60 protein-coding genes are annotated in these 56,716 nt (G+C 42.8%); 46 read left to right on the top strand and 14 right to left on the bottom strand.

Annotated elements, in window-relative coordinates:
- The first annotated feature begins 100 nt into the window (after positions 1-100).
- Genes coxB through CWC03_RS06045 form a run of 4 tightly spaced genes read left to right on the top strand, consistent with a single transcriptional unit; the run spans position 101 to position 4,260 of the window.
- Complete coding sequence (coxB, locus tag CWC03_RS06060) at positions 101-1,243, top strand: cytochrome c oxidase subunit II (RefSeq protein ID WP_138580997.1); 1,143 nt, start codon at positions 101-103, stop codon at positions 1,241-1,243.
- Positions 1,243-2,817, top strand: a complete 1,575-nt coding sequence (gene ctaD, locus CWC03_RS06055) for a cytochrome c oxidase subunit I (RefSeq protein ID WP_138580996.1) — start codon at positions 1,243-1,245, stop codon at positions 2,815-2,817. Before coxB ends, ctaD begins: the two co-directional genes overlap by 1 nt.
- Positions 2,817-3,395, top strand: a complete 579-nt coding sequence (locus CWC03_RS06050) for a cytochrome c oxidase assembly protein (protein ID WP_138580995.1) — start codon at positions 2,817-2,819, stop codon at positions 3,393-3,395. The genes ctaD and CWC03_RS06050 overlap by 1 nt, the downstream gene beginning before the upstream one ends.
- Positions 3,385-4,260: a cytochrome c oxidase subunit 3 gene (locus CWC03_RS06045; protein WP_138580994.1), complete on the top strand. Its 876-nt coding sequence runs from the start codon at positions 3,385-3,387 to the stop codon at positions 4,258-4,260. The genes CWC03_RS06050 and CWC03_RS06045 overlap by 11 nt, the downstream gene beginning before the upstream one ends.
- Here CWC03_RS06045 and CWC03_RS06040 read toward each other — a convergent pair.
- On the bottom strand, positions 4,166-4,462 hold the full coding sequence (locus tag CWC03_RS06040; RefSeq protein WP_138580993.1) for a DUF2909 family protein: 297 nt from the start codon (positions 4,460-4,462) through the stop codon (positions 4,166-4,168). The two genes, CWC03_RS06045 and CWC03_RS06040, sit on opposite strands and share 95 nt — an antisense overlap.
- 12 nt (positions 4,463-4,474) lie before the next feature.
- Here CWC03_RS06040 and CWC03_RS06035 point away from each other — a divergent pair, with 12 nt between their 5' ends.
- From CWC03_RS06035 to CWC03_RS05975, 13 genes are all read left to right on the top strand, one after another.
- Positions 4,475-5,203 (top strand): SURF1 family protein, encoded by a 729-nt coding sequence (locus tag CWC03_RS06035; protein ID WP_138580992.1) that lies wholly within the window; start codon positions 4,475-4,477, stop codon positions 5,201-5,203.
- Positions 5,196-5,687 (top strand): redox-active disulfide-containing membrane protein, encoded by a 492-nt coding sequence (locus CWC03_RS06030; protein ID WP_138580991.1) that lies wholly within the window; start codon positions 5,196-5,198, stop codon positions 5,685-5,687. Before CWC03_RS06035 ends, CWC03_RS06030 begins: the two co-directional genes overlap by 8 nt.
- 9 nt (positions 5,688-5,696) lie before the next feature.
- Positions 5,697-6,710, top strand: coding sequence for a COX15/CtaA family protein (locus CWC03_RS06025; RefSeq protein WP_138580990.1), 1,014 nt, complete (start codon positions 5,697-5,699; stop codon positions 6,708-6,710).
- A complete protein-coding gene (gene cyoE, locus CWC03_RS06020) occupies positions 6,694-7,593 on the top strand; it encodes a heme o synthase (RefSeq protein WP_138580989.1) in 900 nt (299 codons plus the stop codon). The genes CWC03_RS06025 and cyoE overlap by 17 nt, the downstream gene beginning before the upstream one ends.
- Positions 7,590-8,183 carry an SCO family protein gene (locus CWC03_RS06015; protein WP_138580988.1) on the top strand — a complete coding sequence of 198 codons (594 nt, stop codon included), beginning with the start codon at positions 7,590-7,592 and terminating at the stop codon, positions 8,181-8,183. The genes cyoE and CWC03_RS06015 overlap by 4 nt, the downstream gene beginning before the upstream one ends.
- A gap of 155 nt (positions 8,184-8,338) precedes the next feature.
- On the top strand, positions 8,339-8,611 hold the full coding sequence (locus CWC03_RS06010; protein ID WP_138580987.1) for an STAS domain-containing protein: 273 nt from the start codon (positions 8,339-8,341) through the stop codon (positions 8,609-8,611).
- Positions 8,612-8,620: 9 nt separating this feature from the next.
- On the top strand, positions 8,621-8,983 hold the full coding sequence (locus CWC03_RS06005) for a response regulator (protein ID WP_010378447.1): 363 nt from the start codon (positions 8,621-8,623) through the stop codon (positions 8,981-8,983).
- 19 nt (positions 8,984-9,002) lie between these two features.
- Complete coding sequence (locus tag CWC03_RS06000) at positions 9,003-11,093, top strand: chemotaxis protein CheA (protein ID WP_138580986.1); 2,091 nt, start codon at positions 9,003-9,005, stop codon at positions 11,091-11,093.
- Positions 11,090-11,611 (top strand): chemotaxis protein CheW, encoded by a 522-nt coding sequence (locus tag CWC03_RS05995; RefSeq protein WP_138580985.1) that lies wholly within the window; start codon positions 11,090-11,092, stop codon positions 11,609-11,611. Before CWC03_RS06000 ends, CWC03_RS05995 begins: the two co-directional genes overlap by 4 nt.
- 1 nt (position 11,612) lies before the next feature.
- Positions 11,613-14,300: a methyl-accepting chemotaxis protein gene (locus tag CWC03_RS05990; RefSeq protein ID WP_138580984.1), complete on the top strand. Its 2,688-nt coding sequence runs from the start codon at positions 11,613-11,615 to the stop codon at positions 14,298-14,300.
- A gap of 51 nt (positions 14,301-14,351) precedes the next feature.
- Entirely contained in the window at positions 14,352-15,182 is an 831-nt protein-coding gene (locus tag CWC03_RS05985; RefSeq protein WP_138580983.1) for a CheR family methyltransferase, read from the top strand.
- On the top strand, positions 15,169-15,783 hold the full coding sequence (gene cheD / locus CWC03_RS05980; protein ID WP_138580982.1) for a chemoreceptor glutamine deamidase CheD: 615 nt from the start codon (positions 15,169-15,171) through the stop codon (positions 15,781-15,783). Before CWC03_RS05985 ends, cheD begins: the two co-directional genes overlap by 14 nt.
- Positions 15,784-15,792: 9 nt before the next feature.
- The gene (locus tag CWC03_RS05975; RefSeq protein ID WP_138580981.1) at positions 15,793-16,821 is read left to right on the top strand and encodes a protein-glutamate methylesterase/protein-glutamine glutaminase; all 1,029 of its coding nucleotides are present in this window, start codon (positions 15,793-15,795) and stop codon (positions 16,819-16,821) included.
- 33 nt (positions 16,822-16,854) lie between these two features.
- Here CWC03_RS05975 and CWC03_RS05970 read toward each other — a convergent pair whose 3' ends face one another.
- The gene (locus CWC03_RS05970; protein WP_138580980.1) at positions 16,855-17,898 is read right to left on the bottom strand and encodes a polysaccharide deacetylase family protein; all 1,044 of its coding nucleotides are present in this window, start codon (positions 17,896-17,898) and stop codon (positions 16,855-16,857) included.
- A gap of 27 nt (positions 17,899-17,925) precedes the next feature.
- On the opposite strand from CWC03_RS05970, the gene CWC03_RS05965 reads away from it, so the two are divergent.
- Entirely contained in the window at positions 17,926-19,194 is a 1,269-nt protein-coding gene (locus CWC03_RS05965; protein WP_138580979.1) for an MATE family efflux transporter, read from the top strand.
- A 10-nt stretch (positions 19,195-19,204) separates the two neighbouring features.
- Here the strand turns inward: CWC03_RS05965 and CWC03_RS05960 are convergent, their stop codons facing one another.
- A complete protein-coding gene (locus CWC03_RS05960; protein ID WP_138580978.1) occupies positions 19,205-19,483 on the bottom strand; it encodes a hypothetical protein in 279 nt (92 codons plus the stop codon).
- Entirely contained in the window at positions 19,483-20,058 is a 576-nt protein-coding gene (nfuA, locus tag CWC03_RS05955; protein ID WP_138580977.1) for a Fe-S biogenesis protein NfuA, read from the bottom strand. Before nfuA ends, CWC03_RS05960 begins: the two co-directional genes overlap by 1 nt.
- Positions 20,059-20,203: 145 nt before the next feature.
- On the opposite strand from nfuA, the gene CWC03_RS05950 reads away from it, so the two are divergent.
- Positions 20,204-22,726 carry a M14 metallopeptidase family protein gene (locus CWC03_RS05950; RefSeq protein ID WP_138580976.1) on the top strand — a complete coding sequence of 841 codons (2,523 nt, stop codon included), beginning with the start codon at positions 20,204-20,206 and terminating at the stop codon, positions 22,724-22,726.
- Between the two features lie 85 nt (positions 22,727-22,811).
- Here the strand turns inward: CWC03_RS05950 and CWC03_RS05945 are convergent, their stop codons facing one another.
- Complete coding sequence (locus tag CWC03_RS05945) at positions 22,812-23,483, bottom strand: ComF family protein (RefSeq protein ID WP_138580975.1); 672 nt, start codon at positions 23,481-23,483, stop codon at positions 22,812-22,814.
- 57 nt (positions 23,484-23,540) lie between these two features.
- On the opposite strand from CWC03_RS05945, the gene bioH reads away from it, so the two are divergent.
- The 3 genes from bioH to CWC03_RS05930 all read left to right on the top strand — a co-directional run bounded on the left by bioH (position 23,541) and on the right by CWC03_RS05930 (position 25,569).
- On the top strand, positions 23,541-24,272 hold the full coding sequence (gene bioH, locus CWC03_RS05940; protein ID WP_138580974.1) for a pimeloyl-ACP methyl ester esterase BioH: 732 nt from the start codon (positions 23,541-23,543) through the stop codon (positions 24,270-24,272).
- Between the two features lie 104 nt (positions 24,273-24,376).
- Positions 24,377-24,685 carry a hypothetical protein gene (locus tag CWC03_RS05935; RefSeq protein ID WP_138580973.1) on the top strand — a complete coding sequence of 103 codons (309 nt, stop codon included), beginning with the start codon at positions 24,377-24,379 and terminating at the stop codon, positions 24,683-24,685.
- Positions 24,685-25,569, top strand: coding sequence for a putative metalloprotease CJM1_0395 family protein (locus tag CWC03_RS05930; protein WP_138580972.1), 885 nt, complete (start codon positions 24,685-24,687; stop codon positions 25,567-25,569). Before CWC03_RS05935 ends, CWC03_RS05930 begins: the two co-directional genes overlap by 1 nt.
- Positions 25,570-25,685: 116 nt before the next feature.
- Here CWC03_RS05930 and CWC03_RS05925 read toward each other — a convergent pair whose 3' ends face one another.
- Together CWC03_RS05925 and greB are read right to left on the bottom strand one after the other, a co-directional pair.
- Positions 25,686-27,998: a Tex family protein gene (locus tag CWC03_RS05925; RefSeq protein ID WP_138580971.1), complete on the bottom strand. Its 2,313-nt coding sequence runs from the start codon at positions 27,996-27,998 to the stop codon at positions 25,686-25,688.
- A gap of 83 nt (positions 27,999-28,081) precedes the next feature.
- Positions 28,082-28,567, bottom strand: coding sequence for a transcription elongation factor GreB (gene greB / locus CWC03_RS05920; protein WP_128725409.1), 486 nt, complete (start codon positions 28,565-28,567; stop codon positions 28,082-28,084).
- A gap of 214 nt (positions 28,568-28,781) precedes the next feature.
- On the opposite strand from greB, the gene ompR reads away from it, so the two are divergent.
- The 4 genes from ompR (at position 28,782) to CWC03_RS05900 (ending at position 32,197) form a co-directional block, all read left to right on the top strand.
- Positions 28,782-29,501 carry an osmolarity response regulator transcription factor OmpR gene (gene ompR / locus CWC03_RS05915; RefSeq protein ID WP_010378483.1) on the top strand — a complete coding sequence of 240 codons (720 nt, stop codon included), beginning with the start codon at positions 28,782-28,784 and terminating at the stop codon, positions 29,499-29,501.
- A gap of 5 nt (positions 29,502-29,506) precedes the next feature.
- Positions 29,507-30,820: a two-component system sensor histidine kinase EnvZ gene (gene envZ, locus CWC03_RS05910; protein ID WP_138580970.1), complete on the top strand. Its 1,314-nt coding sequence runs from the start codon at positions 29,507-29,509 to the stop codon at positions 30,818-30,820.
- A gap of 24 nt (positions 30,821-30,844) precedes the next feature.
- The gene (locus CWC03_RS05905; protein WP_249313956.1) at positions 30,845-31,579 is read left to right on the top strand and encodes a hypothetical protein; all 735 of its coding nucleotides are present in this window, start codon (positions 30,845-30,847) and stop codon (positions 31,577-31,579) included.
- A gap of 252 nt (positions 31,580-31,831) precedes the next feature.
- Entirely contained in the window at positions 31,832-32,197 is a 366-nt protein-coding gene (locus tag CWC03_RS05900; protein WP_138580969.1) for a hypothetical protein, read from the top strand.
- A gap of 104 nt (positions 32,198-32,301) precedes the next feature.
- Here CWC03_RS05900 and CWC03_RS05895 read toward each other — a convergent pair whose 3' ends face one another.
- From CWC03_RS05895 to hslR, 3 genes are all read right to left on the bottom strand, one after another.
- Positions 32,302-33,840: a phosphoenolpyruvate carboxykinase gene (locus CWC03_RS05895; protein WP_138580968.1), complete on the bottom strand. Its 1,539-nt coding sequence runs from the start codon at positions 33,838-33,840 to the stop codon at positions 32,302-32,304.
- A gap of 263 nt (positions 33,841-34,103) precedes the next feature.
- Positions 34,104-34,949, bottom strand: coding sequence for an Hsp33 family molecular chaperone HslO (gene hslO, locus CWC03_RS05890; protein ID WP_138580967.1), 846 nt, complete (start codon positions 34,947-34,949; stop codon positions 34,104-34,106).
- 11 nt (positions 34,950-34,960) lie between these two features.
- Positions 34,961-35,371: a ribosome-associated heat shock protein Hsp15 gene (gene hslR, locus CWC03_RS05885; protein WP_010378496.1), complete on the bottom strand. Its 411-nt coding sequence runs from the start codon at positions 35,369-35,371 to the stop codon at positions 34,961-34,963.
- Positions 35,372-35,647: 276 nt separating this feature from the next.
- Here hslR and gspC point away from each other — a divergent pair, with 276 nt between their 5' ends.
- The 13 genes from gspC to CWC03_RS05820 all read left to right on the top strand — a co-directional run bounded on the left by gspC (position 35,648) and on the right by CWC03_RS05820 (position 47,637).
- Positions 35,648-36,532: a type II secretion system protein GspC gene (gspC, locus tag CWC03_RS05880; RefSeq protein ID WP_138580966.1), complete on the top strand. Its 885-nt coding sequence runs from the start codon at positions 35,648-35,650 to the stop codon at positions 36,530-36,532.
- Between the two features lie 27 nt (positions 36,533-36,559).
- Positions 36,560-38,626, top strand: a complete 2,067-nt coding sequence (gene gspD, locus CWC03_RS05875; RefSeq protein ID WP_138580965.1) for a type II secretion system secretin GspD — start codon at positions 36,560-36,562, stop codon at positions 38,624-38,626.
- Between the two features lie 91 nt (positions 38,627-38,717).
- Entirely contained in the window at positions 38,718-40,205 is a 1,488-nt protein-coding gene (gene gspE / locus CWC03_RS05870) for a type II secretion system ATPase GspE (RefSeq protein ID WP_171040210.1), read from the top strand.
- A complete protein-coding gene (gene gspF, locus CWC03_RS05865; protein WP_010378505.1) occupies positions 40,205-41,431 on the top strand; it encodes a type II secretion system inner membrane protein GspF in 1,227 nt (408 codons plus the stop codon). The genes gspE and gspF overlap by 1 nt, the downstream gene beginning before the upstream one ends.
- Before the next feature lie 64 nt (positions 41,432-41,495).
- Positions 41,496-41,921, top strand: a complete 426-nt coding sequence (gspG, locus tag CWC03_RS05860) for a type II secretion system major pseudopilin GspG (RefSeq protein WP_026001105.1) — start codon at positions 41,496-41,498, stop codon at positions 41,919-41,921.
- Positions 41,922-41,924: 3 nt separating this feature from the next.
- Complete coding sequence (locus CWC03_RS05855; RefSeq protein ID WP_138580963.1) at positions 41,925-42,518, top strand: prepilin-type N-terminal cleavage/methylation domain-containing protein; 594 nt, start codon at positions 41,925-41,927, stop codon at positions 42,516-42,518.
- On the top strand, positions 42,515-42,892 hold the full coding sequence (gene gspI, locus CWC03_RS05850; protein WP_138580962.1) for a type II secretion system minor pseudopilin GspI: 378 nt from the start codon (positions 42,515-42,517) through the stop codon (positions 42,890-42,892). Before CWC03_RS05855 ends, gspI begins: the two co-directional genes overlap by 4 nt.
- Positions 42,892-43,530, top strand: coding sequence for a type II secretion system minor pseudopilin GspJ (gene gspJ / locus CWC03_RS05845; protein ID WP_138580961.1), 639 nt, complete (start codon positions 42,892-42,894; stop codon positions 43,528-43,530). Before gspI ends, gspJ begins: the two co-directional genes overlap by 1 nt.
- Positions 43,527-44,528 (top strand): type II secretion system minor pseudopilin GspK, encoded by a 1,002-nt coding sequence (gene gspK / locus CWC03_RS05840; RefSeq protein ID WP_138580960.1) that lies wholly within the window; start codon positions 43,527-43,529, stop codon positions 44,526-44,528. The genes gspJ and gspK overlap by 4 nt, the downstream gene beginning before the upstream one ends.
- Positions 44,525-45,730 (top strand): type II secretion system protein GspL, encoded by a 1,206-nt coding sequence (gene gspL / locus CWC03_RS05835; RefSeq protein ID WP_138580959.1) that lies wholly within the window; start codon positions 44,525-44,527, stop codon positions 45,728-45,730. The genes gspK and gspL overlap by 4 nt, the downstream gene beginning before the upstream one ends.
- The gene (locus CWC03_RS05830; protein ID WP_138522150.1) at positions 45,727-46,200 is read left to right on the top strand and encodes a type II secretion system protein M; all 474 of its coding nucleotides are present in this window, start codon (positions 45,727-45,729) and stop codon (positions 46,198-46,200) included. Before gspL ends, CWC03_RS05830 begins: the two co-directional genes overlap by 4 nt.
- A 2-nt stretch (positions 46,201-46,202) precedes the next feature.
- A complete protein-coding gene (locus CWC03_RS05825) occupies positions 46,203-46,961 on the top strand; it encodes a type II secretion system protein N (protein WP_138580958.1) in 759 nt (252 codons plus the stop codon).
- Between the two features lie 106 nt (positions 46,962-47,067).
- The gene (locus tag CWC03_RS05820) at positions 47,068-47,637 is read left to right on the top strand and encodes a UPF0149 family protein (protein ID WP_138580957.1); all 570 of its coding nucleotides are present in this window, start codon (positions 47,068-47,070) and stop codon (positions 47,635-47,637) included.
- Positions 47,638-47,640: 3 nt separating this feature from the next.
- Here CWC03_RS05820 and CWC03_RS05815 read toward each other — a convergent pair whose 3' ends face one another.
- Positions 47,641-47,844, bottom strand: a complete 204-nt coding sequence (locus CWC03_RS05815) for a hypothetical protein (RefSeq protein ID WP_138580956.1) — start codon at positions 47,842-47,844, stop codon at positions 47,641-47,643.
- A complete protein-coding gene (locus CWC03_RS05810; RefSeq protein ID WP_249313955.1) occupies positions 47,844-48,203 on the bottom strand; it encodes a hypothetical protein in 360 nt (119 codons plus the stop codon). The genes CWC03_RS05815 and CWC03_RS05810 overlap by 1 nt, the downstream gene beginning before the upstream one ends.
- A 249-nt stretch (positions 48,204-48,452) precedes the next feature.
- Between CWC03_RS05810 and ccoG the strand changes: the two genes are divergently transcribed.
- From ccoG to CWC03_RS05785, 5 genes are read left to right on the top strand one after another with little or no spacing between them, the layout of a single operon-like run.
- Complete coding sequence (gene ccoG, locus CWC03_RS05805) at positions 48,453-49,910, top strand: cytochrome c oxidase accessory protein CcoG (RefSeq protein ID WP_138580954.1); 1,458 nt, start codon at positions 48,453-48,455, stop codon at positions 49,908-49,910.
- Positions 49,911-49,959: 49 nt separating this feature from the next.
- The gene (locus tag CWC03_RS05800; protein WP_138580953.1) at positions 49,960-50,934 is read left to right on the top strand and encodes a serine/threonine protein kinase; all 975 of its coding nucleotides are present in this window, start codon (positions 49,960-49,962) and stop codon (positions 50,932-50,934) included.
- Between the two features lie 16 nt (positions 50,935-50,950).
- Positions 50,951-51,574, top strand: coding sequence for a thiol:disulfide interchange protein DsbA/DsbL (locus CWC03_RS05795; protein ID WP_138580952.1), 624 nt, complete (start codon positions 50,951-50,953; stop codon positions 51,572-51,574).
- Positions 51,575-51,592: 18 nt separating this feature from the next.
- Positions 51,593-52,222, top strand: a complete 630-nt coding sequence (locus tag CWC03_RS05790) for a thiol:disulfide interchange protein DsbA/DsbL (RefSeq protein WP_010604382.1) — start codon at positions 51,593-51,595, stop codon at positions 52,220-52,222.
- A 48-nt stretch (positions 52,223-52,270) separates the two neighbouring features.
- Entirely contained in the window at positions 52,271-52,729 is a 459-nt protein-coding gene (locus CWC03_RS05785; protein WP_138580951.1) for a 2-thiouracil desulfurase family protein, read from the top strand.
- Positions 52,730-52,739: 10 nt separating this feature from the next.
- Here CWC03_RS05785 and trmA read toward each other — a convergent pair whose 3' ends face one another.
- On the bottom strand, positions 52,740-53,834 hold the full coding sequence (trmA, locus tag CWC03_RS05780) for a tRNA (uridine(54)-C5)-methyltransferase TrmA (protein WP_138580950.1): 1,095 nt from the start codon (positions 53,832-53,834) through the stop codon (positions 52,740-52,742).
- Between the two features lie 164 nt (positions 53,835-53,998).
- On the opposite strand from trmA, the gene CWC03_RS05775 reads away from it, so the two are divergent.
- Together CWC03_RS05775 and murI are read left to right on the top strand one after the other, a co-directional pair.
- A complete protein-coding gene (locus tag CWC03_RS05775; protein ID WP_138580949.1) occupies positions 53,999-55,126 on the top strand; it encodes a DUF5610 domain-containing protein in 1,128 nt (375 codons plus the stop codon).
- A 63-nt stretch (positions 55,127-55,189) separates the two neighbouring features.
- Positions 55,190-55,966, top strand: a complete 777-nt coding sequence (gene murI, locus CWC03_RS05770) for a glutamate racemase (protein WP_138580948.1) — start codon at positions 55,190-55,192, stop codon at positions 55,964-55,966.
- On the opposite strand, the gene CWC03_RS05765 is transcribed toward murI, so the two are convergent.
- Positions 55,967-56,434 (bottom strand): RNA recognition motif domain-containing protein, encoded by a 468-nt coding sequence (locus CWC03_RS05765; RefSeq protein WP_138580947.1) that lies wholly within the window; start codon positions 56,432-56,434, stop codon positions 55,967-55,969.
- Positions 56,435-56,716: the final 282 nt, after the last annotated feature.

Genomic DNA, 56,716 nt, shown 5'->3' with positions numbered 1-56,716 from the left:
GGTTAATAGTCGTGCAGTAAGTCTATGTACAAATAGACAATATGGCAGTCATCCAATAATAACAAAAGGCAACCATGAGTTGTCTTGAAGGAGACGTCAAATGAAAATTTGTCGATTAGTTGTAGCATTTATCGCAGTGCTAATCGCCATGCCCTCACTCGCTAACAGCGCTTACAATATGAGGCAAGGCGTTACAGACATTAGCCATCAAGTGTATGAGCTCCACATGACCATATTTCTAATATGTTGCGTCATTGGAGTGATTGTATTTGGGATTATGTTTTGGGCGCTGATAAAACACAGAAAGTCAAAAGGAGTTGTTGCAGCGCAATTTCATGAAAGCACCAAAGTGGAAATACTTTGGACTGCTATTCCCTTCCTGATACTCATTGGTATGGCAATACCAGCCACAAAAACGCTTATTGCCATGGAAGACACGAGTAAAGCTGATCTAACCATCAAGGTCACAGGGTCTCAGTGGAAATGGCACTATGAGTATATGGGGCATGATGTTGAGTTCTATTCTTTGCTCTCTACTCCGAAAGATGAAATTAGTGACCTTAAAGAAAAAAATGAAAATTATCTGCTTGAAGTTGATAAGCATTTGGTTATACCCACCGATAGAAAAGTTCGTTTCTTGATGACCTCCGATGATGTCATCCATTCTTGGTGGGTTCCCGATTTTGCGGTGAAGAAGGATGCCAATCCGGGCTTTATAAATGAGGCATGGACAAAGGTAAACGATGAGGGGATTTACAGAGGCCAATGTGCTGAATTATGTGGCAAAGATCATGGCTTTATGCCAGTTGTTGTCGAGGCCGTAAGTCCTGATAAATTTGATAGCTGGCTCACCGATGCTAAAGCCGAAAAAGCAAGGGCAGAAGCCGAGTCACAAGCCGTCGCCCAACAAACTATTTCCAAAGAAGAGTTAATGGAGGTTGGTGAACAAACTTACATGGCCTATTGTGCAGCTTGCCATCAACCAACGGGGCTTGGTCTACCAGGTGTCTTCCCTGCAATGAAAGGGAGTGAAGTCGTCACTGGAGATATTAAAGCTCATATAGATATTCTACTCTTAGGTCGTCCAGGAACTGCAATGCAATCTTTCGCAAAACAGTTAACAATCAAGCAGATCGCGGGAGTGATCACTTATAAAAGAAATAGCTGGGGTAATGACACCGGCGATGTTATTCAGCCAAGCCAAATACAGCGAGAGATAGATGCATTAGAGGAGGGTAAGTAATGAGTGCTATCGTAGAAGAACATTCACACCATGCAGCTCCTAAAGGCTTAAAGCGCTGGCTGTTTACCACTAATCATAAAGATATTGGAACATTGTATTTATTGTTTTCGTTGATCATGTTCCTGATTGGTGGGGCGATGGCAATGGTTATCCGAGCTGAGCTATTCCAGCCAGGTTTGCAGCTAGTAGATCCACATTTTTTTAATCAAATGACAACAGTACACGGCTTAATTATGGTATTTGGCGCGGTGATGCCCGCGTTTACTGGTCTTGCAAACTGGATGATTCCAATGATGATAGGAGCGCCAGATATGGCACTTCCTAGGATGAATAACTGGAGTTTTTGGATACTACCCTTTGCATTTGCAATTTTACTGATGTCATTATTTTTGGAAGGTGGCGGGCCTGCTTTCGGTTGGACTTTTTATGCGCCTCTTTCTACAACGTACAGCAATGACAACACCGCATTTTTTGTTTTTGCGGTTCATATAATGGGTATTAGCTCTATTATGGGCGCTATCAATGTAATCGTGACCATCGTCAATCTTAGAGCTCCAGGTATGACATGGATGAAGTTGCCTTTATTTGTCTGGACCTGGTTGATAACTGCATTTCTTCTGATAGCTGTTATGCCGGTGCTTGCTGGTGCCGTAACTATGGTGCTGACCGACAAGTTCTTTGGGACAAGTTTTTTTGATGCTGCAGGCGGCGGAGATCCGGTTATGTTTCAGCACATATTCTGGTTTTTTGGTCATCCTGAAGTATATATAATGATACTTCCCGCTTTTGGTATTATCTCGACCATAGTGCCTACCTTCTCAAGAAAGAAATTGTTTGGCTACGCATCGATGGTTTATGCAACTGCATCGATCGCATTGCTGTCGTTTGTCGTTTGGGCCCACCATATGTTTACCACAGGTATGCCTTTAGCTGGCGAGTTGTTTTTTATGTACGCAACTATGCTCATCTCAGTACCTACTGGCGTTAAGGTTTTCAATTGGGTGGCTACGATGTGGCGAGGCGCAATTAGTTTTGAGGTACCCATGCTGTTTGCCATTGCATTTATTGTGCTTTTCACAATCGGTGGATTTTCTGGGTTGATGCTCGCGATCACACCCGCGGATTTCCAATATCACGATACTTACTTTGTTGTCGCTCACTTCCATTATGTGTTAGTTACCGGGGCTGTGTTCTCAATAATGGCCGCAGCATATTATTGGTTACCGAAATGGACGGGGCATATGTTTGATATCAAATTGGCTAAATTTCACTTTTGGTTCTCCTTGATTAGTGTGAATGTATTGTTCTTCCCTATGCACTTTGTTGGTCTTGCCGGCATGCCTAGGCGGATCCCAGATTACGCTCTACAGTTCGCTGATTTTAACGCGATTATTAGTGTCGGAGGGTTTGCTTTTGGTCTTTCTCAACTGCTGTTTGTTGCAGTGGTTTATAAATGTATAAAAGGTGGAGAACAGGCCTCAGGGCGAGTGTGGGATGGGGCTGAGGGATTAGAGTGGCAAGTACCATCTCCGGCTCCTTATCATACCTTTTCAACACCACCGGAGATTAAGTAATGCAACATGGACGCCTGCTTAGGAAGCTTATTTTGTTGACGCTAGGTATGTTTGCTTTTGCCTTTGCGCTGGTTCCTCTATACGACGTTTTTTGTGATGTGACTGGCCTGAATGGTAAGCCATCCATGGAAATCGCAAAGGAGAGTGAGTCAATTGCACAAAGTCGACAAGTAGATGTGAGCTTCACAACGCATAGTCAAAGTCAGGCGCCATTTAAGGTCGATGCCGTTGAGCATTCGGTTAGTGTTCAACCTGGAAAGCTAACCGATGTGAAGTTTATTGCAAAAAATCTGAGTGATAACGAGCGTGTGTTGCAAGCGATCCCTTCGGTGTCCCCTGGGAAAGCTGCAAAGTATTTACACAAAATGGCCTGCTTTTGTTTCGATCAGCAACCAATGAAAGGCAACGAAGAAGTTGAGTTTGTCTTGAGGTTTTATGTAGATACAGAGCTACCCATTGATGTTGAGGAACTCACGCTTTCATACACGTTGTTTGATATTACGGAGCGAGTTAGTAAACAAGACAGTGATGGACTGAATATGCTAGCTGCTCGAGAGGAATTCAAATATGAACCATGAACAAGAAAAATATTACGTGCCTGAGCAAAGCCCATGGCCGATAGTCGGTGCATTTGCATTGTTTTTCATTGCTGTAGGGGCTGCACTTACCATCATTCAACTAAACTCTCCTGGAAACAGCGGAGTAATTTTACTGCTTGTGGGTATTGCAGTGCTGATATATATGATATTTGGTTGGTTCAGGAATGTGATCCAAGAATCTCAAACTGGATTATATTCAGCTCAAATGGATCGCTCGTTCAAGCAGGGAATGGGATGGTTTATCTTTTCCGAAGTCATGTTCTTTGCAGCTTTCTTTGGTGCGCTTTTTTATGCACGGATGATTGCTGTTCCGTGGTTAGGTGGTGCAAGCAACAATGCCAGTACTAATGAGGTTTTATGGCCTCAATTTGAAGCTGTATGGCCACTGCTTACAACTCCTGATGGAACTGTTACTCAAGCTATGGGTTGGCAGGGACTTCCGCTTATCAATACTATCATTCTATTAGCATCATCAGTAACCCTTAGCTTTGCTCATTTAGCTTTGGAAAAAGAGCAAAGGGCGAAAGTAAAGGCGTTTTTAGGGCTAACAGTACTACTTGGTGTTGCATTCTTAACGTTGCAAGTAGAAGAGTATATTCACGCCTACCAAGATCTTGGGTTAACTCTGCAGTCGGGAGTATACGGCAACACATTCTTTTTACTTACAGGATTTCATGGGGTTCATGTCACACTTGGCGCGATAATTCTGTTCGTCGTATGGATAAGAGTGTTGAAGGGGCATTTTACCGCTAAGAGCCACTTTGCTTTTCAGGCTGGGGCTTGGTATTGGCATTTTGTTGATGTGGTTTGGCTGTGTCTATTTGTATTTGTTTATGTGTTGTAACAACGGGTGAAGAGTGTAGTTTTATAAGATCAAATTGAGCTGCAAGGCAAATTATAAGTAGCACAGCTATTGAGGCATAAACTCTTTTTTGCAATAGCTTCGCCATTGACTCTTGTTGCTCTGACTTGAGCATGACCAGCATAGCTTTAAATAAATTAAAAAAAACGAGCAGTAGTAATACAACAATAATAATTTTAATCATAAGGGGTGTCCGATGGATTTAGGTGCACTTTTTAAAGGTAGATCAAAAACCCCCATATTGGCAGCGTTAATCGTTGTTCTCTTATGCGGTTCACTTTCTTATTGGCAATTGCAAAGAGCACAGCAAAAACATGTGCTGCAGCAAAAAATTGAGAGAAAAAAGGCGCAAGACGTAATTAACGGACAGCAAGCAACGCCCCTGCCGCTCACTCAAAGTATTAATGCTGAGGTTTCGATAACAGGGAGCTTTGTAGACGGTGCTGTTTGGTATTTAGATAACCAAGTTGTAAAAGGCCGGATTGGTTTTGATGTGATTGGTATTTTTAAAATTTCCAAAACTGATGAGCACTTGGCTGTTAACTTAGGCTTTGTGCCGCAACAGGCTAGTCGCGTACCTACCGCTTTTTCTCTTCCAACCGGTACAGTTTCTCTACCTGTTTATATCAAATCTAGTGAAAACAAGCGGTTCACACTAGCCAAGTCTGCAGCAGATGAGGCGACAACACAACCTGTGATCCAGTACATTGATGTCAATTACTTATCTAAGGAGTCAGATAAACCTCTTTTACCTTTAATCGCCTATATGACTAAAAATAGGTTGACTGGAACTGAGCCTCACTATCAGCCTGTAGTAATGTCACCGCAAAAACATGAAGCTTACGCTTTGCAGTGGTTACTCATTGCCTTGGCCGCGTTGGTTATTGGCTGGAAGCTTTCAAAAAAGGAGATTAAAAATGTCTAAAAGTGCAGCGTGGTTTATAGGGCTATTCGTACTCCCAGTGTTGTTGGCATTTATTGCTTTAAAAATCGGCTGGATACCTGATGGTACCACTAATCATGGTGAATTTTTAAGTCAGGAGGTTCGTCAATCAGAGCTAGCGCTAGAGACCGAATGGAGTATTGTTTATCAGCGACCAAAGCAGTGCAATAAGCAATGCTCTTTACTACTCGACAGCTTACCTAATTTGTATTTAGCACTTGGGAAAAACCAGCAAAAAGTATCGCTTGTGGTATTACAAGATCAAAATGAAAAAAGTATTGAGTTCGCAACTTCTTTACCGATACACCTCAACCAGCTAGAAGATAATTATCTATATTTGGTTGATAATAAGGGGTTATTTGTACTTAAGTATGCACCGGTAGATAGTTTAGAAGCAATGCGAAATGTACAAAAAGGGCTTTTGAGTGATCTAAAGAAACTATTGAACTACTCTCGCTCTAGTTAGGAGGTAAATATGTCCAAGGTAAGAATAAAAGTCGCAGTATTTACCTGTTTTGTTGCAATAACAGTGGTGACACTTGGTGCTTTTACGCGTTTAAGTGATGCAGGACTTGGGTGTCCAGATTGGCCTGGGTGTTATGGCTTTCTAACGGTACCAAATGAGAGTCATGAATTATCGGCAGCCAAAGACAACTTTCCACATTTAGATGTGGAAGAAGAAAAAGCTTGGATTGAAATGATCCATCGCTATTTTGCCAGCTTTCTTGGGTTACTTATATTAGTACTTGCATGTGTGAAACTGTTTAGTAAGCGAGAAACGGAGGGTCCTAGTCGTCATTATTACTTGCTGTTATTACTCGTGTTATTTCAAGGGGCACTCGGCATGTGGACCGTGACTATGAATTTACAGCCAGTCATCGTGATGGGTCATTTGCTAGGGGGGTTTAGTATTCTTGCATTGCTGGTGTTATTGGTTCTAAGGCTGAAATACAACACTATTACTGCTAGCGTAACTAAGCTTACCTATCGCTTATGTTATGTGGCTCTTGGTGTGTTGATTATACAAATTGCGTTGGGTGGGTGGCTTGCCGCCAATTATGCTGCACCGCATTGTACTGGGTTGCCGCTCTGTGACAATCTGCAACTTTTTTCGTGGCAGAGTTTACTGACGCTTCCAGAAGCCTCAGCGACTTACGAGTTTGGAGTGCTACCGTTCGAATCTAGAGTATCTATTCACTTCATCCATAGGGTGTGGGCAGTCATTACTGTTTTAATGCTACTTGCAGCGTGCTGGCCGTTGCTCAAAGTTAGTCAGAATCAAATACTCAGACGCTCAGCGCTTGTCGTCTTAGCTTTAGTCTCTATACAAGTTTTGGTGGGGGCTGCAATAGTACATTTCCAGTTTCCTCTACTGTTGACACTATTCCATAATTTCATGGCGGCTATGGTGTTATTAGCAATGGTTAGATTGTGCTTTTTTATCAGTCTGGCGCAAAAAGTTGGGGGAAAGTATGTATCACTTAACTAATTTTCCAGAGCTCCAAAAAGCAACTACGCTATTCAAAGCTTATTTTGGCATGTGTAAGTTCAAAGTAGTATGTATGTTGGTGATCACTGCGTGGGTCGGGATGATGTTAGCACCACAAAGTGATAAAACATTATTGGCACAATTCATGAGCTTATTTGGTATTGGTTTACTCTCAAGTAGTGCAGCAGCTGTAAATCATATAGTAGATAGAGAAATAGATAAAAAGATGGCGCGAACACGAAACCGGCCGTTAGCGACAGACTCTGTTTCTGTATCATCAGCTCTAATTTTTGCGATAAGCTTGGCAGTTTCCGGTTATGCTCTTTTAACAATTTTCGCCAATCAACTGTGCGCGCTTCTCACCTTAGCTGCATTATTCGGTTATGCCGTGGTTTATACGTTATTATTAAAGCGCGCAACACCTCAAAACATAGTAATAGGAGGGCTAGCGGGAGCAATGCCCCCATTGTTAGGTTGGGTCAGTGAGACTGGCCAACTCGGTGCTGAGCCTTGGTTATTGGTAATGATCATTTTTGCGTGGACACCACCGCACTTTTGGGCATTGGCGATTGCCCGTAAAAGAGACTACGAAAAAGCCGGAGTTCCTATGTTACCAGTAACGCATGGAAATGAATTTACAAAACTCTGCGTGCTATTCTATACCATCATTTTGACTTTGGTTTGTTTGCTACCTTACTTAGTGGGAATGTCAGGCTGGATCTATTTGCTGGCCTCTGGTATAGCAAATGTTGCTTTCATCTACAAAGCCACCAAACTTATGAAAACAAATAGTATAGAGTATGCGATGAGCGTATTTTATTTCTCTATCTGGCATCTTTTGATAGTGTTCGTTGCACTTTTTGTGGATAAAGCATTTATATGAAAAAGTTACTCTTAATCGTCTCTATTTTTATACTGTTTGGTTGTGGACCTGCACCAGATGTATCAGAAAAAGTGGTTTGGTACTCTAAGCCCAAGGACGTTAAAGCGTTTGAGTTAAGGGACCAATACGGTGAGGCTGTCTCAAATCAAGACTTTACCGATAAATGGAATTTGCTATTTTTGGGTTACACCAGTTGCCCAGATGTTTGTCCTATGACGCTGTTGAAGTTAACTCACGTATATCAATCCGTAAAGAATAAAGATGACTTACAGGTATGGTTTGTATCGGTTGATCCCAACAGAGATACTGAAGAGAAGCGTTTAGCTTACATAAGGCATTTCGAGCCCTCATTTAAAGCGGTATCTGCCGATCACTCTGTTTTGTTTCCTTTTGTAAGAGATCTCGGTTTGATCTATGCAATAAATCAGGAACAGACAGAAGAGTACTATGTTGATCATAGCGCATCTGTAGCATTAATTAACCCAAAAGGTCAGCTTGAGGCTATTTTCAAACCTACACATACAGCTGGAGCTATCCCTACTATCGATGACAAACTGCTTCTCGCTGACCTAGAGAAGATCATCAATTAGTCTTATATCGACACTGGTCGACCCCAGTGTCGCTGTATCATCTTACCTCTAACGCTTTAATTATTTGCGGATTTTTAATCAATCTTTGTGGCATTTTTACCATCACGGTCTAAGCTAATTTTATTACTCATTTTTACAAGGATAGTCTTCAGCTCATGTTGAAACTTCCACCTGAAATGGCGATTAATCATGTGGAAAGCCTGTACCATCAGATTTTCCAAGACTCTATGGAAACATCAGACATCACGATTGATATTAGCGAAGTGCAAAGAGCCGACACTGCATCTATACAATTGCTCTGTGCCGTACAGAAACACTTGCATTCGTTAGAACATAAAATTGTATGGCATGGTGAAAGTGATGCTTTAGCGCAGGCGGTAAATGAGTTGGGATTAACCCATTATTTATTCCATAGTATTGAAAATTAAGAGGTGAATATGAAAAAGATTTTAGCTGTGGATGATTCGGCATCAATGCGCCAAATGGTTGGTTTTACGCTGAAAAAAGCAGGTTTTGATGTCACGGAAGCAAAAGATGGCAGTGAAGCGCTATCTATTGCCAAGCAACAAGGGTTCGATGCAGTGATCTCTGATGTAAACATGCCGGTAATGGATGGGATCACACTGATTAAAGAGCTGCGCAGTCTGCCCAACTATAAGTTCACCCCTTTACTAATGCTGACAACTGAGTCAGGGCTAGATAAAAAAACAGAAGGTAAAGCAGCGGGAGCAACAGGTTGGATAGTAAAGCCATTCAACCCTGAACAACTACTAGCGGTATTGAAAAAAGTCATAAGATAGATACTAGAGAGGCATCGATATGAGTATTGATTTAAGCCAATTTTTTGATGTCTTTTTTGAAGAGAGCTTTGAAGGTCTAGATGTAATGGAAGCTGAGCTGCTGAATTTGCAGCCAGGCCATGAAGACTCAGAAACGATCAATACTATATTTCGCGCAGCACACAGCATAAAAGGTGGTAGTGGAACATTTGGTTTTACTTCCGTCGCGAACTTCACGCATGTGTTAGAAACTTTACTCGATCAGATCAGAGATGGGCGTCGACAGTTGACCGCTGAACATGTCAATTTACTGCTCCAATCCGTTGATTGTTTAAGGGCCTTACTAACCGCATTACAAGCCGAGGGAGAGCCAGACCTTTCCAATGCGAATGAGTTGAAAGTTAAATTTGAAGAGATTCTAGGTGGTAATGAGAGTGTTAGTTCAGATACTGCCGATAGCACACCTCAAGGGCAAGAATCTCAAACCTATCAAATAGATTTCAAACCGCTCCCCCATTTATTTAAAACCGGTAACGAACCACTTTATATGTTGAGTGAGCTGTCAGAGTTGGGGGATTTAGAAACTCATGCGTTTTGTGATTCAATACCTGAAATTGATGACTTTAATCCAGAGGATTGCTACCTCAGTTGGAGGTTATACTTAACAACCAGTCATCCAGAGTCGGCGATTAAAGAAGTATTTGAGTGGGTTGAGGATGATGCTGAAATTTCTATTACCTTATGCGGTGGTTTATTTGAAGATGATGCGAGTGTCTCCACAACGTCAGAGCTAGACAGTGAGAGGAAAGAAGCGTCGAGCAAAGACACTCAAACTATTGATGTACCAAAAACACCCTCATTGACAGCGATAAAGGCTAAGCCTGAGGCTAGCAAGAAATCAGCAGAATCGACTTCGATCCGTGTTGGGATTGATAAAGTTGATTCGCTTATCAATATGGTAGGGGAGTTGGTTATTACCCAGGCTATGTTGACTCAATTAGGTGAGCAAGAGCCGACAGAAAATACGCTTGCTGCGATGCAAGAAGGTCTTGCTCAATTAGCTCACAATACGCGAGATTTACAAGAAAATGTAATGCGTATCAGGATGTTACCTATTAGTTTTGTCTTCAGTCGATTTCCTCGTTTAGTAAGGGATACGTCGCAAAAGTTGAATAAACAGGTTGAGCTTAAACTGCTAGGAGAGCAGACAGAACTAGATAAAACCGTGATGGAGAAAATTTCCGATCCTATGGTGCATTTAGTCAGAAACTCATTGGACCATGGCTTAGAAACACCGGAAGACAGAATAAAAGCTGGGAAAGATCCTGTTGGTACGGTGACACTGAATGCTTTCCATCAAGGCGGAAATATTGTGATTGAAATCATGGATGATGGTAGGGGTTTAAATACTGAAAAAATAAAAAGTAAAGCAATTGCCAATGGCCTAATTCAAGCAACTGACGAGCTGACTATTGAAGAGGTTAATGAACTTATTTTTAGGCCTGGGTTTTCAACAGCCGATGAAGTGAGTGATATCTCTGGTCGCGGCGTGGGAATGGATGTTGTTCGAAGAAATATTCAAGCATTGAATGGCAGCGTTGAAGTAACTTCAGCAAAAGGGATTGGCTCAACATTTACAATTAGGTTGCCATTAACGCTAGCCATTCTTGATGGTCAATTGGTTAAAGTTGCAAAGCATACCTACATTATTCCACTTATTTCCATTGTTGAGTCTTTACAAATAGATATTAAAAAAGTGAGCAAAGTAGGTAATGGCTTAGAGGTGCTTAGGTTACGAGATGAATACATACCAATACTAAGGCTATATCAACTATTCAACCATGGTGGTGCAATAGAAGAGTTGGATAAAACACTGTTAGTGGTTGTTGAGAGTGACAATCATAAAGTGGGGTTATTGGTGGATGATTTACTGGCGCAACAACAGGTCGTTATTAAAAGTCTCGAAGCAAATTATCAAAAAGTGAATGGGATCTCAGGGGCGACAATTTTAGGTGATGGCCGAGTCTCTTTAATTGTTGATATTAGCGGCCTTATCAAACTAAGTGGCTTAAAGCGTCCAGGCACTCAAGAGTTACTAGTAGAACAAGAGTTAGATGAGGTGGTGTCATGATCACTGAAAAAACCTCGATTAATGAACAAGTCATGTTTGCAGACCGAGACGACGATACACAATTTCTCACCTTTATGATGGCGGGCGAGGAGTACGGCATGGATATTCTGGCCGTACAGGAAATCAGGGGGTGGGAAGAAGTCACTGCAATTCCAAATGCGCCTGAATATGTGAATGGTGCAATTAATTTACGTGGCACGATAGTGCCAATCATTGATTTAAGGGTTCGATTCGGTTTACCGCAAATTGAATACGGAGCGCTAACCGTGGTTATCGTTGTCTCTGTTGTAATAAAAGAGGCAACAAAAATTATGGGGTTAGTTGTTGATGCAGTGTCTGATGTATACAGCATCAATCAAGAAACTGCGAAGGATGTTCCAGATTTTCAAGACTCGGAAAATAGTCAATTTGTACAAGGACTGGTTAATGTTGGTGAGAAAATGGTCGTACTTTTGAATTTGAAGAAAATATTAGATCTAGAAGTAAAGCAAAGCGAGCAATTGGTTGTCGGGGGATAACATGAGCGATCAAGCATTAGCAAGTCAACTCAATAATAGGGTGCTAATAGCGGGTGCCATAATATTTGTGGGCTTGGCAATTAGTGTTCAAATGTTGAATATTAATATGTCTACACAAGCCTATGTGGCGATGGTTATAGCGGGTGTCAGTGTAGTGCTGGCAATTTTACTACTCAAGCAAAGCGCAAACATTCTGCTTTCTAAGTTGCAAGATGTTGAGGAAATTGTTCCCGCGATAGAAAGTAAAGATGCTAGCTTACTCAAAGCAAGTAATGCATCACGTCAATCATCTTTATACAAAGCGGTTGCTAATTTATTAAATGGTGACGCAGCAGATGGTCAAGATCATAGCCATAGTTTGTTGCTAGCTTTAAAGGTCTGTCAGGCCAATGTTATGCTTGCAGATGCTTCTCTCAACATAGTGTATTTGAACGATTCATTGACAAGTATGCTACGTAAAAATCAGGCTAAGTTACAGCAAGAATTACCAGGCTTTAATGTTGATAGCTTGATTGGTGCGAACATTGATACATTTCATAAAAACCCTAGCCATCAGAGAGGTATCCTAGCTAATTTGACCCGCCCATATGTCACACAAATCAAAGTGGCAGGTTTAACCTTTGACCTCATTGCCACGCCTGTTTTCGACGATGAAGGGTTAAGGATCGCGACTTTAGTTGAGTGGAAAGATCTTACAAGAGAATTAGCGCTAGAGAAAAAGCAGGCGGATTTAGCGAGCCACAATGCTCGTATATCAAGCGCACTGGACGTTTGCCAAGCAAACGTAATGCTAGCGGACGAAGAGTTGAATATTATTTATGTTAATGATTCGGTTGTGCGAATGTTGAGAGACAATCAAATGCAGCTTAGAAAATCATTACCGAACTTTGATGTGGATACGCTTGTCGGGCAATGTATTGATGTATTTCATGCGAACCCTAGCCATCAAAGAAATCTGCTTGAGAAATTGAGCGATGTATACAGCACAGATATCAAAGTTGCTGGCTTCACCTTTGGTTTGATTGCTACTCCGGTATTTGATGATGATAAAAAGCGGATTGGTACCGTCGTTGAGTGGGACGACAAAACAGAGCGTTTAGTTCGTGAAGAGGAAGAGAAAACAGCCGCAGCTGAAAACTTGCGCGTCCGAAGAGCATTAGACAACGTTTCAACGAACACGATGATAGCAAATGAGCAGTTTGAGATCGTTTACTTGAATCGTGCAGTGAAAGATATGATGAGAAATGCTGAGAGCGATGTAAGACGTGACCTGCCTAATTTTGATAGTAACCAACTTATGGGAGCGAATATTGATGTATTCCACCGCAACCCAAGTCACCAACGCAGTATGCTCTCTCGACTTGAAGCCGAGTATAAAACTGAAATTACCGTTGGTGGAAGAACTTTTGGCTTAGTCGCTAACCCGATATTTGATGATAATGACGAACGCGTGGGCACCGTTGTCGAATGGGAAGATAGAACCAAAGAGGTTACGATTGAGAAAGAAGTGAATGGCCTTGTCCAGTCTGCAAATGGTGGTAATTTGAGCGTTCGCTTGTCAGAAGATGGCAAAGATGGATTCTACCTGAGGTTAACACAGGGTTTGAATAGCCTAGTCTCCACGGTTGATGAAACGGTTACAGACATGGGAGAGATGTTAGACGCATTGGCGACTGGTAACCTGACCAGACGTATTGAAGGTGAATATCGTGGGGCATACGAAAAACTTAAAAAAGATGCAAATACTACCGCTGAGAAGTTAACCGAGGTACTGGGTCGAGTTCGTACTTCTGCAAATTTGGTTGCCAGTGGTGCTGATGAAATATCCCAAGGTAACGCGGATTTGAGTCAACGTACAGAAGAGCAGGCATCCTCACTAGAGGAAACCGCCTCTAGCATGGAAGAAATGACGAGCACCGTTAAGCAAAATGCAGATAACGCGAAAGTAGCGAACGAATTAGCTGAAGAAACTTGTGACAAGGCGACCAAAGGTGGTGAAGTCGTTACGCGCGCTGTTGAGAGTATGTCTGAAATTAATGATTCAAGTAAGAAAATTGCGGACATTATAGGTGTTATTGATGAAATCGCTTTTCAGACAAACCTATTGGCATTGAACGCAGCCGTTGAAGCAGCTCGGGCTGGAGAGCAAGGTCGAGGCTTTGCTGTGGTCGCTGGTGAAGTACGTAATCTTGCTCAGCGTTCTGCAGCCGCGGCGAAAGAGATTAAAGATCTGATCAGAGACAGTGTAAGTAAAGTCGAAGATGGTACGGTACTGGTTAATGAGTCTGGCGAAACACTAAAAGAAATAGTTGAGTCTGTTAAGAGGGTGACCAACATGATTTCCGACATTGCTGAAGCGTCGATTGAGCAGAGCTCTGGTATTGAGCAGGTCAATAAAGCAGTGTCACAAATGGACGAAATGACGCAGCAAAATGCTGCTTTAGTTGAAGAAGCGTCAGCCGCAGGAGAATCGATGGCTGAGCAAGCAAATGATATGAGAAGACTATTAAACTTCTTCACACTTGATGAAACCACTCATCGTAGTTTAGAAATAACTGAGTCGCCGAAGAGCTTTAAGACGCCAGAAAAGCAATTACCAAAACGGACAATGAACTCTAATAAACCCCCGCAGCAAAACACGAGAAGTAATCAGTTTGCAGATGACTCGGAAGAGTGGGAAGAGTTTTAGGGCTAGGCAATAGATCAATTCCGTATTGGGGTTGGCTGAAGGAATACGACGATGCGAGAGTTTCTGTTGACCGATAAGGATTTTTCCGAAATTTCTGCTCGGGTTTATGACACATGCGGCATAGTGCTCGGACCGCATAAAAGGGAAATGGTTTACTCAAGGTTGGCAAGGCGTATAAGAGCAAATGGGCTAAAATCGTTTGAGGCATATCTATCTTTTTTGGAAGAAAACCAAGATGTTGAATTTAGTCACTTTATTAATGCAATAACAACTAACTTAACTTCTTTTTTTCGAGAAAATCATCATTTCGAGTTTTTAACTAAAAGAATAGTTCCCGAAATTATTGCCAGGCACAAGCAGGATAGAAGAGTCCGGATCTGGTCTGCCGGATGCTCTACTGGTGAAGAACCTTATAGTATCGCGATGACTATTGCGAATGCTTTTCCGAGTGGTTGGGATGTAAAAGTGCTGGCAACAGATTTAGATTCCAACGTCTTGGGCAAAGCGAGTCTCGGAGAATATACGGCTAACAACGTTACGGGTTTAGATGAAGATAAGCTCAAAAAATGGTTTCTCAGAAGTGCAGACGGAACAGTGTATAAAGTGAAGCCTAAATTGCAATCATTCATTCATTTTAAACGACTTAATCTTCTAGAACCGTGGCCAATGAAAGGACCTTTTGACGTTATTTTCTGCCGTAATGTTTTGATTTATTTTGATAAAGAAACCAAAGATAAATTGTTTGAGCAGTATCATGACATGTTAGTTCCCAATGGTTATTTACTTATCGGGCACTCCGAAACGATGGGAAAAGAGCACTTAGAGTTTAAAAACCTAGGTAAAACCATTTATCAAAAAGGTCAGTTGAATGAGAGAGTTTAGACCTGTCCTCAGAGGCTTCGAGCATGTAAAACGTTTTTGGGATTCTGGGCGCGCTAAAGTCGTTGCAAAAGTACTTCCTGGGGAGTTCTATGTATCCAAGCAGGATGAATTGATTTCGACTGTATTAGGTTCCTGCATTGCCGCTTGCGTATATGACGAGAAATTGGGGATAGGTGGTATGAATCACTTTATGTTACCTGGAGCAAAGGCGCTAAGAGAAGTGCATGCTGATGACCTAAATTGCCGTTATGGTAACTGGGCGATGGAGTATCTGATAAATGAAGTACTCAAAAATGGGGCGTCTAAAAGCAATTTAAAAATTAAACTTTTTGGCGGTGGAAAAATCATCAGCGCCATGACTGATATTGGTGAAGGGAACATCAGGTTTGCGCAAGCCTATGTGGAAGAGGAAAGTTTAAATTTAATTTCACAGGATGTAGGTGGCCCCTGGCCAAGAAAAGTTATCTTTCATCCTCAAAGTGGCAAAGCGCAAGTGAAAAAGTTACGAACCATGCACAATAACACAATTGAACAACGTGAAGTGCGTTACTTACATGATATTGAGGCTCAAGACAATAAAACGGATATTGAGCTATTTTAGGTGTGAAATATGATCAAAGTTCTGATTGTTGACGACTCACCGTTAATTCGTGGGTTGTTAAAGGAAATACTAGGTCAGGCGGATGGTATTAAAGTTGTTGGCACCGCGGAAGACCCTTATGAAGCTCGAGAGCTCATTAAGTCTACTTCGCCTGACGTATTAACTTTGGATATAGAAATGCCAAAAATGAATGGTATTAATTTTCTCAAAAATTTAATGCGTTTAAGACCGATGCCTGTTGTGATGATCTCCACGTTGACCCAAGAGGGATCACCCGCCACGATAGAAGCACTAGAATTAGGTGCCGTTGATTTTATTTCTAAGCCCACCAGCAATGTTGCTGATACCTTAATGTCTTATTCCGATTTACTGGTTAAGAAGATTAGAGTAGCGGCTGGTGCAAGAGTGAGGGCTTTTAAAGCACCAAAACAGGAAAGCGAATTAGAAATTGGCCGTAATTATACATTTTCGCGTAATACTATTTTAGCCATAGGGGCCTCAACTGGAGGAACTGAAGCTATCAGAGAGGTGCTTATGCGATTACCAACACACGCGCCGCCTGTTGTTATCACCCAACATATCCCACCAGTTTTCAGCACCTCATTCGCACAAAGAATGGATCGCACCTGTGCGGTATCAGTCAAAGAAGCGGCTGATGGTGATATTTTATTACCTGGTCATGTATTCATAGCTCCGGGAGACAAACACCTGAAGGTGGCACATACTGCAACCGGATATGTATGTCGATTAGATGATAATGAGCCTGTTAATCGTCACAAACCTTCAGTTGAAGTGTTATTTAATTCCCTTGTGCCAATGGGCAAGCATGTGTGTGCTGCTATGCTCACGGGAATGGGCAGTGATGGAGCAAAAGCGATGCTAGCTTTGAAAGCCGCTGGTGCCAATACTTTTGCACAAGATGAACTTAGCTGTGTGGTATGGGGAATGCCTAGAGCTGCGTACGAGCTTGGTGCAGTGCAAAGTCTAGTACCTTTGAGTAAAGTGACTGAAACCATGCTGAGCGCAGTTAAAAAGTAAGGGTAGGAGCGAACTTGCTCCTACCCAAAGCTGTTATTTTTCAATAACCCAAGGTTGTGAAAACCAATAGTAACGGCCAGTGTATTTGATCGAAGGCGCAGTACAGTTATATCGTGACCGTCCTGTAGGCAGTGCTTTCGGGGTTTGGATACGCACGCTGGTTTCTGATAGCCACGTCAGCTCAGCTTGCCCAACACCTGAAACGTAGCATGCAAATTGACTCTGATGAAAATCTTTATCGTTAAAATGCAACGTGATTGCTGGTGTTTTATTGTTCGTGACGCTATCAAGGTAATCTAATTTTTGCAGAGAGAACGCTTTGGTCTCGAGCTTAGTTTTTAATGTTTCTAAGTTGCTGTAATTTCCCGATGCGGGAAAGCGAGCGATACGTGTGAAATCTGAAGAAATACCAACCGCACCAGAGTGTTGTCCAATACCAATAAAGCCAAGCTCAGCTACTAGCTTTTGTAATTCATGGTTAAACTCGCCGTAGGGGTATGCGAGGTATGGATAATCGTGGCCAATTTCTTCTTTAATACGCTGCTGTGACCATGTGATATCGTGCTCAACGCGTGCACGCCATTGCGCTGCTGTTTCATTTTTTAGTTTGAGGTGGAGGTAATCGTGCTTAGCACTATGATTTGCGATAATAGCCCCACGTTTTGCTAATGTTCTCAACTCATCCCATGTCATCACATAGCTTTTCTTTTCGTCAATAAGTTGAGGGTTAACGAAAATGGTATAGGGAAAGCCAAAAGATTCCAGGATCGGGGCCGCCGCAGTGATATTGTTTTCATAGCCATCATCAAAGGTGATAGCTAACGTTTTTTCTGGTAAAGGCTTGCCCGACTTCAGGCTATCTAGCAACTGTGGTAAAGGTATCACCGAAAAACCATGTTCTTTAATATGGTTAAGATGAGACTTAAAGGTTTCTTCACTCACGCTCGTAACCGCTGGGAGTTTCTCACTCACGTGATGATACTGTAAGATAACCGCACTCCAACTATTTGCCGAGAATAGGGCCAAACCAAAAATAATATGTTGTATCAATTTCTTAAATGCCATAAAGCGCAACATCTGAGCCTCTTACTACTTGCAGGTCCGATGATACTATCAAATATTACGGTGCCACTGTTAGGATTAGTCGATACTGCAGTGATTGGTCATATGGGAGAGGCGCATTTTTTGGCTGGGATTGCGCTTGGCTCTAGCGCTATTTCGGTATTATTTTGGCTTGCAAGTTTTCTGCGAATGAGTACAACAGGAGTGATCGCTCAATCAAGCGGCCAGCAAGACCATGACAAGCTAATACGTTCACTATATACCAGTATGCTTATCGCGCTACTCTTTGCCGTGAGTTTGATTGTGTTATCTCCTCTGTTGATCCAAGTTATTGCTCAGCTTTCAAATGCTTCTACTGAAGTATTTGAGCAGGCAAAATTATATTTTCAAATCCGTGTATTTAGTGCGCCTGCAGCAATGTTGAATCTTGTGCTGCTGGGCTTTATGCTTGGGATGCATTATGGGCGAGGGCCATTTTACCTGGTGCTGTTCACAAATATAGTGAATATAGCCTTGGACATTTTATTTGTTGTCGGATTTGAGTGGGGAGTAGCAGGTGCGGCTTGGGCTTCACTCATTGCAGACTACTCGGCATTAGGCTTATCCTTGTTTTTGAGTGCATTGGTCGCAAAGCGCCACGGTATTGCGTTGAAATTAATTCTACCAAAGCGTGCGCAGTGGCTCAGTTTACTCACCTTGAATCGTGATATTTTTATTCGTTCCTTGATCTTACAACTCTGCTTTAGTTTCATGACTTTCTATGGTGCAAGGCTTGGTGAGGTTACGTTAGCGGCCAACGCTGTTTTACTGAATTTTTTGATGTTAGTTAGCTTTGCGATGGATGGTATCGCTTATGCTGCGGAGGCTAAAGTCGGCAGAGCAAAAGGACAAGGCTCATTGGGGCAATTGCAATTATGGGTAAAAGTAAGCCTGTTTTGGGGGGCTGCATTTGCGCTTTTATATAGTGCTATTTTTTATCTAGCTGGTGGCTGGATCATTAGCTTATTAACCGATATCACCGAGGTAATTACGTTAGCAGGTACTTACTTGCCTTGGTTAGTGCTATTACCTATGATTGCCATGAGTTGCTTCTTGTTTGACGGCATCTTTGTTGGGCTTACTCGTGCTAAAGAAATGCGAAATAGCATGCTAGTGTCTGCGGTCTTCGGTTTCTTCTTGCCTTTTTTGATTGCATTGCCACTTGGTAATCATGCGCTCTGGCTTGCGATGAGTTGTTTTATGGGGTTGCGTGGATTGACCTTGGCATATAAATATCATCAGCTCACTCGAGAAGCTGCTTTACTCGAATAATGGGGCTGCGTTAAGCAAACGGGTCGTTATCTTTTAGGGATTGGCGGCGTTGTTCTCTAGCTTCTATCACTTGAGAAAAGCGATTAGCAAAAATGCCAATATAGCCGTAAAAGGCACAGCACAAACCAGGAAGCAAAAGTACTAAACCTGCGATTTGAAAGCGATGATCTTGATAATAACCCAGTGCGATAAAAGCACCTGAGAGTAGCACAATAACAAGGCCAAGAAGGAAGAACTTGAGACTTCGCTTAGGGTGAGACCCTAAGCGATAAATGAGGGTTTTGCTCATTAATAATAAGAGTGTTCGCCGCGCGCGTGCTCTGTGATGTCGCGTACGCCGTTGATTTCTTCAAACTTAGCGATCATCTCTTTTTCGATGCCTTCTTTCAATGTGACATCAATCATTGAGCAGCCGTTACAACCACCGCCGAATTGAAGAACTGCAATACCATCTGCGGTAATTTCTACTAGGCTAACTTGACCACCGTGATTGGCCAATTGTGGATTTACTTCTGTCACAAGCATGTGCTCTACGCGCTCAGCAAGGCTCGCATCGTCACGTAATCGTTTAGCTTTGGCATTTGGTGCCTTAAGCGTCAACTGGCTCCCCATTTTATCGGTAACGAAGTCGATGTCGGCTTCTTCTAAAAATGGTGCGCTTTCTGCATCAACGATGGCTTCAAAACCATTAAACGGTAAGCGGATATCGCTCTGTTCAACGGCATCGGCTGGGCAATATGACACGCCACACTCAGCTTGAGAGGTGCCTGGATTAACCACGAAAACTCTAATATTAGTGCCTTCAGCCTGATCGGCTAATAGCTTCGCGAAATGGCTTTGGGCAGAATCTGAAATATGGATCATAATTCGCTCTATACTTGACTAAATTACTCGGTTAATACGTATCATACTCTCCTCGTCGTGTTGTCGCTAGTGTTCGGCGTAAAAATTTGGCAATCGGCGGCACGCTTGTTAGCTTGAAAAGTAATCGGAATTAAAGGACATTATCATGCGGTTAATAAGCTGTATTATCGTGCTGTTGAGCTTTAGCTTGCAGGCCAAGCCCATTGCCTATTATTTTGGCGATGAAGTAAAATTTGATCCCACAATAACTACGCCAAAACAAGCATTTGGATATGAAGTTGGGCAGTGGCATTTGCGCCACGATCAAATCGTTAATTACCTACATACCCTTGCAAGTGAAAGCCCAAGGTTGAGTGTCGAAACAATCGGGTTTAGCCATGAGCGACGTCCTTTGTTACTTCTAAAAGCGAGCTCGCCACAAAACCAACAAAACTTGGCGCGTATTCAGCAAGCTCATATTACTTCATTGAGCAGTAGCCAAAACCGTTCAGACCAGCCTGTTGTGATGTGGATGGGCTATAGCGTGCACGGTAATGAGTCTTCAGGAAGCAATGCCGCGGTACTCATGGCATATTATTTAGCCGCGGCGCAGGGCGAGTCTGTTACGCAGCTCCTTGATAACGCGGTGATATTGTTAGACCCAGCCTTGAACCCTGATGGCTTATCACGTTTTGCTACATGGGCAAACGCCAATAAGAGCATGTCTCTATCAACCGATCCTGCACATCGTGAGCATAATGAGTCCTGGCCCTCTAGTCGCACTAACCATTATTGGTTTGACCTCAATCGTGATTGGTTACTACTACAACATCCTGAGTCAAAAGCACGGATCAAAGCATTCCACCGTTGGAAACCTAACGTACTGACCGATTTTCATGAAATGGGCCCAAATAGTACGTATTTTTTCCAACCAGGGATCCCATCAAGGACTCATCCAATTACCCCATTACAAAACGTAACGCTAACCAATGAGATTGGTAAGTTTCATGCTAAAGCCCTTGATGCACAAGGGAAGTTATATTTTACCCAAGAGAGCTTTGATGACTTTTATTATGGTAAAGGCTCCACGTACCCCGACGTAAATGGTGCGGTTGGCATTTTATTCGAACAAGCGAGTAGTAGAGGGCATGCACAAGAAACTCAGTATGGCGTGTTGAGTTTTCCTGAAACGATTAAAAATCAGGTCACGACGAGTCTCTCGACATTCCAAGCCAGCATTACGCATCGACGCGCTTTACTTGACTATCAGCAGCGGTTTTATCAACAAGCGAACGAGCTTGCTAGTAAAGATGAAATCAACGGCTACGTTGTTGCTCGCGGCAAAGATAACTACCGTTTTCAAGCGTTTGTGGATTTATTGAAACAGCATCAGATAGAGGTGAAATATCTCTCAAAAGCCAAAGAGGTTGATAACACCGAATATCAGCAAGGGGATTTATACATTCCACTAGCCCAGCCGCAATATCGCTTGATAAAAGCACTATTTAGCACACAGACGCATTTTAGGGACAACACGTTCTACGATGTTTCAGGTTGGACGATGCCGTATGCTTATGATTTAGGTTTTTCCGCAGTAAAAAGTGGCTGGGGTTTAAAGTTTCAAGGTGAATCGAGCTCTGACTCAAATCTATTGGCCCCCGTTGCAGGAAGTTATGCCTACACCATTGAATGGCACCATTACCTGGCGCCACAATTAGCAAATCGCCTCTTACAGGCTGGAGTGAAAGTAGCGGCTGCAATGTCACCATTTTCAGCATCAACTACCTCAGGCTCTCATGACTTTCAGGCCGGGACATTGGTGATAGCAAGTGGTATTCAGCAGCAAGCGGACTGGTTTACTCAGCTTGAAACAATCGCCAGAGAACTTTCACTTCCAGTATATAGTGTGACTACAGGCATGACACAAAGTGGTGTCGATTTTGGTTCAAGGCAAATGCTACAGCTGCAAAAGCCAGAAGTCCTCATCATAGGTGGTGCGGGTGTAAGTCAATATGAAGCGGGTGAGCTTTGGTATCATTTGGATAGGCATTTAAAACTTGCTCCGTCGATTGTGGAAAAGCTGCATATCGAGAAACTCGATCTTACGCGCTATACCCACATTTTATTGGCTGATGGTAAATATGGAGATTTAAGTGACAAGAGCAAAGCTAAGCTCTTGAGTTGGGTTGCTAAAGGCGGTGTGATTTGGGGACAAAAGCGAGGTGCGCAGTGGCTAATCGAACAGCAGCTACTAGACGCTGAAATGGTTTCAAGCAAAGAAATGCGAGCCCAGTTTGACAGCAAAAATCTTACCTTTGCAGATCAAGATAGCCTTTCAGCAAAACAGCGGATTGCCGGCGCGATTTTTGATGCGCGTTTGGATTTAAGCCACCCCTTGTCTTTTGGCTTCGAGAACCGGGAATTACCTGTCTTTAAAAATAGCACTTGGGTGATGCATCGTAATAATAAGCCATTTATCGAGTCGTTGACGTATACTAAAAAGCCTTTATTGGCAGGGTATGCTGATAATACTAACGTTGAGCAGATCGCAGGTTCCTCAGTCTTGATTGCGTCAAAGTCTGGACGTGGAGTGGCTGTGGGAATGACTGATAACCCGGTATTTCGTGGCTTTTGGTTCGGTTCTAGCCGACTGCTAAATAACGCGTTGTTCTTTGCACACGGCATATAAGGTCCAGAACCGTTTATCTGTGCAGTGAGATTTTTAGCGATTTGATTGATATCTATTGTCGTGATATCAAGCAAATAATACGCTTTTAAGCGTCGAATGGTGTGAGGCTGATAGCCATCGCCCACACCATTTTCGCCCCGTTTTGTTTACACACTTTTGCCGCTGCATTCATGGTCGCGCCCGTTGTGATCACATCCTCAAGTAATACGATATTTTTCCCCTCAACAGATTGGTTGAGCACAAAGGCATTGTTTAAATTACGTTTTCGTTTAGCTTTGGTCAGCTCAGATTGCGGCTTGGTGTGCTTTGTTCTTTTCAGTATTGTTTGGGTGAGTGGTAGCCCTTGCCAAATTTGCTCAACTTGATTGTAACCTCGTCGGATTAACCGTCTACGGTGTAGTGGCAAACAACAAACAAGGTCTACAGGGAAGCAATTTCCTTCACTGAAGCGCTGCCATAGTGTTTGAGCCAGCAGATTTAAGGCACATTGATACGCTTTACTGTGGTTAAACTTTACTCCTTGCAACCATGTGTTTATAGGCGTGCGATACCAACTTGCCACGGTTAACCCATCGCAGTCTTCAAGGCTAACCATGCGTTGGATATTAGGGTAATTAAGTAGGTTAATCTCATGATCCATAAAGTCTAAGCAGGCTTGTAAGCAGTGTGGACAAAGCAAGGTTTCTGTTGTGCGTTGTTCACAGCATACACAAGGCTGACACCACTTCTTAGGTAATAACCGATTAAGTTGGATCATTGCTTTCCATCCCGGGTTAGCTATCATGGCGTCAAGTTTGGTATAGAGAACAGATAAATGCAAAATGAAGTTGTGCTGCTCCATGGTTGGGGGATGAACAAAGCGGTGTGGCAGTTATGCGAGGAAGCTTTAGCACCTACAACGCCAATTAAAGCGGTCAATATTCCTGGATTTGGTGGTACACCAAGCGCCGAGGGGGATTATTCTCTTGAGCGTAACGCTTTACTTATTGCCGAGCAGTTGATGCCACAAAGCGTGTTGATAGGCTGGTCTTTGGGGGGCTTATTTGCATTGTATTTAGCTGCTCATTTTCCAGACAAAGTTAGCAAGGTTATTTTGGTCGCTTCAACGCCATTTTTTTGTGAGCAAGCTGATTGGCCCGGAATAGCCCCTAAGGTGCTAAACAACTTTGAGACTCAACTGCAAACCAATAGCGCAAAAACGATAGAAAGGTTTTTAGCTATTCAAGCCATGGGCAGTGAACATGCCAGAGAAGACATCAAACAACTTAAAGCGTTACTGGGTACACTGCCGGAAGCGGAGGCGAAAGCTCTAGCTGGTGGGTTGGAGATATTGAAATCGCAGGATTTACGTGGTGAATTTTCACAGCTGCAACTTCCCATAATAGGTATATTCGGCCGTTTAGACTCTCTTGTTCCACAAGCGGCAGTCGAGAAAATGCAGGCATTAAATCCAAATTTTAAGGCTCATACGCTTGCAAAGGCCTCTCATGCGCCTTTTATCTCACATAAAGAGGCCTTTTTATCACTCCTTAAATTAATTGTTTAGATATTTGGAATAATAAAGCGGCAAAAAATTGCCGCTTTTACTTTTCTTTGTTGATATTTTGCGCAATAATTAGTCAGTAAGAAAAGGTTTATCTAGGTGCGAGTATGCCAGTAGGTGATGTGTTAAATAATGGAATCGACGGTTATAACCGCGCAGCTCAGGGGATTGCTCAAGCAAGCGCTGATATTAACCGTGCTGCTATCGATCAACAAAGTGATTCGGAACGTGCGTCCGGGCGACAGCTGCAAGGGGCCAGTGCTGATGAGGCTGTGACGGCTCCAGTGAGTGAGACGCCAAGCTTGACAGAATCAGTGGTAGCCTTAAAAGTTGAAGAGTTTAACGCGAAAGCCAATGTGCAAACTATTCGCACTGCAGATGAAGTGTTAGGTACGTTGATTGATATTAAAGTGTAATGAACATAGTAACGCCACCACCGGCGATGAATCTAAATACTGCCAACGTGTACACAGAAACGGTTGTACGCGACAATCAGCTGCGTGAAGCGATCCCCAAACCTGCGCCAACTAATCCCTCATTTACTGAAAACCGTAACCTTTCCGATTCAGAAAAAGGCCGCTCTTCTGACGTAGACGGTGCAAAAGTTTACGGTTCTGATGGCAAAAAAGAGCAAAGCAAAACCATTCAAGGTGAAGAGGAAGGTGAAAAAGGCGAAAGCCAAGAAAAAGATAAGAGTGAACAAGAGCAGCAGCAAGCCGAGCAAGATGAGCAGGTAATTCAAGAGTTAAAAGCTCGAGATAGGGAGGTAAGATTACATGAGCAGGCTCATGCCAGAGTAGGTGGGCAATATGCTGGTTCTCCGAGTTATGAATATCAGCGTGGTCCTGATGGCAATAACTACGCTATCGGCGGTGAGGTGATGATCGACGTTGCGCCGCTTGAAGGGGATCCGCAGGGCACGATTGAAAAAATGCAAACGGTGAGAGCGGCAGCGCTAGCACCTGCGGAACCCTCTGGTGCTGATAGAGCTATCGCGGCGGATGCTACTCAAAAACTCTCGGCAGCACAGGCTGAGCTGGCAAAAGCTTCTATCAGTGGTGAAGAGCAAAGTGATAGCAAGCGGGTGCAAAACATTCAAACTCGGCGTTTGAGCGGCGAGCAGGCAAAAGCAGAGAGTGAAGAAGAGCAAGCTAAGCTGAAGCAGGATGCAGATCCTTACGCTGTTGCGATGCCAATTGAAGCTGATCCTGAAATCCAAGCAAGATCACTCAGGATCTCAAATTTTTATCAACATGTAGCGATGCCAAACCAACCTGCATCGCTATCTGTACAGATTTAACCGTAGGTACTGGCCTTTTCCTCCGCGGGTCATTGCAGTGAAAACGAGTTAAAACCCCCGACAAACGAAAAGCGCGACTAAGGCCGCGCTTTTCTTTGTTCACTGTTCTGTTGAGATTACTTCTTCAGCTTTGCGAAGGCTTCAGCAAACGCATTACCCATCGCAGCATTACCCGCATCTCGTGACTTTGGCTTAGAAGACTTAGGCGCCGGTTTTCCTTGATGTTTTTTTGCGCTTTGCTTTTGCGCTGGAGCTTGAGATATTTCATCGTTTAGGCGCATGGTAAAGCTAATGCGTTTACGAGGCACATCAACCTCAATCACTTTGACCTTAACGATATCTCCCGCTTTAACGACTTCACGCGGATCGGAAATAAACTTATCCGTGAGTGCTGAAATGTGAACAAGTCCATCTTGATGTACACCTACATCCACAAAAGCCCCAAAATTAGCAACATTAGAGACCACACCTTCTAAAATCATACCGACTTTAAGATCTGTGATTGTCTCAACACCAGCTTTAAACTGCGCTGTTTTAAATTCTGGGCGAGGATCTCGGCCTGGCTTATCTAACTCTTTGATAATGTCAGTGACCGTTGGTACCCCAAACTTATCATCTACATAGTCGTTTGCCACAAGGCCATTCAAGACTTCGCGATTACCGATAAGGGTATTCACTTCTAGATTTTGTTTTTGACAGATCGCTTTGACAACAGGGTAAGCTTCTGGGTGCACTGCCGATGCATCCAGTGGATCGTCGCCATTGGCGATACGTAAGAAACCAGCTGCTTGTTCAAATGCTTTAGGTCCTAATCGCTCAACTTTTTTAAGCGCTTTGCGATCCGTGAAAGAGCCATTTTCGTCGCGGTATTTTACGATGTTGCTGGCTAATGTTTTATTCAAACCCGAGACGCGCGTTAATAATGGTATCGATGCCGTGTTCACATCGACACCTACTGAGTTTACGCAGTCTTCGACCACAGCAGTTAGCGTTTGCCCTAACTGGCTTTGAGAAACATCATGCTGATATTGGCCAACACCGATTGATTTTGGTTCGATTTTCACAAGCTCTGCTAACGGGTCTTGTAATCTTCTTGCGATAGAAACTGCACCACGTAGAGATACATCAAGATCTGGAAATTCGTTTGCGGCAAATTCAGAGGCTGAGTACACCGATGCGCCAGCTTCACTCACCATGATTTTGTTGAGCTTTAATTCGGTAGCGCCTTTTAGCAGTTCTGCGGCCAGTTTGTCGGTCTCGCGAGATGCGGTTCCGTTACCGATGGCAATAAGCTCAACTTTGTATTGGCGACACATTTGCTCTAGTGTCTTTAGTGACTTATCCCACTGGTTTTGAGGGGCATGGGGGTGGATAGTACTCGTTGCAATCAGTTTACCTGTGGCATCGACAATGGCGACTTTACATCCTGTGCGCAGTCCCGGATCGATACCCATTGTCACTTTAGCACCAGCAGGCGCAGCCATCAGCAGATCTTTTAGGTTTTTCGCGAAAACTTCGATAGCATCTAGCTCTGACTTTTCACGCATTGACCCTAAGAATTCGTTTTCCAAGTGCAGGGCGATTTTAATCTTCCATGCCCACTGGACCACACCCATCAACCAATCACTAGCAGCTTTACCAGAGACCGCGAGGTTATAATGATCAGCAATGATCTGTGCACAAAATTGAGCGGCGTCTTCTGCACTTGGTTCCGGGTTGATAGATAACTGCAAAAAGCCTTCGTTACGTGCTCTTAACATCGCCAGCGCGCGGTGTGATGGAATTTTATTTAGCAGCTCATTATGTTCAAAGTAGTCACGGTATTTGCTTCCTGCTTCTTCTTTACCTGCGATGACTCTTGCTTCGATTTGCGCGTTGTCTTTAAGGTGTGCTCGGAGCTTAGCAAGTAGTTTAGCGTCTTCTGCAAAACGCTCCATGAGAATGAATTTAGCGCCATCTAAAGCCGCTTTGCTGTCAGCAACGCCTTTGCTTTCATCAATGAAAGGGGCCGCTTGTTGTTCTGGGTCTAACGTTGGATCTGTAAATAAAGCGTCCGCTAGGGGTTCCAAACCTGCTTCTATCGCGATTTGGCCTTTTGTTCTGCGCTTTGGTTTGTATGGGAGATATAAATCTTCGAGTACGGTTTTGCTGTCGGCGGCTTGTATTTCTGAATTTAACTCAGCAGTAAGTTTACCCTGCTCATCGATGGTTTTTAAAATAAACTCGCGACGTTCATCAAGCTCTCGTAAGTAACCTAACCTTTGCTCGAGCAAACGCAGTTGAGTGTCATCTAAGCCACCCGTTACCTCTTTACGGTAACGTGCAATAAATGGAACGGTTGCCCCTTCGTCTAGCAAACTAATAGCAGCATTAACTTGCTGTTCTCTGGCGTTAAGCTCAGTTGCTAAACGTTGTGTGATATTGCTCATGCAAAATCCTTATACTCTTCTTAATCGGTCTGTGCTGCCTAGATAATACTCATCTCGGGCAAACAAAATTTAGTTCAATGTTATCATTGTTCGGTGTTTCTGCGATATTCGATTTGGTTGATATACCAAAGTCTTTGGCCGTGTGGTGTGGTGACCGTAATTTCATCATCGACTTGTTTGCTTAGTAAAGCCCTTGCCATTGGCGCATCGATGGAGATGTAGTCATTGCGCTCGTATATCTCATCAGGTCCAACAATACGAAATGCACGAACCTCGCCTTCTTCGCTTTCCACTTCTACCCAAGCGCCAAAAAATACTTTACCTTCTTGTTCGGGACTGTATTCCACGACTTTTAGTTCGGGCATACGCTTTCGTAAAAAGCGCACCCGTCTATCTATTTGCCTTAATAAGCGTTTATTGAAGGTGTAGTCGGCATTTTCGGAGCGATCGCCTAAACTCGCTGCCCAATTCACAATTTTGGTGATCTCTGGGCGCTTTTCAAACCACAGATGATCATGTTCTTGCTGCAGTTGGCGGTATCCTTCGGGCGTGATCAAATTCGTTTTCATGTTTCTCAGGTATTTTGGGTTAAACCCTTGTAATGTTCGGTAACAATCTAGTATCAATGTATGGTGTCGAAAAGCACCAAATTCAATTATATTTAAGCATAATAATATCATGGTTCATTATCGCCATGAGCGTTAAATGAACAGGATGATGATTTGTGCACGAAATGTCGCAGATCAGCAAGCTTTAGTAAATTAATAAATAGAAGAAATATAAATGGGAAATGAAACCACCAAAGTGCTCGTAGTTGATGACGATATGCGTTTGCGCAGTCTGTTAGAACGTTATCTCGTAGAGCAAGGATTTATCGTCCGCAGCGCAGCGAATTCTGAACAAATGGATAGATTACTTGAACGCGAAAACTTTCACTTGATGGTGTTAGACTTGATGCTTCCTGGAGAAGATGGCCTTTCCATCTGTCGTCGTTTAAGACAAAAAGAGAATGAGATCCCAATTGTCATGTTGACGGCGAAAGGTGATGAGGTTGACCGTATTATTGGCCTTGAGCTTGGCGCTGATGATTACATTCCAAAACCCTTCAACCCAAGAGAACTGTTGGCGCGAATAAAAGCCATTCTCCGTCGTCGTGCCAAAGAAGTGCCAGGTGCGCCTGCTGCAGAAGAAAACGAAGTGAGCTTTGGTAACTTTACCCTTAATTTAGCGACGCGAGAGATGCAACATGGAGAAGCGACGATTTCATTGACCTCAGGTGAGTTTGCGGTACTTAAAGCACTGGTGAGTCATCCCCGAGAGCCGCTTAGTCGAGATAAGTTAATGAACCTTGCTAGAGGGCGTGATTATAGTGCACTTGAGCGCAGTATTGATGTTCAGGTTTCGCGCTTGCGTCGTATGATTGAAGATGACGCCTCTAATCCTCGCTATATACAAACGGTGTGGGGTCTTGGGTACGTATTTGTGCCTGACGGCGTGAAGTAGCCAGCATGTTACCTCGTAGTGCATTCGGGCAAACCGTCTTCTTTGTCGGCGCGTTACTATTGATAAATCAAGTCGTGTCTTACATTACTGTTACCTTATACGTCTTCAAACCAACCTTTGAACAAGTGAACCTGATGCTTGCTAAGCAGGTTAAAACGGTCTTCATTGATTGGGAAGATGGTGTTGAAGTTGACAATACACTATCTCGCAAATTTTTTGAGATAACCGGCATTGAGGTGATGACACAAAGAGAGGCGTATGTAAATGGGCTGGGGCAGGCCAAAGAATATACATTGCTGTCTCGTAGCATGTCGGAGCAACTTAATGGCTCTGCGCGAGTCAGGATAAGCCAAGGAGATCCGGTTGTTTATTGGGTTGAGCCACCACAAGCGCCAGGGTATTGGGTAAGAGTGCCGCTTAGCGGACTCAGTGAAACAAAAATGGAGTTTTTAGTTTTCTACCTCTCCAGTATTGGTTTCTTAAGTGTGTTAGGGGGGTGGCTTTTTGCTAGGCATCTAAATAAACCGCTAAAATCACTACAAATTGCTGCTAGTCGAGTAGGAGTCGGGGACTTTTCAACCCGTCTTGTTGAAGAAGGGTCTACAGAAGTTATTGAGGTGACTCGGGCATTTAATAAAATGTCTAAGGGGATCGCAGACCTAGAAAGTGATAGGCGACTGTTAATGGCTGGTGTGTCACACGATTTACGCACACCTTTAACCCGGATTCGTCTAGCCACTGAAATGATGTCGGATGAGGAAGACTACCTGCGCGAGGGAATAATCGATGATATTGAAGATATGAATGCGATTATCGACCAATTCATTGAATATCTCCGTCATCACAATGGTGCAGAAATGTCGGTGGATGACGTTAACACGGTTATTGAAGAAGTCGTTCATGCAGAGCAGCAGCATCAGCGACCAATTCATTTGCAAGCTGAGGAATACTTACCAGCGGTGATGATGAATGCTGTCGCGTTAAAGCGAGTGTTCACTAATATGATTGAAAATGCGATCCGTTATTCTGAACAAGATATTGAGGTGACGACAGAATACAGCCCCAAGCACCGTGCTGTTATCGTAAAAGTAATGGATAGAGGGCCTGGTATTCCTGAGTCAGAGTTGGAGTCTGTATTCGAGCCATTTAAACAGGGAGATCAGGCTAGAGGTAGTGAGGGGAGTGGCTTAGGGCTTGCCATTATCAAGCGTATCGTGACCACACACGGCGGTAAAGTAAGACTGCGAAATCGAGATGGCGGTGGTCTGATTGCTGAGGTATCACTGCCTGCTTATCGAGGAAAACTTGAGCAAGCATGATTTTCAAAAGAGTGGGCGAGCAAGTTGAGCACGATAGAGCATAGGGATTTAAGCTATCAAAAGGGAATGTTAGATACGCCGTATTTAAACCAATTGAAGCGAGTGATAGCGACAAGCTTTTCCAATGTAGAGGTAGAGCATTATTTTACTCAGTACTTTGAAAAAGGCGAAAGTACAAAGCGTAGACTCCGTTTGTTTTTATCAGGCGGGGATATTGTCGGCTATTGCTTATTGACCTTTGATGATAGCAATAATGACGTTTGTATTGTTGGCGCTTCAGCTGCTTTTTTGCCTGACTTTAGAGGGAAAAACAGTACCTTTAGGTTTTCTCTTATCGAGGTATTAAAACGTTATATACGTAACCCACGTAGAAAACTGTTATATGCAGATACCATGCTTAGTCCCGCTATGTTTAGGGCTATGGCAAAAAATATCGCCGAAGTCTATCCGAATAACTTGTCTCAAAATAGCGCGATAGCAACGCTCTATGACACTATCAACCCGAGTGGCTTGGTAAGTTCTTATAATGGTTTAAGATGTTTGAAGGTCGTTGGGCGTAAAACCAATTATAGTGAGGCTGAAATTGTACGCTTTAGAGAAAGCAGCAAAACTGAGATTGCACTTTACTGCAATGTTAATCCCGACTTTGATAAAGGGACTGCGCTTGTTGTTATCATTCCTATTTCGCTTACACAATTTATCTTAACACTAAAGAAAATATTATCGAGTAGAGTATCTGGTGTGTTAGGGCGAGGATAAGTACCGTCGCTAGATATGTGTTATTGCTTCTAAGTCTGTCAAAAGGTCTTAGCCGATTAAGCTGGTTTAACTTTATGATATATCTCCTTTTTTCTTAATATTTACTAAGCTGAATTCAGTTCCTATTGTGCACTACTGAAGAGTAAGTTCGATTTCCCAAGCAACGTTTTACTGTTTTCAATATGTTGATTTAATGTTTTATTTATGTAAGTCTTTTGGGTGATAGTTAACTTAATATAAAAGGAAAATTGTATGAATAAGCTATTACCCGCAGTTGCTTTACTTGTGGCAACTTTAACTATGAGCAATCAAGCACATGCCAATGAAAAAAATGTGACAGTTGGTGAGTTTGGCGAAATTAGTGCTAATGGAGATATTGGCACTGCATCTATGTCTATTCCAGAGTTTAAGCAGTACTTTCGGTATATTATAGACACGGACGAAGTCGCTAATATCACTTCACAATGTCGTATCTTGACTTACGTATATCATGATATTGATTTTAATTATATATACCCTGTTGAGTTTCGAATTGAGGCATACTCAAAGACTAAGCTTTATAAAACATATAAAGGCCAAAGAGGACGCTTTGCTTCTGAGCAACGGCTATGTAATTGATTAAAAAGCTTTAGCGTAAAACAATAAACCCACTTCAAGTGGGTTTTTGGATCAAAAAAACGCCCAAACAAGGGGCGCTTTTGATAAAGGAATCTTTCTTAGGTTTAGCCGCGAGGACCTGCTGCTTTGATTGCTTCAGAAACATCGTATTTAGCGAAGTTTTCTTTGAAATCAGCTGCAAGTTTAGCTGCATATTCAGCATACTTAGCTTGATCTTGCCATGTATTTACTGGATTAAGTAGCTTGCTATCAACACCTTCCACTGCCACTGGTACATCTAAATTTAGTGCCTCAATGTGCTGTGTATCAACGCCCTCTAATGTATCGTTTACGATTGCATCAATCACGGCGCGAGTTGTTGGAATGTCAAAACGTTTACCAATGCCATAAGGGCCACCAGTCCAACCTGTGTTTACTAGGTAAACTTTAGCGCCAAACTCACGCACACGTTTCATTAGTAGCTCAGCGTACACGCCTGCTGGACGCGGGAAGAAAGGAGCACCAAAACAAGTTGAGAAAGTTGATTCGATATCAGAAGTTGAACCAATCTCAGTTGAGCCTACTTTCGCCGTGTAGCCACTAAGGAAGTGATAAGCCGCAGCTTCTTCGCTTAGGATTGAAACTGGAGGTAATACGCCGCTCACGTCACAAGTCAAGAATACAACTGCACGAGGCTCGCCCGCGCGGTTTTCAACTTTACGTTTTTCAACATGCTCAAGTGGGTAAGCTGCACGCGTATTTTGCGTTAAGCTTGAATCGGTATAATCAGGAGTACGCGTTTCATCTAGCACGACGTTTTCTAAAATAGTACCGAAACGGATTGCATCCCAAATAACTGGCTCGTTCTTTTGTGACAGGTCGATACATTTCGCGTAACAACCGCCTTCAATGTTGAATACGCTACCAGGTGCCCAACCGTGCTCATCATCACCGATAAGAAAACGCTTAGGATCCGCAGAAAGCGTAGTTTTACCTGTTCCTGATAGACCAAAGAATAACGTTGTATCACCAGCTTCACCTACGTTTGCACTACAGTGCATAGGTAGCACACCTTTTGCTGGTAGTAAGAAGTTTTGTACAGAGAACATCGACTTCTTCATTTCACCGGCGTAATGCATACCTGCGATTAGCACTTTGCGCTGTGCAAAGTTGATGATAACGGTACCATCGCTGTTTGTGCCATCACGCTCAGGATCACAAACAAAAGAAGGAACGTTCATCACCTGCCATTCAGGTAAATCAGTTTTGTTATAAGAGTTAGGTTCGATAAACATGTTTTTAGCGAAAATGTGATGCCAAGCAGTTTCAGTCGTTACAACGACTGGTAAATAGTGCTCTGGATCCGCACCGACTTCTAAGTGAGAGACGAAGTGGTCATTTTCAAGAACGTGCGCTTCTACGCGAGCCCATAAAGCATCAAACTTAGCACCTTCGAATGGGCGGTTTACGTTACCCCATTGGATGTCATTTTCTGTGCTTGATTCTTTTACGATGAAACGGTCGTTTGGTGAACGTCCAGTACGACGACCAGTTTTTGCAACAAAAGCTCCATTTGCGGCTAAAGTGCCCTCGCCACGACGGATAGCGTGTTCGACAAGTTCAGCTGCGGTTAAATCGACAAAACGAGTAGCGCTTGAAGTCATGTTTATACCTAAAAAGTGATAGTTGAACGGGATAGCTCTGGGGTACTTTTGCCCTTAGCTAAATTTATAGTAACAGATGAAATTGAGATATTCGAGCCTTTAGAGTGCTTAAAATTACATAAAAACGTCAAAAAACTTGAATAATTTCAATGATACCGGTGTCATAACTTTTGTATGTTTTATGACACCGGTATCACCCAATAGCCATAAAAAAACCGCCAAAAATGGCGGTTTCATTTTGTAATTAAGGGCTAAAGCGCAACTTAATTAAATAGCAATTTAATATCTTGCTCGTTAAAAACGTAGTTTTTCAAGCAGTAATGACAGCTAATATTGACTTCGCCGTGTTTTTGCAAGTCTTCCATCAAGGCTTCTAGTCCGACATTGGCCAGCGCACTCTCGGTTTTTTCACGGCTACATCCACATACAAACGAGATAGCTTGTGGCTCAAAAAGTTGAGGATTGTCTTCGTGATACAGTCTTGTTAGTACGGTATTGGCGTCTAAATCTAGTAGCTCTTCATCTTTAATCGTATCGCTTAGTGCTTCAAGATGTTGGAAATCGGCAACAGACTTTTCTTTATTGACAGGCAGTACTTGTAAAAACAGACCTGCTGCTTTCACTTTATCGCCAACTAGGCTTGTTGCAAACCATAAACGGGTTTTCAATTGCTCTGATTGCTCGAAGTACTCTTCTAAACATTCAGCAAGTGATCCTTTAGAAAGCGGAACTATACCTTGATAGCGTTCGCCTTTTGTCGGCGTAATGGTGATAACCATATACCCTTTGCCCATGAGCTCAGGTACAGATGATCCTGAAACCTCAGATTGCAGCCTAGCTACGCCGCGCATCTGTTGTTTGTGATTACCATTGATAACCGCATATTTTACTGGGCCATCACCTTGAAGCTGGACAGCAATGTCACCTTCAAACTTTAGCGTAGCGGTAAGCAAACTGGTTGCAACCAATAACTCGCCTAATAGCTGCTGTACAGGCTCTGGGTAGTTGTGACCACTAATGATGTCAGTAAAAGTCTGTTCTATTTGTACAAGCTCACCACGTACGTCTAACTTGTCGAAAATATAACGGTGAAGTAAATCAGTCTGCATCAATGAAAATCCTAGTTTGATTTCAATTTAAGTAATTCACGGCGTTGTTTCTTGTCCGGCTTAGTGGCGGGACGAGGCGCAAACAAGCTATTGTTTTGGCGCGCCAACGCGTTTTGCGTTCGTTTTTCAATACTCGCCTCAGACTCTTCATAAAGAGTTTGAGCGATAGGAGCCGCTTGTCGCTTTTCCATGATTTTGAGTATGGTTACTTCTTTCTCTTCATATCCTTGGGCCAATTTCACTACCGCGCCGACTTCAACCGTTTTACTTGGTTTACAGCGCTGACCGTTGTAATGTACTTTGCCACCTTGGACCATATCGCGGGCAAGCGCTCGTGTTTTGTAAAAGCGAGCAGCCCATAACCACTTATCAATACGAACTTTCTGTTCAGATTGGTTGTTTTCCTGTTGGAGTTTTGTCACAATTCGTTAACTATTTGCTAGTGTGAAATTTAACCTGATAAATTTAGCATATTTCGTTATGCAAACAAAGTAGATGACAGGCACTAAACTTGTGAGTTAATCGCACTTTACCTAAAAAATGAACTAATACGTGTGTCTATGTTCCAAGGTTAAGTTTAGATTCAGTTAATTGGCCTACGGTGTACCTATTTAATTAAAAGTTTAACAAATGCACGCTTGTTGAAAAAATTTCGAGGCGGTACACTGGGGCGTTCAAGAGAATAAGAAAAGTATTATATGGAATTACAGTTACAACAGCTTCAGAAGTTTTGGCTTGGTTTGCCTCATGCAAAATTGAGTCGTATCATTGTTGTCCTGTCGGTTGTTTACGTTGCGTTTCTCTTTTCGCAATTATTTTGGTTGTTATGGCCTGTGCCACAAACACAACCCTTGCTCCCCGCATCACAACTGTATAGTCAATCAAGTAGCGGTATCACAAGCCAAGGAATTGTCGCTCAAAACTTGTTTGGTGAGGCAAATGCTAAGTCTGATACCAAACCACAGCCCGTGGTTTCTGATGCGCCAGAAACAACGCTTAACGTTAGGCTAACTGGTATCGTAGCCGTCAGCCAAGATGATGGCGCTGGTCTTGCTATTATTGAATCTCAGGGGCGTCAAGAGACCTATTCTGTTGATGCGCCAATCACAGGTACTCGTGCAAAGCTTGCCCGGGTACTGCCTGATCGTGTGATTTTGGACGTTAGTGGGCGTTTTGAAACGCTGATGCTAGATGGCATAGAGTTTAGTCGCACTGTGGCGATGCCAACAAAGCCAAAGAAAATTGTCAACAGTACAACTTCACCGACCCCACCTCAAAATGAACTAGCTAATCGTCGCCAGGAATTGCTCAGCGATCCAGGCAAGTTATTTGATTATATTAAGATTGCTCCGGAACAGCGTAACGGCGAAGTTATTGGCTATCGCCTCTCACCTGGAAAGGATCCTGAATTGTTCGAACAGGTGGGGCTTAAAGCGAATGATTTAGCAATCGCAATTAATGGGTTTCAGCTTACGGATATGAAACAGGCTATGTCAGCTATAAATGAACTTAGAACGAGCACAGATGCAAACATCACGATCGAGCGAGACGGTCAGGTGATGGATGTGCAGTTTAGCCTGTAAAGTTACTAATTTTGGAGTTTTAGAATAATGGGTAAAAAGCTACACCTCACAAAAACCAAAAAAGGGTTAGCTAAGTATGCAACGCTCTTGATTGCTGCTGGTATTTCACTTTCTGTTTCTGCGGTTGAGTATGCCGCGAACTTCAAAGGTACTGATATTAATGAATTCATTAATATCGTTAGTGATAAGCTGAATAAAACTATCATCATAGACCCTAACGTGCGCGGTAATATCAATGTTCGCAGTTATGAGCTGATGGATGAAAAACTGTATTATCAGTTCTTTTTAAACGTGCTTGAAGTATATGGTTATTCAGTTATTGAAATGGATAGCGGTGTACTTAAGGTGGTTCGTAGTTCTGATGGTAAAAAGTCGAACGTGCCTTTGGTATCTGGTGAAGAGCTAGGGAATGGTGACGTAATGGTAACACGCGTTGTTCGCGTGAAGAACGTTAGTGTGCAAGAGCTTGGTCCACTTATTCGTCAATTCAGTGACCAAAAAGATGGTGGTCACGTAACCAATCTAAATTCAGCAAACGTGATGATGCTAACCGGCCATGCATCCTCGGTGAATCGCCTTGTTGATATTATCAAAACGGTTGACCAAGCGGGCGATAAGCGTGTTGATATCGTTAAGCTGAAGCATGCCACTGCTGAAGATGTTGTTAAAGTCGTTGAAAAGATTTTCCAAGACTCAGGGAAAGGCGGTGTACCAGACTTCCTTATCCCGAAAATTGTGTCAGACACTCGAACCAACAGTGTGATTGTTAGCGGTGAATCACAGGCACGTAGTCGCGCGGCTGAACTCATCAAGCGTTTAGATGATGAATTACAATCTCAGGGCAATACTCAGGTTTTCTATCTGAATTACGCAAAAGCGGAAGACTTGGTTAAGGTTCTTCAAGGCGTGAGTAAATCAATTGAAGAAGAACAAGCTGCAGGTCAGCAAGCAAGAACTCGCAGTAGTAGCAAAAATGAAACCAGTATTGAGGCGCACGAAGACTCAAACTCACTGGTGATTACCGCACAACCAGATACAATGCGCTCATTAACTCAGGTGATTAAAAAGTTAGATATTCGTCGAGCTCAAGTACTGGTTGAAGCGATCGTTGTTGAGGTTTCTGAAGCCGATGGGATTAACCTTGGCTTACAGTGGATCTCTGAAAAAGGCGGGATGCTACAGTTTAATGATGGCAATACCGTTCCGATCGGTTCACTAGCTGTTGCTGCTGAACAAGCTCGCGATAGAGAGATTAAAGGAACTATCGTTGGAACAGATGATAATGATGTATCTAATACCACGACTACCGAGCGCGGAGATTATAGCGGCTTGGCAGGCCTACTGAAAAATATCAATGGTCTGGCGGCTGGTATTGTGAAGAATGATTGGGGTGCAATCATTCAAGCAGTAACCACGGATACCAACTCAAATATTCTAGCTACACCGTCAGTTACGACTATGGATAACGAAGAAGCGTCCATGATCGTCGGTGAAGAAGTACCGATCGTGACTGGCTCTACTGCAAACGACAATAACTCAAACCCATTCCAAACGGTAGACCGTCAAGAAGTAGGTATCAAATTAAAAGTAACCCCTCAGATTAACGATGGTTCAGCGGTTCAACTGACGATAGAACAAGAAGTATCAAGCGTGAAAGGTGCGACGTCGGTGGATATTCGAGTGGCTAAACGCGCTATCAATACCACGGTTATCGCTGATGATGGCGGCATGGTTATCTTAGGTGGTCTGATTGACGAAACCGTTCAAGAAAGTGTGTCTAAAGTACCACTATTAGGGGATATTCCAGTGTTAGGTCACCTGTTTAGATCAACAGGGACTAAAAAGGAAAAACGTAACTTACTCGTCTTTATCCGTCCGACTATTGTACGTGATAGCCGCAGTATGAACGAGATTAGCCATTCAAAATATAACTTTATCCGTGGTGAGCAACATAAACAAAGAGAAGATGGTATCGAGTTAATGCCATTTGAAGATACGCCAATCCTTCCTAAGTGGGACGACAAGCTTACTCTGCCACCGACGTATGAAGAGTTCTTGAAAGAGCAAAATAGAAAAGAGCGTGAAAATGATTGATGAAAAAGTCACGCCAGATTTAGGAGCTGAGGCTGAAGAGATGGCAGCGCAGCTTCAAAGCGTAGAGCCAATACTAGATGAGGTGGCTGAAATGCCGCCTGTCCCCACAATCACATTACGTTTGCCATTTTCGTTTGCACGTCGAAAAGGCGTACTACTGAGTCCAGATGGCGATCAAGCTAAGCTCTTTCACAAAGGCACGCTTGATCTTGAAACGCTGATGGAAGTACGTCGCGTTGCAGGCAAAACATTACATCTCGAAGCATTAGATGAAGAACGTTTTGAGCATATGCTTGAAGCGTCTTATCAAAGAGACAGTTCAGAAACACAACAGATGATGGAAGATATTGGCAACGAGATGGACTTGTTCTCGCTTGCTGAAGAATTGCCACAAACAGAAGATCTGCTTGCTGCGGATGATGATGCGCCTATCATCAAGCTCATTAACGCCATGTTGAGTGAAGCGATAAAAGAAGGTGCGTCGGATATCCATATCGAAACCTTTGAGCAAGAACTGGTTATTCGTTTTAGGGTTGATGGTGTACTGAAAGAAGTATTGAAGCCAAATCGTAAGTTGTCTTCATTATTAGTGTCTCGTATCAAAGTAATGGCCAAGCTCGATATCGCAGAAAAACGGGTGCCGCAAGATGGCCGTATTAGCCTGCGGATTGCGGGGCGAGCCGTGGATGTGCGTGTATCGACGATGCCATCAAGCTTTGGTGAACGAGTGGTGCTGCGTCTACTAGACAAAAATAATGCGCGATTAAATCTCGAAGATTTGGGCATGACCCAAGCAAATCGCGATGCGTTTGCAGAGATCATAGCCAAGCCTCACGGCATCATACTGGTTACTGGTCCAACGGGCTCAGGTAAGAGTACGACCTTGTACGCCGGCATGACACAAATCAATTCTAAAGATCGTAATATTTTAACGGTTGAAGATCCGATTGAGTATGAGATCCCAGGCATTGGCCAAACACAAGTAAATCCAAAAGTGGATATGACATTCGCTCGAGGTTTACGTGCGATCCTACGTCAAGATCCCGATGTGGTGATGGTTGGTGAGATCCGAGATTTAGAAACCGCGCAAATTGGTGTTCAAGCATCTTTGACCGGCCACTTGGTATTATCCACACTGCATACGAATACGGCCGCTGGTGCTATCACGCGTATGGAAGATATGGGAGTTGAGCCATTCCTGTTAAGTTCATCACTACTAGGCGTGCTGTCACAGCGATTGGTAAGAACGCTCTGCCCTAACTGTAAAGAAGCGCATTTGGCCGATGAACGAGAATGTGAACTACTGGGTGTGGCCAAAGACAGTGGCACGCAAATCTTCCGTGCAGTCGGCTGTGAAGAGTGTAACTTCAATGGTTACAAAGGCCGTACAGGTATTCATGAGCTTCTCATCGTTGATGAGCCTATCCGTGAACTGATTCATAATGGAAAAGGTGAACAGGCGGTAGAGAAGTATATTCGTAAGCGTACGCCAAGCATCCGACAAGATGGCTGTTCGCGAGTACTTGCTGGCCAAACAACCTTAGAAGAAGTAATGCGTGTAACGCGTGAGGAAGGCTAATGGCTGCGTTTGAATACCGCGCCTTAGATGGTAAAGGCAAAGAGAAGAAAGGAATTTTAGAAGCAGACACGGCAAAGCAAGTTAGGCAGATGCTGAGAGAAAAAGCCATGATGCCACTTGAAGTTTTGCCTGCTGCGGAGAAAGATAAAAACCAAAGTAGCGGTGGCTTTACGCTTTTTAAAGGCTACCGTCCCTCGGTATCAGACCTTGCCTTGATCACACGCCAGTTGGCGACTTTGATCCAATCTTCTTTACCCGTTGAAGCTGCGGTGATGGCTGTGGCTGAGCAATGTGAAAAGCCAAGGTTAAAGCGTATGCTGATGGCGGTAAGATCAAAAGTTGTTGAAGGTTACACACTTGCAGATGGTATGTCGGAGTTTCCTCACGTATTTGATCACTTGTACCGCTCTATGGTTGCCGCTGGAGAAAAGTCAGGGCACTTAGATGAAGTACTAAATCGCTTGGCCGATTACACTGAGCAGCGTCAACATATGCGTAGCCAAATTACGCAAGCGATGGTGTATCCCATTATTTTGGTTATCTTTGCTATCGCGATTGTTTCCATTCTGTTGGGAACGGTAGTACCAAAAATCTTGAAGACCTTTGAGAAGTCTAAGCAAGCACTGCCTTGGACAACAGAGTGGGTTATGGCTGCCAGTAATTTTGTACAAAACTACTGGATGATCACGTTGGCAGTGGTTGTCATTGGCACCTACGCGATTAAAAAAGCATTACAAAAACCTAAGATCCGCTTTTGGTATGATAGCAAGCTGCTGAGTTTACCTGGTCTGGGGAAGGTAACTCGTAGCGTGAATACTGCACGATTTGCGCGTACTTTAAGTATTCTCTCATCGAGTTCTGTTCCGCTACTTGAGGGCATGAAAATCTCAGGTCAAGTACTTGAGAACGAAAAAATCAAAGCCTCCGTTGCAGAAGCAGCGACTCGGGTGAGTGAAGGTGCAAGCCTTAGAGCGTCGTTGCAACAGACTAAAATGTTCCCACCTATGATGCTGCACATGATTGCCAGCGGTGAAAAGTCGGGTGAATTAGAACAGATGCTTGAACGTGCAGCGAATAACCAAGAAAGAGAATTTGAAAGTATGGTAAATGTCTCGCTGAAGTTGCTAGAACCTGCGATGATAGCGACGATGGCAATTATTGTACTGTTTATAGTTATGGCGATTCTTCAGCCTATTATGGCGATGAACAAAGCCGTAGGATTGTAGTCAAAAAGGAAAGGCCATCGCATGTTTTTGCATGGTCATCAATAACAGCATTGAGGTAAACATTGTGAAAAAACAATCAGGTTTCTCACTATTAGAAGTGATGGTGGTACTTGTTATCATCGGTATGATCTTATCTATCGTTGCGCCTAACGTGATGGGCCAACAAGAAGAAGCAGCAAAAGAAAAGGCACGTCTAGATATTCGTCAGATTGAAGACGCAATGAAGATGTACAAATTAAAAAACAAACGTTACCCAACCACAGAGCAAGGCTTGGAAGCTTTGGTAACGCAAACAAATATTGACCCAGTACCAAAACGTTTCCCTGAAGGTGGCTTTATTTCTAAGCTTCCTGAAGATCCATGGGGTAATCCTTACCAATTAGTAAGCCCAGGCGAAATGAGCCAAATTGATATCTTTTCAATGGGGCCGGATGGCGAAGTTGGAACTGATGACGATATCGGTAACTGGGATACGGAAGACGAACGTTAATCTATGTTAGCACCTCTGCACAAACCGGCATTAGCTAAGGTAAAGGGCTTCAGTTTACTTGAGGTCCTTATTGTCTTGGTGATTATTGCTTTTTCAGTAAACCTCATTACTTATACCGTTAGTGATAGTGATGAGGAAGAGCTCGAGACCATGGCTATGCGTGTGCAGGGGACGATTAATCTCGCGTCAGAATTTGCAGTACTAAATCAGGTTGAACTTGGTTTTCACTTAGATAAAGGTGTGATTGAGTTTTTGGTTTTTGACGGTGAGAAGTGGCGAACTTTCGATGCTGACGATATCTACAAACCAATTGAGCTGCCTGAGCAGTACAAAGTGGAATTGATCTTAGAAGATCTGCCCTGGTCTCAAGATAACTTACTCGAGCAAGCAAATTGGCGAGAGTTGATGAGTGGCGGCGACGACGATAATTTACTTGAACTTAAAAAGCTCAAGATCCCGCAAGTGCTTATTTTATCTTCCGGTGAAGTCAGCGCATTTAGATTAAGTGTGGAAAATAAAGAGCTGCAGGAGCCAATATTTTTTGTCGAAGGCGAATTTATGGCGCCGGTAGGGCTGAAGCGGGAACCGGAAGAATGAGCGCTAGCAAAAGCTTAGGCTTTACCTTACTTGAAGTCATGGTTGCGCTAAGTATTTGTGCTGTCGCTGGTATTGCTGCAATGCAAGCAACAAGTGAACATATAAACCATATCAGCTCGCTTGAAGAGCAGACCTACGCGTCGTGGGTGGCAGAAAATCGCTTGGTATTTTTGCGCGCGCAAGGCGATGACTGGCATGGAAAGAATGGTAACAAAGGCGAAGAGGAAATGGCTGGGGTCACTTGGTATTGGCAACAGCATATTCAACAAACCGCAGATCCTAGCTTTGTAAAGCTCACCGTGCACGTTTTCCGCGAACCTGAACTCAAAAACTCAGTGTATGACATCACCACTTTTATGTACCGGAGTAAGTAGTGACAGTGTATACACCTCAGCGTGGTTTCACGCTAATAGAAGTATTGTTGGCACTGGCTATTTTAGCGGTGGTGGTGACGGCGACTCATCAAATTTTAGATTCAACGTTGAAGGCCCAAGCTGCTTCAGCGGAAAAAATAGCCGAAATTGAAGGTTTACAAACAACTTTCCGCTTGATGGATCAGGATTTTAATCAGATCACTAAGCGAGAAGTCAGAAATGAAGCTGGGGATTTTAGCCCAACTTATATCATCCATGGCCGTTATGAGCTTGAGAGCCAATATGATGGTATCGCTTTTGTTCGTGATGGTTGGACTAACCCTATCAGTTTATTGCCTCGCTCTGAACTGCAGGCTGTGGGCTACCGGGTTATCGATGACAAGCTTGAGCGTATCTATCGAATATATGTTGATCAGCTAGATGGAACAGAGCCGCGCGCACAGGTCATCTTGGAAGATGTCGAAGAGTTAAAGTTTGAATTTTTGGACGACAAACTAAAATGGCAAGCTGATTGGAAGTCTAAATCGTTACCTAAAGCGATTAAAGTGACGTTGCAAAGAAAAGACTCGGATCCAATAAGCCGTTTATTTTTAACGCCAGGCAGCGGTGTCGCTGATGATAAGGGGCAACAGCCATGAAGCAGCAAGGTGCGGCACTTGTCATCGTACTTTTCATCGTTGCATTGGCAGCGACAATCGCCGCTGAAATGGCGAGTAGTTTAATGGTGCAGGTACAAAAGGCCTCGAATATTCAAACTCAGCAACAAGCTAAGTGGTATAGCTACGGTGCTGAGGAGTTGGTTAAAAGAGCGTTGATACAAGCAAAAAAAGATGATCCTGATACCGTTAATCTAGACCAGCCTTGGGCCCGTGAAGAAGTACCTTACCCTGTTGACCATGGTACGTTGAGCGGTAAAGTTACAGACTTACAGGCATGTTTAAATCTGAATGCCTTGAGAGCAAAGTCACAAACAAACGGAAATGACCAAGGTGGTCGGCAGATTGGTGGAAAGAATACGAACCCAGCTCATGCTGCGCTATTGGAACTTTTGAAGAATATTGAGGACTTGCCGAGTAACGAAAGCGAGGAAGCTCTTGCTGATAGTGTGTATGATTGGCTTGACGAAGATAGCATTACTTATCGCTCAGGAGCAGAAGAAGACGAGTATATGTCTAATCAGACGCCTTATTTAACGGCTAATAATTTGATGGCGTCTGTTAGTGAACTACGAGTGATTAAGGGCTTTAATCCGCTGGTGATGGAAAAGATTAAGCCTTATGTTTGCGTGATCCCCGGAAGTGAGGAGCTTGCGGTAAACGTCAATACAATATTGCCAGAACAAGCGCTTTTACTCAGTGCGCTTATACCTGGTTTATCGAAGTCGGGTGCTGAAGCTATTATTTCTGCAAGACCAAAAAAAGGTTTTACAGATATCAACGAATTTTACACGGAAGTCGCGAATCAAGGGGTTAAAGATCCTAACAAGACTTCCAAAATTTTTACGATTAACAGCAATTATTTTCAGTTGCGAGCAACAGCTGTGTTTGATGAGCGACGCTTTTCTCTCACATCAATTATAGAAACAAAAGATGGTAAAGCGTACGTGCTTGCTCGTAAATTTGGAGGCGTAGAGTGACAGAACAATTATTGATCCGTGTGGATCAGTCACACCAGGCGACAATACACTGGTTAGTGTGGTCAACAGAACAACAACAAATTATTGCCAGCGGTGAACTAGAAGGGAGTGAACAACTTGCTACTCTCGCCGAAAAAGCGCAAACAAGACCGGTTGTTTTGTTGCTACCAGCGACGGCGGTGCAATTACGCACGCTTGAGTTACCAGCAAAATGGAATAGGAAACTTGAACAAGCCTTACCGTTTATGCTTGAGGAACATGTCGCGACCGACATTGATGCGCTGTTTATCGCAATTGGTAAACCGGGCATGAAAGCTGACACACATACCATCGATGTAGCGATTTGTGATAGCAGTTGGCTACAAAGTTGGTTTAGTGCCTTCGATGACGCCGGGATCAGTATAAATAAAGCGGTACCGGATGCTTTATGTCTTCCCCTTCATGAAGGTATGACTAGTGCCGTACAGTTAGGTCAGCAGTGGCTATTCAAGCACAATGCTTGGCAAGTTGGTACTGCTGAGCTTAGCTGGGTTAATGAGTACCTCGCCATTGCGGGTGTTGAACAGCTGGCGCACTTTAGCCCTGCAAGCGATTTCTCAGAAACGATAACACTTACAGCGCAACAACAAGATTACGATTTACCTTTAGCCATCTTTGCTAAATCACTATCAAATATTGATTTTAATTTGCGTCAAGGGCGATTCGCTGCGAAGAAAAAGCAGCCGCAGTGGTGGCGTGATTGGCGCAGTGGTCTAATTGCGGCGAGCGTGGCAGTAGTGAGCTTTATCGCAATTAAAGGCACTCAGCTGTATGTGATAAGTCATCAAGCTAATCAACTAGAAACCCAAGCGGTCGCTATGTATCAACAGGCATTTCCAAATAAAGTAGTGCGTCCGCACTTATTGAAAAAGCAGATCCAGAATGAGCTTGATGCGTTATCTGGCACGGAGCAGGGCGGTTTGCTCGAATTAACTAATCACTTTGTGGCTATTTATGAAGAGGTCGATGCCTTCGCTCCTGAAACACTGCGCTACGACAAACGTAGGAATGAGCTCAGAATTAGAGCGCGCGCAAAAGAATTTCAGGTGTTTGGTCAGGTCAAAGCTATTTTAGAGCAACGTGGTGTGAGCGTTGAACAGGGAGCCTTGAACAATGATGGTGACTTTGTGGTCGGTGAAATTCGTATTCGAGGTGCAGCATGAAGCAGCAAGCAGTTAATTACTGGCGTGGTTTAAAAGAGCAAGAACAAAAATTGTTGATCGTTGCTGGCGTTATTTTTGTCGTTTTTGTTCTGATAATGGGTATATTCAAACCTTTAAATCAGGCTGTCAGCGATGCCGAAGCTAAGCTAAAACGTAATCACGAACTCGTAAATTGGGTTGGTCAAAGTGTTAATAAGCTGAAAACTAGTAGTCCTGCACAGGTGATCAGCGGCGGTAATATCAGCCAGATAGTCAATAACACTCGTGGCCGTTTTCAAATTGATATCAGCAAAATGCAACCTAGTGGCGAAAGTTTGCGTTTAACCATCGATGATGTGGAATTTAATAAACTTGTTGCTTGGATAGATGAACTGACAAATAAGCATGGAGTAAAAGTAGAAAACCTAGACCTTACACAAGGGAATTTACCTGGCTTTGTGCGTGTTAGTCGCTTGGTTTTAGAGAAATAATTATGAAAAAAACACTATCTCTACTCATTATATTTTTACTCGCATTTATTATTTTTAGTGCTTTCACTATGCCTGCTGCGGTATTGCTGCAAGTTTTCAAAGGCCAATTGCCCACTAATTTGCAGCTAGGCGCAGTAAATGGTTCTGTTTGGCATGGTCAAGTAAGCGGTGTGAGATTCAATAACATTCAATTGAATCAGGTTAAGTGGGAGCTTGAACCAACGGCATTACTACTCGGTGATTTAGCTGGCAATGTACAGTTTGGTAATGCGAGAGATAAAAATGAAATCTCAGGAAAAGCCACTTTCTCATCGAATTTACTGAGTAAATCAGTGACGGTAAATAATGCCTCACTTCGCTTCAGTGTTGAACAGGCCATGGATCAAGTGACCCTGCCATTGCCGGTTGATGCCAAAGGGCGTGTTATCGTCAATGTGAAGGAGTACCAAAGTGGTGCACCTTACTGTGAAGGGCTAAATGGTGAGATAAGTAGTCCAAATATTGATGTTAAAGGCATGAATGGTTGGTTTAGTATTGGTGATCTCAGTGGTCAACTCGATTGTAAATCAGGAGATATTGCCGTAGTTGTTGACCCTGAAAATCGCTTGGGCTTACAGGCTGATGCGACACTAGCTGCCAATTTCCAGTTTCGCGTGTCTGGTAATATCAAGCCAGATGCGAGTCTACCAAAAGAAGTACACGATGCTGTTAAGTTTTTGGGGAGACCGGATGGCGAAGGTCGCTACCCAGTCAATTTGTAATATACTTCTGTCATATCAGACTTTAATTAATTTAATCTCAAATTAGTTATTAATATAAAAGCATTTTTGTAGGCGCTGATACGGCGCCTAAGTTCAAGGCAACACTATGCACGACTTCTCTTTTACTGCAGCTGATCAGCTGAATTTAGAAAACTACTTTTCTGCGCGCAAGCTTTCTATTGATATTGCTTTTTTACAAGGATATTTATTTGCTACCTGTATAGACCCAAACGGTATTGAGGTTGAAAAGTGGCTTAAGACTTTAACCAACGCTGATCCCGAATTAGATGAGAGTATTGCATTTGCATTGATGGCTTTACATCATGAGATTTCTGAGCAGGTATACGAAACTGAATTTCAATTGCCTTGGAACGGTGAAACACCACTTGAGCAAAAAATTAATTGGGCCGAAGGGTTTTTAATGGCGGCGACGCCCTTTTATGAGCAATTGATGTCCAGTCCGCTCGCTGACGATATCAAACAAGCTTTGCAAGTGAGCACAGAACAACTGGGGCTTTTTGCACTTGGTGAGCAACAGCTAACGATTTATTGCGACAAAGTAGGACAGTCACTGACCGAGTTTCAACTCACTCAAGCGCAATTGGCTGCCGAGTTTGCCGCTTCTTATGCTGAGTTAGTCGAAGTTGCTGCAGTGAATAGTGGACTATTTGAATAGCCTTTACGCGAGGTCTAACTCGATAAATGTGCAACCCTGTTGGCATTGAGCAACAGCTCTATTTGGTGTCGATTGGCTCAAACTAAGCACAATGGGTTGCTGACAGTCTGGGCAATTGACTACACGTCCTTGGCTAAGCTTTTTGATAAGCGCTTTTTGATCATTAAAGGATTTCGCCGACTTTTTATTTAATTGACTAAAATCCATTATAATCCCTTTGCTTCATGAATGGCTTGCTCTGCAATTTCACAGATTTTGACGAGATCTGGGCCGTAAAAATACAAGTTATAGTCGCTTTCTTTACAATACTTGAGGTGGAAAAGCCTTACTTTTTCATCTGTTGCAAGGGCTTCTTCAATATAGCGCTTTTCATCATCTGTCATGGTAATTGTTTTTACGACATTGGCTCTGGCGATTCTTGCAGCCGTACTGCGTTGTACTTTGCTGGACTCGCTTAGCACTTCAACGCCTTGGCCGAGTAATCTATCTCTTGGCTCTTTAATCAATGGGTGATCCACAGTAAACAGAGCAACGACTATAATGGCTAATACTAAGAATTTTTTCATAATCTGACGCTGATTTGATCTAGCTAACAAAAATCTTGTTCCTAGTGTAATAAACTTGTCTGCTAGGTCGCAACAAGTCTCTCATCATTTATGGTGGGTTTTAGCTCAACTTACTATTAATTATAGAGTTTCAAAGCGTATAATAGTAAGCGCTGAACTATGTCATGGGGCACATTGCAATAGTTTAGCCTGTATTTTTCAAGGTCACTGTAGCAAGTGCATCTCGTTCCAAAGCACTAAGGAGCTTCCATGGAGAACGAAAGAATCAAGGTTAAAAACATACCGTCTGAAGTAAAAATTCAAAAGCCAATAGGTGGCACTGAAGGGAAATCGCTCAATAGCTCTACGCCCGATCGTTTTAATCCTCGTAATCGCATCTATGTCCGGGCGGTGTCTGGCCTACATCAACTGCTAAGAAGGCGTATCGGTTTTATTGGTATGTTGGCATTTATGGCTTTACCTTGGTTAAATTTTCACGGTCACCAGGCGGTGTTGTTCGATATTTTTGAGCAAAAGTTTAATATTTTTGGCATGACTCTATGGCCACAAGATCTGACTATTTTTGCTTTTATTCTGATGATAGCGGCATTTGCTCTGTTCTTGGTGACTACCTTCTATGGCCGGGTTTGGTGCGGCTACACCTGCCCGCAAACTGTTTGGACGTTTATCTTCATTTGGTTTGAAGAAAAGTTTGAAGGAACGGCAAATCAGCGGAAAAAACTAGATCAGAGACCGATGGATTTTGACAAGTTTTGGCGAAAAACCGCAAAACACGGTAGCTGGATACTCTTCTCACTGTATACCGCAATCACTTTTGTTGGTTACTTTACCCCAATCCGCTCGTTGATCCCTGATTTACTTACTTTTTCTGCAGGCTTTTATTCCGTCATTAGCATTGTTGTTTTTACCATTTGTACTTATGGTAATGCCGGTTGGATGAGGGAAATCATGTGTTTACACATCTGTCCTTACTCTCGTTTTCAATCAGCCATGTTTGATAAGGACACATTTACCGTCGCCTATGATAGCGAACGAGGTGAAAGCCGAGGTCCTCGAGGACGTAAGCAAGATCCAAAAGCGCTAGGTCTAGGAGATTGTATCGATTGCAACCTGTGCGTTCAGGTGTGTCCTACCGGTATCGATATTCGTAATGGCTTGCAATATGAATGCATCAACTGTGGTGCGTGTATTGATGCCTGCGATGGTGTTATGGATAAGATGAACTACCCTCGTGGATTGATTGCTTACACTACAGAGCGCAATTTAGAATCATCCAGCGAAAAGACCAAACCAGTACGTGGTAAATTAATCGGTTATTTAATGATTCTGGTCGTTATCACTGGTGCATTAGTTGCGAACATTGCGATGCGTAAACCGATGGATCTTGATATTATTCGGGATAGAAATCAGCTTTATCGTGTCAATATTGAGGGGTTAGTAGAAAATACCTATACCTTGAAAGTGATAAACAAAGCGCAAGTTGAGCAGAAATTTTCTATTGCAATAACGGGTCTAAGTAATTATCAGGTGATCGGTAAACAAGAGGTGCACTTAGCTGCAGGCACGACATTAGATGTGCCACTCTCTGTTGTGATTGATCCATATGATTTGAAAAAGCCAGTGACTGAATTTGAGTTTGTGCTTATTAACCAAGATGATCCTGAAGAGCGGCTGGCGCAGCCGACCAATTTCTTCAAAGGAAGATAATAGAGTAAGGTAAAAGCGAGGTATAAAACCTCGCTTTTTTATAAACATTATGAACGATTTTAGTTTTAACGCACTGACACCGGATCTTATTTTAGATGCGATTGAGGCACTTGAGATATATCCGACAACGGGATTATTGGCCTTAAACAGCTATGAAAACCGTGTTTATCAATTTGGCGCTGAGGATGGCAAGCGCTATGTGGTGAAGTTTTACCGCCCAGCGCGTTGGACGGATGAACAAATTCTTGAAGAGCATGAATTCGCGCTGGCAGCAAAAGAAGCCGAAGTGCCAGTTGTGGCGCCCTTACTTATTGCTGAGCGTAGTCTGCATTTTTATGAAGGTTATCGCTACACGTTGTTTCCAAGTGTTGGTGGACGCCAGTTCGAGCTCGATAATCTAGATCACTTAGAAATTTTAGGTCGCTACCTAGGACGCTTGCATTGTTTGTCGGCTGAGCGAGCATTCGAACATAGACCACAGCTCAATACTCAGCGGTTTTTGGTTGATGCACAACAAACACTGCTAAAAAGCCAGTTAGTGCCTAGTCATCTACATACTCCATTTGTTACTATTCTTGAGCAAGTTATTAACAAAGCAACCTCAAAGTATCAAGTTGCCAAAACGCTTCGGCTTCATGGTGATTGTCATGCTGGAAATTTATTGTGGTCTAGAGACCAATTGATGTTGGTGGATCTTGACGATTGTCAGCAAGGGCCTGCAATACAAGACTTGTGGATGATGTTAAATGGTGACCGCAACGAGCAATTGGTACAGTTAGACACACTACTTATGGGTTACGAAGAATTTATGCCGTTTGATACAAAAGAGCTTGCGTTAATTGAGCCGCTACGCGCCATGAGAATGGTTAACTATATGGCTTGGTTGGCACAGCGCTGGCAGGATCCTGCATTCGAACGGAACTTTTCTTGGTTTGCGACAGACAAATACTGGGAACAACAGATCCTAGCCTTAAAAGAGCAATTTGCCGCATTAGATGAACCAAGTTTGAGCCTATTTCCTTAAAATTAGAGAGAGTAACATGCTAAAAAAATTAAAAGTCGCACTTATCGCATTACTTTTGCCCATTGCTGCGATGGCTTCAGACTTTACCGAAGGTGAGCACTACACAACCTTAACAACCGAACAGAGTAAATCAGAGAAAGTGACTGAATTTTTCTCTTTTTACTGTCCTCATTGTTTTCGCTTTGAGCCAATTGCAAAAGCGATTAAAAAGAACTTACCTGAGGGAGCGTACTTTGAAAAAAGCCATGTAAACTTCCTACGTGGTATTCCTACAGAAACGCAGAGCAATCTTAGCTATGCCTATATTATTGCTGAGCAAGAAGGCAAAGAGGATGTGATTGCTGAGAAGATTTTCAATGCTATTCATGTTGAAGGAAACAAACTGTTAGACATTAGAGATTTAAAAACGCTAATGGAGCTAAATGGGATTACTGCTGAAAAGTTTGATCAGGCTGTAACGAGTATGCCAGTCGTGAGTGCTGAAAATAACATGCTTAAAGCACAAAATAAGTTCTCTGAAGCGGGTGCGCTTACAGGCGTTCCAACTTTTATCGTAAACGACAAATACAGAATCGAAATGAAAGGTATCAAGAGTCAAGAGCAGCTTGATGAATTGATTGCATATCTATTAAAAAAATAAGGACTGGAGAAAGTTATTATGTTGAAAGTATTAAAAGGCTTAGCGGTTGCACTAATGCTTCCTCTTCTTGCTCAGGCTGCGCCATTTGAAGAGGGTGTGCATTATGAAGTTATTGCCGAGCGTGGCACGAAAAAGCCTGAGGTAATGGAATATTTTTCTTTTTATTGTCCAGCATGTAACGCAATGGAAAATTTAATCGTTGACGTTAAACCAAAACTGGACGAGGGTGTTAAGTTTAAAAAGAGCCATATAGATTTTGTCGGTCCAAGAGAGCCTGAGATCCAACAGGTGTTGGCACAAGCACTTGCAACAGCTGAAGTGCTGCCACAAAAAGACAAGATAGTTGCAGCCATGTTTAATCATATCCATGGCAAGCGTGCAAAAATCAATGAACTTGCTGATGTAAAAGATATCTTTATTGCACAAGGTGTTGAAGAAGAGAAGTTTGATAAACTTTATGCCAGTTTCTCTGTTCGTACTAAAGCTTCAAAAATGCAACGTATGCAAAAGACTCTTTCTGATAAAGGCGCGCTAACAGGGGTACCTATGTTCGTGGTAAATGGCAAATACAAGCTATTACTTCGTGAATCTGGTACGACTAAGCCAGAGCAAATTGCTGCTTTGGTGAATTATTTAGCAAAGAAATAAAATCTAATTTGCATTAGACTAGCCCTGCAATTATTGCAGGGCTTTTTTATGTTTAAAGTTTTAGTTTCTAGCTGCTTATTAGGTTATCCGGTGAGGTATGACGCTTCTTCACAAAGCCTTCAAGACAATACCTTGCAGTATTGGCGGCAAAAAAATTGGGTCTTACCGCTATGCCCCGAAGTATCTGGTGGTTTACCAACACCTCGTCCATCGGCTGAAATAGCAGATGGTAAAGTTTTGAGTAAACATGGCGATGATTTTACCTCCGCGTTTGAACTCGGTGCTAAAAAAGCGCTAGCGGCTTGCCTTCAGCACGATATAAAGTTTGCGTTGTTAAAAGAGTCCAGTCCGTCTTGCGGCAGCAATCTGATTTACGATGGTAGTCATACAGGTAAAAAAATAGTAGGGCAGGGGCTGACTGCGTCTTTATTACAGCAATCCGGTATTCAAGTTTTTAGCGAAACTCAACTGCCAGCACTTATCACAGTGATGGCAGCCAGTCGTTAATCGTTAGAGATCACTTTCTCACTAAGTAAACGCCTGATTCAATATGATGGGTATAAGGGAACTGATCGAAAATCGCCATACGTGCGATTTTATGTGTTTCACATAATAAGGCTAAATCACGTTCTAACGTGTCTGGATTACATGAGATATAAATAATGTTGTCGTAGTTGCTAACTAATCGACAGGTCAATTCATCCATACCTGCACGAGGTGGGTCGACAAGAATCGTTTGGCAATCATAGGACTGTAAATCAATCCCATCTAATCGAGAAAACTTCTGCCCTTTCATGGCCTGTGTAAACTCTTCACTCGACATGCGAATAATATCTAAGTTATCGACTTTATTTGCTGCAATATTAAATTGTGCAGACTTTACCGATGATTTAGAGATCTCAGTAGCCAGCACTTTATTGAATGAGCCTGCCAATGCAATTGAAAAGTTACCGTTACCACAATAAAGCTCAAGCAGATCGTTGCTTAGCGGTTCACTAATAGACTGTGCCCAAGCTAGCATTTTCTGATTCACTTCCGCATTTGGTTGCGTAAAGCTGTTCTCAACCTGCTGATAAATATATTCTTTACCGTTAACGCTTAGTTTTTCAGTTACATAGTCATTGCCAAACACAACCTTTTGTTTTCTAGCACGACCGATAAAATCAACTTTGTAGGTTTGCTGCAACTCGGTTCTTAATGTCTGCATGGCAGTCTGCCACGCTTCATCTAACTGCTTGTGATAAAGCAAGCTGATCAGTACTTCCCCACTCAGCGTCGTGAGATAGTCGATTTGAAACAGCTTACGACGCAATATTTCGTTGCCTTTCAGCTGATGTATCATCACCTGCATCATTTCATTGACAAGCGGCGCACCAGGATCAAAGCTATCAACACGGATCTTTTCTTTTGTTTGCTGGTCAAACATGATGTGAAACAGATCTTCACCATCATGCCATACTCTAAATTCACAGCGTTGGCGGTAATGGCGAGATGCAGACTCATACACTTCAAGTGCAGGTGCATTAAACGGTGCAAATTGTGTTGTGATACGCTCAGCTTTATCCGCTAACTGTTGCTCGTATGCTGAATCATCAATTTTTATTACTGCCATGCTAAAACCATCTATGTTGAATTAAGAGGCGCTATTTTAGGGAGCGTTGCTAATTTGTCCAGTCTAGCATCACTGATGCATCTGGTTTGCTGTTTTTTTAATCATTATACTTTAGCTTTGCGCAAATATGCCGATAATCTAACTAATATATTGGAGGGCATACCATGAAAATCGGGCAATTAAATCAGTTGCTCAATCCAGCGATGCAGCATAAGCCTGGAAAGAGCAAAGGGATAGGACCAAATATCCAAATTAATTCAGACAGCTATGCGGGTGATAAATCCAAATTAGCTGCAAAAATTCTTGATGATAAGCTTGCAGAAGCGTTGGGGATTGAGAAGCCGACACAAGACAAAAAAGACAAGCCATTATTTGATTTTGAATCTATTGTCAAAAATGTACTCGATTTTGTTCAGGGTGCAGTGAAGAAAGCCAAAGTCGACGGCAAAAATGATGACGAATTGAAATCCATGCTCGATGGGGCACGTAAGGGCGTGCTTCAGGGGATAGATGAAGCCAGCGAAGAGTTAAAAGGCATGGGGGCTTTTAATTCCGACATCGAAGATGGTATTGAAAAATCACGAGAAGGGATTTTTAAAGGTTTAGATGATTTTGAAAAAGAGCTGTTTGAAGAAAAGTCGCCAAAAGCATTAGCGATCAGTGCCGCGCAGTTTGCGAGCCTCTCTAATCAAGCTGAATATGCATTTACAACAGCTGAAGGAGATGAAGTCGTTATTTCATTCTCCGATGCATATTCTCAGGGGGCTGCTGCGAGTGTCGCTCAAAAAGGTAATGATTATGGCATGGCATATGGCACTAAGTCCTCTCACGAAGTCAGTTTCTCAATTAAGGTAAATGGTGAGTTGAACGAAGAGGAGCAGCAGGCAATTAACGATATGATGGAAGATATCCGTAATGTCAGTGACTCTTTTTTCGGTGGTGAATACGATGAAGCGTTCGATTTAGCAAAGTCGCTTAGTTTAAATTCAGATCAGATCACTAATTTCACGATGGATCTAAGACAAAGTAAAACGTCTGCTGCGATTGCTCAATATCAGCAAGGCAATCCAATGAAAGAGTTAGAGAAGGCATTTATGCCACTGAATAAGCAGCTAGCAGATGTGCAAGAGCAAGCTAAGGGACTTAATGCCGATAATGAGTTGCCAAACCTGCTTGCTTGGATGAATGAAGGTCAGTCGAGACTAAATGAGTTTTTGGATTATGCAAGTAGCTTTTTAAGTAAACTGAATGAATTAAATAAAGAGCAGGTAGAGCAAAAACAAACAAGCTAAGCGAGTTTATTTTCGCGAGGACTCGTGGCAAACTTCATGCTCCATTGATTTGAGGAATGAAGTTTGTCGCATATTTTGGTTTTCGATTCGGGGATAGGTGGCACCAGTGTGCTGTCGCACTTAAAGGCATGTTTGCAGGATGTTTCATTCAGCTATGTTATGGACAACGCTTTTCTCCCATATGGCCTTCAGCCTCAAGAGCTAATCAAATCACGTATCAAGGGACTTATTTGTTGGCAACAGCAATGCTTGGGCAATGTTGATCTTATCGTTATTGCATGTAATACCGCTTCAACATACGCATTAGAAGAAGCCAGAAAATATACCCATATTCCAATTATAGGTGTTGTTCCTGCTGTTAAACCTGCTGCGTCCAGTTCAAAGACCAAGCACATCGCACTATTGGCAACACCGGCAACGTCAAATAATGCTTATACACATAAGCTCATCATGGATTTTACCTCAGGCTGCAAAGTTGAAACTTTGCATTCAACGGAGCTTGTAAGGATCGCTGAGCACTTTTATTGGCATAATGAGTTGGATAAAGAGGCACTGTGCGCGGAAATAGCTCGGCTTAACATTCCAGCCACTGTTGATAGGCTAGTGTTGGGGTGTACACATTTTCCTTTGATAGCTCACGATATCAAGAATTGCTTACAGAAGCATGTGGAGCTGGTTGATTCAGGCAAAGCAATAGCCAACCGCGCAGTGTCATTGTTGGGAAGTCAAATAGTAGTAGGGGAAAAGGTGCCGAGTGCATCGGAAGTGCGTTTCTATGCAACGGCACCAGTAATAGGTAATAAAGAAGCAATCTCTATTATTAATTTAAATAAAGACTAATTAAGCGGGTGAGTGATCCATCTCACCTTCAGGCTTTTGCTTAGCTTCTCTTACTTTTAATGTACGCTGCTGAAATTCACGTTCATTGAGTTGAGTAATCGCCTTTTCAGCATCTTGCTTAGACATCTCAACAAAACCAAAACCACGTCGCTTGCCTGTGTTTTTATCCTTAAGTAGGCGAACTGAAAATACTTGTCCTTGCTCTTCGAAAAGCTCGCGGACAACATGTTCATTGGCTCGATATGGTAGATTACCTACATATAATGTAGTGGTTGATAAGTTTGATTGTTTTTCTTGTTGTGTATCACTTTTTAAAAACTGGCTTATTACACCACCGATGATAATACCTACGGCAAGCATAAGAGCAGCGTCGAGCTGAGTAGAGCTTAATGCAAGATCAACAATGAAAAAGCTCGCTACTGCAATAACCAAAGTGATCAAAATTACTTTATGATCAAAAGACTTCATATAAATATACCAATTAAAAGAAGGTTAAACATTAATTTAACAAATGAGTTAGCTATCTTAACGAGTTAATTAAACTTCGCAATAATTAATATAGTTCTGATAGTAAGATTTGTCCTTTTTTGCATGGTTTTTATACTAAAAAACGGGTTTTGGTCAATGTTTGTTCGAACGATCGAAAAGATCAAAAAAAAGGTTGCACTAAAATCGGATCGCCCTATAATGCGACCCCACTGACACGGGGCGCTACGCTGAAAAGCAAAGCAGCAACGAGTTAGGGTCATG

Origin of the sequence: Pseudoalteromonas sp. S2755, from assembly GCF_005886535.1 — a bacterium.
GTDB lineage: Bacteria > Pseudomonadota > Gammaproteobacteria > Enterobacterales > Alteromonadaceae > Pseudoalteromonas.
Note: the sequence above shows the minus strand (reverse complement) of the source record. Positions and strands in the feature narration are given on the sequence as shown.

Excerpts from the sequence above, each read along its gene's own strand:
- coxB (WP_138580997.1), top strand. The coding sequence starts at position 101 with ATGAAAATTTGTCGATTAGTTGTAGCATTTATCGCAGTGCTAATCGCC.
- ctaD (WP_138580996.1), top strand. The coding sequence starts at position 1,243 with ATGAGTGCTATCGTAGAAGAACATTCACACCATGCAGCTCCTAAAGGC.
- CWC03_RS06050 (WP_138580995.1), top strand. The coding sequence starts at position 2,817 with ATGCAACATGGACGCCTGCTTAGGAAGCTTATTTTGTTGACGCTAGGT.
- CWC03_RS06045 (WP_138580994.1), top strand. The coding sequence starts at position 3,385 with ATGAACCATGAACAAGAAAAATATTACGTGCCTGAGCAAAGCCCATGG.
- CWC03_RS06040 (WP_138580993.1), bottom strand. The coding sequence starts at position 4,462 with ATGATTAAAATTATTATTGTTGTATTACTACTGCTCGTTTTTTTTAAT.
- CWC03_RS06035 (WP_138580992.1), top strand. The coding sequence starts at position 4,475 with ATGGATTTAGGTGCACTTTTTAAAGGTAGATCAAAAACCCCCATATTG.
- CWC03_RS06030 (WP_138580991.1), top strand. The coding sequence starts at position 5,196 with ATGTCTAAAAGTGCAGCGTGGTTTATAGGGCTATTCGTACTCCCAGTG.
- CWC03_RS06025 (WP_138580990.1), top strand. The coding sequence starts at position 5,697 with ATGTCCAAGGTAAGAATAAAAGTCGCAGTATTTACCTGTTTTGTTGCA.
- cyoE (WP_138580989.1), top strand. The coding sequence starts at position 6,694 with ATGTATCACTTAACTAATTTTCCAGAGCTCCAAAAAGCAACTACGCTA.
- CWC03_RS06015 (WP_138580988.1), top strand. The coding sequence starts at position 7,590 with ATGAAAAAGTTACTCTTAATCGTCTCTATTTTTATACTGTTTGGTTGT.
- CWC03_RS06010 (WP_138580987.1), top strand. The coding sequence starts at position 8,339 with ATGTTGAAACTTCCACCTGAAATGGCGATTAATCATGTGGAAAGCCTG.
- CWC03_RS06005 (WP_010378447.1), top strand. The coding sequence starts at position 8,621 with ATGAAAAAGATTTTAGCTGTGGATGATTCGGCATCAATGCGCCAAATG.
- CWC03_RS06000 (WP_138580986.1), top strand. The coding sequence starts at position 9,003 with ATGAGTATTGATTTAAGCCAATTTTTTGATGTCTTTTTTGAAGAGAGC.
- CWC03_RS05995 (WP_138580985.1), top strand. The coding sequence starts at position 11,090 with ATGATCACTGAAAAAACCTCGATTAATGAACAAGTCATGTTTGCAGAC.
- CWC03_RS05990 (WP_138580984.1), top strand. The coding sequence starts at position 11,613 with ATGAGCGATCAAGCATTAGCAAGTCAACTCAATAATAGGGTGCTAATA.
- CWC03_RS05985 (WP_138580983.1), top strand. The coding sequence starts at position 14,352 with ATGCGAGAGTTTCTGTTGACCGATAAGGATTTTTCCGAAATTTCTGCT.
- cheD (WP_138580982.1), top strand. The coding sequence starts at position 15,169 with ATGAGAGAGTTTAGACCTGTCCTCAGAGGCTTCGAGCATGTAAAACGT.
- CWC03_RS05975 (WP_138580981.1), top strand. The coding sequence starts at position 15,793 with ATGATCAAAGTTCTGATTGTTGACGACTCACCGTTAATTCGTGGGTTG.
- CWC03_RS05970 (WP_138580980.1), bottom strand. The coding sequence starts at position 17,898 with ATGTTGCGCTTTATGGCATTTAAGAAATTGATACAACATATTATTTTT.
- CWC03_RS05965 (WP_138580979.1), top strand. The coding sequence starts at position 17,926 with ATGATACTATCAAATATTACGGTGCCACTGTTAGGATTAGTCGATACT.
- CWC03_RS05960 (WP_138580978.1), bottom strand. The coding sequence starts at position 19,483 with ATGAGCAAAACCCTCATTTATCGCTTAGGGTCTCACCCTAAGCGAAGT.
- nfuA (WP_138580977.1), bottom strand. The coding sequence starts at position 20,058 with ATGATCCATATTTCAGATTCTGCCCAAAGCCATTTCGCGAAGCTATTA.
- CWC03_RS05950 (WP_138580976.1), top strand. The coding sequence starts at position 20,204 with ATGCGGTTAATAAGCTGTATTATCGTGCTGTTGAGCTTTAGCTTGCAG.
- CWC03_RS05945 (WP_138580975.1), bottom strand. The coding sequence starts at position 23,483 with ATGATCCAACTTAATCGGTTATTACCTAAGAAGTGGTGTCAGCCTTGT.
- bioH (WP_138580974.1), top strand. The coding sequence starts at position 23,541 with ATGCAAAATGAAGTTGTGCTGCTCCATGGTTGGGGGATGAACAAAGCG.
- CWC03_RS05935 (WP_138580973.1), top strand. The coding sequence starts at position 24,377 with ATGCCAGTAGGTGATGTGTTAAATAATGGAATCGACGGTTATAACCGC.
- CWC03_RS05930 (WP_138580972.1), top strand. The coding sequence starts at position 24,685 with ATGAACATAGTAACGCCACCACCGGCGATGAATCTAAATACTGCCAAC.
- CWC03_RS05925 (WP_138580971.1), bottom strand. The coding sequence starts at position 27,998 with ATGAGCAATATCACACAACGTTTAGCAACTGAGCTTAACGCCAGAGAA.
- greB (WP_128725409.1), bottom strand. The coding sequence starts at position 28,567 with ATGAAAACGAATTTGATCACGCCCGAAGGATACCGCCAACTGCAGCAA.
- ompR (WP_010378483.1), top strand. The coding sequence starts at position 28,782 with ATGGGAAATGAAACCACCAAAGTGCTCGTAGTTGATGACGATATGCGT.
- envZ (WP_138580970.1), top strand. The coding sequence starts at position 29,507 with ATGTTACCTCGTAGTGCATTCGGGCAAACCGTCTTCTTTGTCGGCGCG.
- CWC03_RS05900 (WP_138580969.1), top strand. The coding sequence starts at position 31,832 with ATGAATAAGCTATTACCCGCAGTTGCTTTACTTGTGGCAACTTTAACT.
- CWC03_RS05895 (WP_138580968.1), bottom strand. The coding sequence starts at position 33,840 with ATGACTTCAAGCGCTACTCGTTTTGTCGATTTAACCGCAGCTGAACTT.
- hslO (WP_138580967.1), bottom strand. The coding sequence starts at position 34,949 with ATGCAGACTGATTTACTTCACCGTTATATTTTCGACAAGTTAGACGTA.
- gspC (WP_138580966.1), top strand. The coding sequence starts at position 35,648 with ATGGAATTACAGTTACAACAGCTTCAGAAGTTTTGGCTTGGTTTGCCT.
- gspD (WP_138580965.1), top strand. The coding sequence starts at position 36,560 with ATGGGTAAAAAGCTACACCTCACAAAAACCAAAAAAGGGTTAGCTAAG.
- gspE (WP_171040210.1), top strand. The coding sequence starts at position 38,718 with ATGCCGCCTGTCCCCACAATCACATTACGTTTGCCATTTTCGTTTGCA.
- gspF (WP_010378505.1), top strand. The coding sequence starts at position 40,205 with ATGGCTGCGTTTGAATACCGCGCCTTAGATGGTAAAGGCAAAGAGAAG.
- CWC03_RS05855 (WP_138580963.1), top strand. The coding sequence starts at position 41,925 with ATGTTAGCACCTCTGCACAAACCGGCATTAGCTAAGGTAAAGGGCTTC.
- gspI (WP_138580962.1), top strand. The coding sequence starts at position 42,515 with ATGAGCGCTAGCAAAAGCTTAGGCTTTACCTTACTTGAAGTCATGGTT.
- gspK (WP_138580960.1), top strand. The coding sequence starts at position 43,527 with ATGAAGCAGCAAGGTGCGGCACTTGTCATCGTACTTTTCATCGTTGCA.
- CWC03_RS05830 (WP_138522150.1), top strand. The coding sequence starts at position 45,727 with ATGAAGCAGCAAGCAGTTAATTACTGGCGTGGTTTAAAAGAGCAAGAA.
- CWC03_RS05825 (WP_138580958.1), top strand. The coding sequence starts at position 46,203 with ATGAAAAAAACACTATCTCTACTCATTATATTTTTACTCGCATTTATT.
- CWC03_RS05820 (WP_138580957.1), top strand. The coding sequence starts at position 47,068 with ATGCACGACTTCTCTTTTACTGCAGCTGATCAGCTGAATTTAGAAAAC.
- CWC03_RS05815 (WP_138580956.1), bottom strand. The coding sequence starts at position 47,844 with ATGGATTTTAGTCAATTAAATAAAAAGTCGGCGAAATCCTTTAATGAT.
- CWC03_RS05810 (WP_249313955.1), bottom strand. The coding sequence starts at position 48,203 with ATGAAAAAATTCTTAGTATTAGCCATTATAGTCGTTGCTCTGTTTACT.
- ccoG (WP_138580954.1), top strand. The coding sequence starts at position 48,453 with ATGGAGAACGAAAGAATCAAGGTTAAAAACATACCGTCTGAAGTAAAA.
- CWC03_RS05800 (WP_138580953.1), top strand. The coding sequence starts at position 49,960 with ATGAACGATTTTAGTTTTAACGCACTGACACCGGATCTTATTTTAGAT.
- CWC03_RS05795 (WP_138580952.1), top strand. The coding sequence starts at position 50,951 with ATGCTAAAAAAATTAAAAGTCGCACTTATCGCATTACTTTTGCCCATT.
- CWC03_RS05790 (WP_010604382.1), top strand. The coding sequence starts at position 51,593 with ATGTTGAAAGTATTAAAAGGCTTAGCGGTTGCACTAATGCTTCCTCTT.
- CWC03_RS05785 (WP_138580951.1), top strand. The coding sequence starts at position 52,271 with ATGTTTAAAGTTTTAGTTTCTAGCTGCTTATTAGGTTATCCGGTGAGG.
- trmA (WP_138580950.1), bottom strand. The coding sequence starts at position 53,834 with ATGGCAGTAATAAAAATTGATGATTCAGCATACGAGCAACAGTTAGCG.
- CWC03_RS05775 (WP_138580949.1), top strand. The coding sequence starts at position 53,999 with ATGAAAATCGGGCAATTAAATCAGTTGCTCAATCCAGCGATGCAGCAT.
- CWC03_RS05765 (WP_138580947.1), bottom strand. The coding sequence starts at position 56,434 with ATGAAGTCTTTTGATCATAAAGTAATTTTGATCACTTTGGTTATTGCA.